At 41.8% G+C, this 57,671-nt stretch carries 47 protein-coding genes (1 of these 47 running past the window's edge); 33 read left to right on the top strand and 14 right to left on the bottom strand.

Going from position 1 to position 57,671, the window contains the following annotated elements:
• Window positions 1–184 carry the 5' portion of a methyl-accepting chemotaxis protein gene (locus CWC28_RS10640; RefSeq protein ID WP_063701156.1) on the bottom strand. It extends 1,751 nt beyond the left edge of the window, so 184 of the gene's 1,935 nt are visible here — the first part of the coding sequence; it begins with the start codon at window positions 182–184; its stop codon lies off the left edge, out of view.
• Window positions 185–412: 228 nt separating this feature from the next.
• A complete protein-coding gene (locus CWC28_RS10635; RefSeq protein WP_063701158.1) occupies window positions 413–1,378 on the bottom strand; it encodes an AraC family transcriptional regulator in 966 nt (321 codons plus the stop codon).
• A gap of 97 nt (window positions 1,379–1,475) precedes the next feature.
• On the opposite strand from CWC28_RS10635, the gene CWC28_RS10630 reads away from it, so the two are divergent.
• From CWC28_RS10630 to CWC28_RS10580, 11 genes are all read left to right on the top strand, one after another.
• Window positions 1,476–1,796, top strand: a complete 321-nt coding sequence (locus tag CWC28_RS10630) for an Mpo1-like protein (protein WP_063701346.1) — start codon at window positions 1,476–1,478, stop codon at window positions 1,794–1,796.
• Window positions 1,797–1,804: 8 nt separating this feature from the next.
• Entirely contained in the window at window positions 1,805–2,554 is a 750-nt protein-coding gene (locus CWC28_RS10625) for a class II aldolase/adducin family protein (RefSeq protein WP_063701160.1), read from the top strand.
• A gap of 9 nt (window positions 2,555–2,563) precedes the next feature.
• A complete protein-coding gene (locus tag CWC28_RS10620; RefSeq protein ID WP_063701163.1) occupies window positions 2,564–3,451 on the top strand; it encodes a bile acid:sodium symporter family protein in 888 nt (295 codons plus the stop codon).
• Window positions 3,452–3,718: 267 nt separating this feature from the next.
• Window positions 3,719–4,624 carry a sensor domain-containing diguanylate cyclase gene (locus tag CWC28_RS10615; protein WP_063701165.1) on the top strand — a complete coding sequence of 302 codons (906 nt, stop codon included), beginning with the start codon at window positions 3,719–3,721 and terminating at the stop codon, window positions 4,622–4,624.
• Between the two features lie 122 nt (window positions 4,625–4,746).
• Window positions 4,747–5,700, top strand: coding sequence for an SPFH domain-containing protein (locus CWC28_RS10610; RefSeq protein ID WP_063701167.1), 954 nt, complete (start codon window positions 4,747–4,749; stop codon window positions 5,698–5,700).
• Between the two features lie 8 nt (window positions 5,701–5,708).
• A complete protein-coding gene (locus CWC28_RS10605) occupies window positions 5,709–6,161 on the top strand; it encodes an NfeD family protein (RefSeq protein ID WP_063701169.1) in 453 nt (150 codons plus the stop codon).
• 103 nt (window positions 6,162–6,264) lie between these two features.
• Entirely contained in the window at window positions 6,265–7,101 is an 837-nt protein-coding gene (locus CWC28_RS10600) for a patatin-like phospholipase family protein (RefSeq protein ID WP_063701171.1), read from the top strand.
• A gap of 89 nt (window positions 7,102–7,190) precedes the next feature.
• Window positions 7,191–9,389 (top strand): hypothetical protein, encoded by a 2,199-nt coding sequence (locus CWC28_RS10595; RefSeq protein ID WP_063701173.1) that lies wholly within the window; start codon window positions 7,191–7,193, stop codon window positions 9,387–9,389.
• Window positions 9,390–9,589: 200 nt separating this feature from the next.
• Window positions 9,590–11,215 (top strand): methyl-accepting chemotaxis protein, encoded by a 1,626-nt coding sequence (locus CWC28_RS10590; protein WP_063701175.1) that lies wholly within the window; start codon window positions 9,590–9,592, stop codon window positions 11,213–11,215.
• Between the two features lie 39 nt (window positions 11,216–11,254).
• The gene (locus tag CWC28_RS10585) at window positions 11,255–12,061 is read left to right on the top strand and encodes a substrate-binding periplasmic protein (RefSeq protein WP_063701177.1); all 807 of its coding nucleotides are present in this window, start codon (window positions 11,255–11,257) and stop codon (window positions 12,059–12,061) included.
• A gap of 2 nt (window positions 12,062–12,063) precedes the next feature.
• Entirely contained in the window at window positions 12,064–12,534 is a 471-nt protein-coding gene (locus CWC28_RS10580; protein ID WP_063701179.1) for a DM13 domain-containing protein, read from the top strand.
• 100 nt (window positions 12,535–12,634) lie between these two features.
• Here the strand turns inward: CWC28_RS10580 and ahpF are convergent, their stop codons facing one another.
• The 4 genes from ahpF to CWC28_RS10560 form a co-directional block, all read right to left on the bottom strand.
• Window positions 12,635–14,215 carry an alkyl hydroperoxide reductase subunit F gene (ahpF, locus tag CWC28_RS10575; protein WP_063701181.1) on the bottom strand — a complete coding sequence of 527 codons (1,581 nt, stop codon included), beginning with the start codon at window positions 14,213–14,215 and terminating at the stop codon, window positions 12,635–12,637.
• 155 nt (window positions 14,216–14,370) lie between these two features.
• Window positions 14,371–14,940 carry an alkyl hydroperoxide reductase subunit C gene (gene ahpC, locus CWC28_RS10570; protein ID WP_063701183.1) on the bottom strand — a complete coding sequence of 190 codons (570 nt, stop codon included), beginning with the start codon at window positions 14,938–14,940 and terminating at the stop codon, window positions 14,371–14,373.
• Window positions 14,941–15,148: 208 nt separating this feature from the next.
• Entirely contained in the window at window positions 15,149–15,652 is a 504-nt protein-coding gene (locus CWC28_RS10565; RefSeq protein ID WP_054562481.1) for a 2,4'-dihydroxyacetophenone dioxygenase family protein, read from the bottom strand.
• Window positions 15,653–15,699: 47 nt separating this feature from the next.
• Window positions 15,700–16,701 (bottom strand): NAD-dependent epimerase/dehydratase family protein, encoded by a 1,002-nt coding sequence (locus CWC28_RS10560; protein WP_063701185.1) that lies wholly within the window; start codon window positions 16,699–16,701, stop codon window positions 15,700–15,702.
• 148 nt (window positions 16,702–16,849) lie between these two features.
• Here CWC28_RS10560 and CWC28_RS10555 point away from each other — a divergent pair, with 148 nt between their 5' ends.
• From CWC28_RS10555 to CWC28_RS10520, 8 genes are all read left to right on the top strand, one after another.
• The gene (locus CWC28_RS10555) at window positions 16,850–17,863 is read left to right on the top strand and encodes an AraC family transcriptional regulator (RefSeq protein ID WP_063701187.1); all 1,014 of its coding nucleotides are present in this window, start codon (window positions 16,850–16,852) and stop codon (window positions 17,861–17,863) included.
• A gap of 103 nt (window positions 17,864–17,966) precedes the next feature.
• Window positions 17,967–18,647, top strand: coding sequence for an SDR family NAD(P)-dependent oxidoreductase (locus CWC28_RS10550; RefSeq protein ID WP_138625127.1), 681 nt, complete (start codon window positions 17,967–17,969; stop codon window positions 18,645–18,647).
• Window positions 18,648–18,656: 9 nt separating this feature from the next.
• Window positions 18,657–20,195: an AMP-binding protein gene (locus tag CWC28_RS10545; protein WP_063701192.1), complete on the top strand. Its 1,539-nt coding sequence runs from the start codon at window positions 18,657–18,659 to the stop codon at window positions 20,193–20,195.
• Window positions 20,196–20,273: 78 nt separating this feature from the next.
• Window positions 20,274–20,693 (top strand): DUF3429 domain-containing protein, encoded by a 420-nt coding sequence (locus CWC28_RS10540; RefSeq protein WP_063701195.1) that lies wholly within the window; start codon window positions 20,274–20,276, stop codon window positions 20,691–20,693.
• Between the two features lie 54 nt (window positions 20,694–20,747).
• On the top strand, window positions 20,748–21,119 hold the full coding sequence (locus tag CWC28_RS10535) for a hypothetical protein (RefSeq protein WP_063701198.1): 372 nt from the start codon (window positions 20,748–20,750) through the stop codon (window positions 21,117–21,119).
• Between the two features lie 3 nt (window positions 21,120–21,122).
• On the top strand, window positions 21,123–21,923 hold the full coding sequence (locus tag CWC28_RS10530) for a class I SAM-dependent methyltransferase (protein WP_063701202.1): 801 nt from the start codon (window positions 21,123–21,125) through the stop codon (window positions 21,921–21,923).
• A gap of 2 nt (window positions 21,924–21,925) precedes the next feature.
• On the top strand, window positions 21,926–22,912 hold the full coding sequence (locus CWC28_RS10525) for a Gfo/Idh/MocA family protein (RefSeq protein WP_063701205.1): 987 nt from the start codon (window positions 21,926–21,928) through the stop codon (window positions 22,910–22,912).
• Window positions 22,913–23,071: 159 nt separating this feature from the next.
• A complete protein-coding gene (locus tag CWC28_RS10520) occupies window positions 23,072–24,748 on the top strand; it encodes a methyl-accepting chemotaxis protein (protein WP_138625126.1) in 1,677 nt (558 codons plus the stop codon).
• Window positions 24,749–24,779: 31 nt separating this feature from the next.
• On the opposite strand, the gene CWC28_RS10515 is transcribed toward CWC28_RS10520, so the two are convergent.
• Complete coding sequence (locus tag CWC28_RS10515) at window positions 24,780–26,795, bottom strand: TonB-dependent receptor (protein ID WP_063701349.1); 2,016 nt, start codon at window positions 26,793–26,795, stop codon at window positions 24,780–24,782.
• Window positions 26,796–27,239: 444 nt separating this feature from the next.
• On the opposite strand from CWC28_RS10515, the gene CWC28_RS10510 reads away from it, so the two are divergent.
• The 5 genes from CWC28_RS10510 to CWC28_RS10490 all read left to right on the top strand — a co-directional run bounded on the left by CWC28_RS10510 (window position 27,240) and on the right by CWC28_RS10490 (window position 34,259).
• Window positions 27,240–27,530 (top strand): hypothetical protein, encoded by a 291-nt coding sequence (locus CWC28_RS10510; protein WP_063701211.1) that lies wholly within the window; start codon window positions 27,240–27,242, stop codon window positions 27,528–27,530.
• Window positions 27,527–29,098: a PepSY-associated TM helix domain-containing protein gene (locus tag CWC28_RS10505; RefSeq protein ID WP_063701214.1), complete on the top strand. Its 1,572-nt coding sequence runs from the start codon at window positions 27,527–27,529 to the stop codon at window positions 29,096–29,098. The genes CWC28_RS10510 and CWC28_RS10505 overlap by 4 nt, the downstream gene beginning before the upstream one ends.
• Before the next feature lie 150 nt (window positions 29,099–29,248).
• Complete coding sequence (locus CWC28_RS10500; RefSeq protein ID WP_138625125.1) at window positions 29,249–30,130, top strand: EamA family transporter; 882 nt, start codon at window positions 29,249–29,251, stop codon at window positions 30,128–30,130.
• Between the two features lie 166 nt (window positions 30,131–30,296).
• Window positions 30,297–31,943 carry a hypothetical protein gene (locus CWC28_RS10495; protein WP_138625124.1) on the top strand — a complete coding sequence of 549 codons (1,647 nt, stop codon included), beginning with the start codon at window positions 30,297–30,299 and terminating at the stop codon, window positions 31,941–31,943.
• Window positions 31,944–32,180: 237 nt separating this feature from the next.
• A complete protein-coding gene (locus tag CWC28_RS10490) occupies window positions 32,181–34,259 on the top strand; it encodes a TonB-dependent siderophore receptor (protein ID WP_138625123.1) in 2,079 nt (692 codons plus the stop codon).
• Between the two features lie 46 nt (window positions 34,260–34,305).
• Here the strand turns inward: CWC28_RS10490 and CWC28_RS22260 are convergent, their stop codons facing one another.
• Together CWC28_RS22260 and CWC28_RS10480 are read right to left on the bottom strand one after the other, a co-directional pair.
• A complete protein-coding gene (locus CWC28_RS22260; protein WP_212746797.1) occupies window positions 34,306–36,486 on the bottom strand; it encodes an extracellular catalytic domain type 1 short-chain-length polyhydroxyalkanoate depolymerase in 2,181 nt (726 codons plus the stop codon).
• A 221-nt stretch (window positions 36,487–36,707) separates the two neighbouring features.
• A complete protein-coding gene (locus CWC28_RS10480; RefSeq protein ID WP_105173615.1) occupies window positions 36,708–38,684 on the bottom strand; it encodes a ligand-gated channel protein in 1,977 nt (658 codons plus the stop codon).
• A 118-nt stretch (window positions 38,685–38,802) separates the two neighbouring features.
• Here CWC28_RS10480 and CWC28_RS10475 point away from each other — a divergent pair, with 118 nt between their 5' ends.
• Window positions 38,803–39,711: a LysR family transcriptional regulator gene (locus tag CWC28_RS10475; RefSeq protein ID WP_138625122.1), complete on the top strand. Its 909-nt coding sequence runs from the start codon at window positions 38,803–38,805 to the stop codon at window positions 39,709–39,711.
• 58 nt (window positions 39,712–39,769) lie between these two features.
• On the opposite strand, the gene CWC28_RS10470 is transcribed toward CWC28_RS10475, so the two are convergent.
• Window positions 39,770–40,387, bottom strand: a complete 618-nt coding sequence (locus CWC28_RS10470; RefSeq protein WP_138625129.1) for a LysE family translocator — start codon at window positions 40,385–40,387, stop codon at window positions 39,770–39,772.
• Window positions 40,388–40,478: 91 nt separating this feature from the next.
• A complete protein-coding gene (locus CWC28_RS10465; protein ID WP_212746796.1) occupies window positions 40,479–41,240 on the bottom strand; it encodes an SDR family NAD(P)-dependent oxidoreductase in 762 nt (253 codons plus the stop codon).
• Between the two features lie 106 nt (window positions 41,241–41,346).
• Here CWC28_RS10465 and CWC28_RS10460 point away from each other — a divergent pair, with 106 nt between their 5' ends.
• Entirely contained in the window at window positions 41,347–42,252 is a 906-nt protein-coding gene (locus CWC28_RS10460; RefSeq protein WP_082873986.1) for a LysR family transcriptional regulator, read from the top strand.
• Between the two features lie 127 nt (window positions 42,253–42,379).
• Here the strand turns inward: CWC28_RS10460 and CWC28_RS10455 are convergent, their stop codons facing one another.
• The gene (locus tag CWC28_RS10455; protein WP_105181763.1) at window positions 42,380–44,833 is read right to left on the bottom strand and encodes a S9 family peptidase; all 2,454 of its coding nucleotides are present in this window, start codon (window positions 44,831–44,833) and stop codon (window positions 42,380–42,382) included.
• A gap of 162 nt (window positions 44,834–44,995) precedes the next feature.
• Here CWC28_RS10455 and CWC28_RS10450 point away from each other — a divergent pair, with 162 nt between their 5' ends.
• From CWC28_RS10450 to CWC28_RS10435, 4 genes are all read left to right on the top strand, one after another.
• Entirely contained in the window at window positions 44,996–46,003 is a 1,008-nt protein-coding gene (locus tag CWC28_RS10450; protein WP_063701247.1) for a LacI family DNA-binding transcriptional regulator, read from the top strand.
• On the top strand, window positions 46,000–47,220 hold the full coding sequence (locus CWC28_RS10445; RefSeq protein WP_138625121.1) for a glycosyltransferase: 1,221 nt from the start codon (window positions 46,000–46,002) through the stop codon (window positions 47,218–47,220). The genes CWC28_RS10450 and CWC28_RS10445 overlap by 4 nt, the downstream gene beginning before the upstream one ends.
• Before the next feature lie 149 nt (window positions 47,221–47,369).
• Window positions 47,370–48,596, top strand: coding sequence for a threonine/serine exporter family protein (locus CWC28_RS10440; RefSeq protein ID WP_082873990.1), 1,227 nt, complete (start codon window positions 47,370–47,372; stop codon window positions 48,594–48,596).
• 151 nt (window positions 48,597–48,747) lie between these two features.
• Window positions 48,748–50,988 (top strand): CDC27 family protein, encoded by a 2,241-nt coding sequence (locus CWC28_RS10435; protein WP_249324965.1) that lies wholly within the window; start codon window positions 48,748–48,750, stop codon window positions 50,986–50,988.
• A gap of 55 nt (window positions 50,989–51,043) precedes the next feature.
• Here CWC28_RS10435 and CWC28_RS10430 read toward each other — a convergent pair whose 3' ends face one another.
• Entirely contained in the window at window positions 51,044–52,540 is a 1,497-nt protein-coding gene (locus CWC28_RS10430; protein ID WP_063701256.1) for an arylsulfatase, read from the bottom strand.
• A 389-nt stretch (window positions 52,541–52,929) separates the two neighbouring features.
• On the opposite strand from CWC28_RS10430, the gene CWC28_RS10425 reads away from it, so the two are divergent.
• From CWC28_RS10425 to CWC28_RS10415, 3 genes are all read left to right on the top strand, one after another.
• Window positions 52,930–53,721 carry a hypothetical protein gene (locus tag CWC28_RS10425; protein ID WP_063701259.1) on the top strand — a complete coding sequence of 264 codons (792 nt, stop codon included), beginning with the start codon at window positions 52,930–52,932 and terminating at the stop codon, window positions 53,719–53,721.
• Window positions 53,722–53,765: 44 nt separating this feature from the next.
• Window positions 53,766–54,935 carry a BamA/TamA family outer membrane protein gene (locus tag CWC28_RS10420; protein WP_233999077.1) on the top strand — a complete coding sequence of 390 codons (1,170 nt, stop codon included), beginning with the start codon at window positions 53,766–53,768 and terminating at the stop codon, window positions 54,933–54,935.
• A 111-nt stretch (window positions 54,936–55,046) separates the two neighbouring features.
• The gene (locus CWC28_RS10415; protein ID WP_063701263.1) at window positions 55,047–55,508 is read left to right on the top strand and encodes a hypothetical protein; all 462 of its coding nucleotides are present in this window, start codon (window positions 55,047–55,049) and stop codon (window positions 55,506–55,508) included.
• 91 nt (window positions 55,509–55,599) lie between these two features.
• Here CWC28_RS10415 and CWC28_RS10410 read toward each other — a convergent pair whose 3' ends face one another.
• The gene (locus tag CWC28_RS10410; protein ID WP_138625120.1) at window positions 55,600–57,084 is read right to left on the bottom strand and encodes a S41 family peptidase; all 1,485 of its coding nucleotides are present in this window, start codon (window positions 57,082–57,084) and stop codon (window positions 55,600–55,602) included.
• Window positions 57,085–57,671: the final 587 nt, after the last annotated feature.

The raw sequence follows: 57,671 nt of genomic DNA, 5'->3' as shown, positions 1-57,671 counted from the left end.
GCATTTGAGCGTCAATTTCAGCAGCCACTTTACCCACAGCGTCAGGCAATAATTGCTTTTCGGTTTGTTGGTAATAAAGCCGAGAAAATTGGCTGGTATTGATTAAGGCGCTAACCACAGTGACAACAAATAATGCAATTAACACAAAACTAATAAAAATAGTGCGCAGCGATAGGTTTCGCATTCAGCAAGCCTCATACTTAATGGTGGAGTTTTGGTTTTAGATCATCCTTGCGTCCTATCAATAATTTTAGGTAACAAGTCTGTGTTAAGCAATTGCTATTTAAGCTTTTACTGTTGTTTTTGTATGAATAATTATCAAACTCAAACAGAATAGGAACAACCGCCAACTTGTACCTTTTACTAGTTAAAATAATAGCTTCAAACAGCTCACTGAAAAAAGCCGTGCTTATTATGACCCTGCTATTATTGCCATTTTTTGCTTGTAGGTTTTTGGTGACATGCCATACCAGCGATGAAATGCATGATGAAATGCGCTAATTTCAGAGTAGCCACATAAAAAGGCTATTTCTGTGACTGAGAGATCTGTTTCGTTTAACAACGAAACACTTTTTTGCTGTCTTAAACTTGCTAATTCTTTACTAAAATTTGTGCCCTCTTTTGCAAGACGGCGCTGCAGTGTTTTTTCACTCATATTAAGTGCTTTTGCCATTGCTTTACTGGTAATTTGGCCTTGAATTAAATGCTCTTCAAGTAAAATTCTCAGTACCTGTGTCACATTCGTTTGTGTCACCAGTTTCATCTGGCTTGATAACACAGGTTCACTATCGGTATTTTCGCTAAAAAACAGGCTATGGGTCGTTGCGCCGTATTCAATTTTGCAATTAAAGTGCGTATTAATCTCACTGTGTGGCTCTTTACGTTGCAAGCAAATTCGCGTTGGGTGCCAACCTTTTCCCTTTACAGTGCGCGCTATTTTTACACAAAACGCCATGGGCGCTTCGTAGCTTAGCAATGACATATCGCGCTCACCATCACTAAAGTTAAAGCGAAGTTCATACTCACTACCGTGATCAATCAAAGACACATTATGTGTATCACCCATCAATTTTTGATAACGCAATATCAGCCGAAAAGCACTCAATAACTGTGTTGACTGAATAATCGCCATGCCAACCACCGGAATAGCGCGTACATTCATGTTACTGCCAACATAAAGACCTAAATGGGTGTTTGGTAACATGGCTTGCGCCTGCTTCCAAAGCATACTGACACTGGCTTGTGGGTATCGGGCTGTTTGGCTACTTAATTCTGCTACAGGAATATTTACCGCTGCAAACAACTCATTAATTGGTAAGCCCTGCCATTTAAACGACTCAGCCATAGCACGTAGCCACCAGCTTGATAAGGTTCTCATGAGCGTCCTAAATAAACAATTTAATGACCTATATTATCAAGTAAATAAAAGAATAAAAGCCTATTGTTTACCTGTAATTAACAACGGAGACAACAATATGGGCACTGTAGCAAGTAAACGCGAGTTCGCGAGCTTTAAAGAGTTTTACCCCTATTACCTACAAGAACACAAAAATAAAGTCTGTCGACGCTTACATTTCATTGGCAGCTGGATTGTTTTGGCTATTTTGTTTGCCGCTATTTATCAGCAGCAATATAGCTGGCTAATTTTATGCCCTCTAGTGGGCTATGGCTTTGCTTGGGTTGGTCATTTCTTTTTTGAGAAAAATCGTCCCGCTACTTTTACACACCCTTTTTATAGCTTTATCGGTGATTGGGTCATGTTTAAAGACATTATTGTTCGCAAAGTACCATTTTAGGAAAAGCCATGACCATAAAACACACAGTATCAGAACAAGAATGGCAAGCCCGTGTTGAGCTTGCTGCCGCGTATCGCTTAGTTGCTTTATATGGCTGGGATGATTTAATTTTTACCCATATTTCAATGCGCGTTCCCGGCACAGACAACGAGTTTTTGATAAACCCCTATGGCATGATGTTTCACGAAATTACGGCATCAAGTCTAATCAAAGTAGATCAACAATGTAATAAGCTGCATGACAGTGAATACCCAGTTAATCCTGCGGGGTTTAATATCCATAGCTGTATTCATATGGCGCGTGATGATGCCCATTGCGTTATTCACACCCACTCACTCAATGGCACGGCGGTGTCTGCAAACAAAGACGGCTTATTGCCTATCTCTCAGCAAGCTGTTGTTGTGCACTCAGGTCTGGGTTATCACGACTACGAAGGCATTGCCCTTAATCCTCAAGAGCAAGACCGTTTAGTGAATGACCTCGGCACGAATAACTTTCTAATGCTACGTAATCATGGCCTATTAACAGTAGGTAAAACGGTCGCTGATGCATTTTTGTTTATGTATGTTTTTGAAGCGGCATGCGCTGTACAAACTCGTACTTCACAAAATACCGAGCAACTCGTACAAGTACCTAGTGCGATTATTGAGGGTATCAAAGGGCAAACTGAGGTTGCTACTAAGGGACTGGGTGGCGCAATTGTTTGGCCTGCCCTGCTGCGCTTACTCGACAATAAAAGTCCGGGTTACGATCAATAAGGATATACCATGCAAATTGATATCATGACTAAAATAGTGCTGCCTTTAGCACTATTTATCATCATGTTTGGCATGGGCTTAGGGCTTAAAAAGCAAGACTTTGGGGCATTATTTATCAGCCCCAAAGCACTTTCAATAGGCTTAAGCTGCCAACTACTGTTATTGCCAAGCGTTGCGTTTTTATTAGCAATGAGTTTTACCCTAACACCAGAGCTCGCTATAGGGCTAATTTTAGTGGCTTGCTGCCCTGGCGGTGTGACTTCAAACCTCTATACCTATTTATTCAAAGGGGATGTTGCGTTGTCAATAAGTCTTACAACGCTAGCGACATTTATCTCACCCTTTACCTTGCCACTAATTATGCATTTTGCCATGCAAACGTTGAGTGTGCCGGGCCACGAATTCGCTTTGCCAGTGATTAAAACCATAGTGCAAATGCTGATGATAACGGTGCTTCCTGTTTGTTTAGGGATGGTCTTTAATCATTTTAAAGCCCATTTCAGCTTGAAAATAGAACCCTTTATCCGTCGTTTTTCGAGCGTATTCTTAATTGTGATAGTGCTTAGCATTATTCATAAAAATGCCGACCAAATGCTGAGCTTTTTTGCGACTAGCGGCATTGCAACGCTGACATTAAACCTCAGCACGCTGTTACTAGGGTTGTTTTTTGCAAAAATATCGGGCTTAGATCACAAGCAACAAATGAGCATTGCGGTTGAAGTTGGGCTACAAAATGGCACTCTTGCCATTTTAATTGCGAGTACCTTAATAAATAATGCCGCTATGGCAATTCCTGGTGCAACTTATAGCTTATCAATGTTTGTGACGGGTTATATTTTTTGTCGTTTATTTAGCGCGCATCAGACAAAACACCTTGCCATTCTCAACAAGGCATAAAAGCCAAGAGTGATGACTAAAAACAAGGAGGTTTTTAATCATTCAGAAATCACAAAGTAATAAAAAACAGTTAAAAATTAAGATAACCAAACGAGCTAAAACAAACCTAATAACAAAGTTCATCACCCATCCTCACTATTAATTTTTTATTTATTTTTCAAAACTATACCTAAATTATTAGTTATAAATTTAGCCTTGTGGTCAGTCTTGTTTATTAAGATATTTTCGTTCACTATCAATTTATGGCTTGTTATATAGGGACATATTGTGGCCGAACTTAAAAACTCTAAACTGCCCGTCCATATTGCTGAATTAAAGTTTGCACTTGATAACGTACCCGCATACGTTTATATAAAAAATGAACTCGGGCATTACGTTTATGCTAATAAGCTTACCTTGGGTTTATTTGCCTGCTCTGAGCAGGAACTACAACATAAGAGTGATGTTGACTTCTTCCCAATTTCTGACGTAAAAAAACTAGCGAAAATAGACAAACGAGTGCTTAGCGGTGAACGGACTCGTGAAGAAGTTAAGCTAACCTTTCCTGACGGACATCAATATATTTTCTGGGAAGTGAAAACCCCTATTATTTGTGACACAGAGCCGAACAAAGTCATCGGCATTTTAGGTATTGCTACAGACATTACCGAACGAAAACACCTTGAAGAACAACTCCTTTATGCTGCCTCTACCGACCCGTTAACTGAACTTTTAAACCGCCGCTATTTTTATATTCGTTTATCGCTTGCGTTACAAATGAGCAAGCGCGACCAAAACTACGGCGCGGTGATATTTATCGACCTGAATAAGTTTAAAAAGTTAAACGACCAATATGGCCACAACACAGGCGATGCTTATCTTGTTGAAATTGCTAATCGAATGAAAACGGTTGTGCGCGAAAAAGACTGTCTAGCCCGCATTGGTGGCGATGAGTTTGTTGTATTACTTGAAGGGCTTGGTCGTGATGAGCAAACAGCTAAACACAACGCTCATCGTGTTGCCGATAAATTACAAACGGCTATCGAGGTTAAATTTATTCTTCAAGATATCAGCTATAAGGGCTCAGCCAGTGTTGGCGTCACCATGTTTTTAGGCACGCAAAAAACAGCCGATGAAATTGTTGCACAAGCTGACCAACATATGTATCTGATAAAACATGCACTTAAGTATTAATACAAACCCTAAATAATTAGACGACTCTTAAGCTGGTTGCAATTACAAATCATTAGCGTGCTTTGCTTTGTGGTGGTAATCTGAGCAGTGAAAAATAATAGTAATTGTATTAAGGAAAGTACATGGATCCCATTTCAAGTATTTTAGACCTCTTGTTAAATGTAGAAGTCTTTATTCTAATTTTTATTTTAGTGCTACTAAAAAGCAGCGTTAAATTTGTGCCGCAAAACCGTGCTTGGTTAATCGAGCGTTTTGGTAAGTACCATTCAACCAAAGAAGCGGGCTTAAACTTTATTGTGCCATTTATCGACCGAATTGCCGCTGATCGCAGTTTAAAAGAACAAGCGCAAGATGTGCCTTCGCAGTCAGCTATCACAAAAGATAATATCTCGCTTATCGTCGATGGTGTGCTGTATTTCCGCGTGCTTGACCCGTATAAAGCTACTTATGGTGTTGATGACTATGTGTTTGCGGTTACTCAGCTATCACAAACAACGATGCGTTCTGAGCTTGGTAAAATGGAGCTAGATAAAACCTTTGAAGAACGTGACATGTTAAACACCAACATAGTTACGGCGATTAACCAAGCTTCTGAGCCTTGGGGTATTCAGGTTTTACGTTACGAGATAAAAGATATTGTACCACCAAACTCTGTAATGGAAGCAATGGAAGCACAAATGAAAGCTGAGCGTGTGAAACGTGCACAAATTTTAGAGTCTGAAGGTGATCGTCAGTCTGCTATCAACGTGGCAGAAGGTAAAAAGCAAGCGCAAGTTCTTGCAGCAGAAGCTGAAAAAGCAGAGCAAATCTTACGCGCTGAAGGTGAAGCTAAAGCGATTATCGCCGTTGCTGAAGCGCAGGCAGATGCACTTCGTAAAGTAGGTGAAGCCGCCGATACAGAGCAAGGCCAAAAAGCAATTCAACTAGACCTAGCCACTAAAGCCATTGCCGCTAAAGAAGCGATTGCTCGTGAATCATCTGTGGTATTACTTCCTGAGAGCGGTACCGATGCAAGCTCACTGGTTGCTCAAGGTATGTCTATTATTAACTCTTTGAATAAAAAGCAACAAAGTTAGGTGAACTGATGGCATTTTTAGATACGCATTTAGCCGAAGCCTTAATGATTTTAGGTGTTATCGCACTAATTGTTGAAGTAGCGGTACTGGGTATGAGTACCTACGTATTATTGTTTTTAGGCTTATCTTTATTTGCCAGCGGCTTACTAATGAATACAGGCCTTTTAGACTCGAGCTACACCACCGCGCTTTGGAGCAATATAGTGTTTACTCTTGGCTTTGCAGTGGTACTTTGGCAACCACTCAAACGCATGCAAGATAAAACCGATACCAAGCCGATACACAGTGACTTTGCTGAGCTTACCTTTGTCGTTAACGCAGATGTAGATGATAAAGGGTTAACCACACATCAGTATTCGGGTATTACATGGCAGTTAAAAAGTCATTCTCCCATTGCTGCGGGTAGCACAGTAAAAGTGACCGACAAACAAGTTGGTGTACTTTGGGTCGAGGCGGTATAACTCAGCTAGAGTCAAACTTCACTTAGAGTCAAAACTCTATTTAGTTTTGTAACCGTGTTTGCTATGGTTAGAAGCACTCACGGTTACAAGCAAGGTTGCGAAAATGAACAATAACAAGGCACTGGTTGTAGAAGGTGGCGCAATGCGTGGTATTTTTGCCACTGGCGTACTGGATGCTTTTATTCAAGCTAATTACCAACCTTTTAATCAATGCTATGGTGTTTCTGCCGGAGCTACTAACATTGCCGCTTATCTGTGCGCCCAATACAAACGTAACCATGCAGTGATTACTGATTACTCTTGCCGACCTGAATTTATTGATTTTGTTCGTTTTATTAAAGGTGGCCACCTGTTTGATTTAGACTGGCTCTGGCAAGAAACCATCCGTGATATTCGCCTAGATCTCGACACATTCGAAAAACAAGCCAGTGAGTTTTATATTGTCACAACCAATATACAAACTGGGCAGGCAGAGTACTTAAAAGCAAGTGCAACTCATCTTGAACAGCAATTAAAAGCCTCATGCGCGTTGCCTATTGCATATCGAGAATTTCCCGTTATCGACAATTTACAGCTTACTGATGGTGGCGTGGCAGATTCTATTCCTATTCGTAAAGCATACGAGATGGGTAATAAAGAAATCACCGTTATTTTATCTCAGCCTCTTGGCTATAAGAAAAAGCCTTCTAAAGCGCCTTGGTTTGTTAAACGTCTTTATAAGAAGACCCCGGCATTAGCTGAAGCCACCTTAAGGCGTGCAGAAAATTACAATCAAAGTATTGATTTTATTACCAACCCGCCAAGCGATTGTAAAATTAATATTATTGCACCGCCCCCCAACTTTGCAGTTGGTCGAACAACGAAATCATTTGAAAAACTCAGTGCGGGCTATGAAATGGGCTTAAATGCGGGTACACATTTTTTAACTCAAGTTGCCTAAGCTAACGCATTAAAAAACAGGAACAATCTTCAAGCGTTTTCGAGGTCATTGGCTATACTTTAAAGAGTTACGTTAGCCAAGGATTGACCATGAAACTCCCCTTAACTTTTATTACTGCCTTCAGGGTTTTAATACTCTCTTTTCTATGTTTATTTTCATTTTTTAGCCAAGCTATTGAGTGGCCTCAACAAGTGCAAACATCACAAGGCACACTCATTGTTTATCAACCCCAACCAGAGAAACTCAACGGTAATACTTTAACAGCCCGTGCAGCAATGTCATTTTCATTTTCAGGCAATGACGCTGTGTTTGGCGTATTTTGGTTTACCGCTAAACTAGATACTGATCGCGAAAACGATACCGTCACTGTTCGCAATATGATTGTCACCGATGTACGCTGGCCTGAATCAAAAGATGCAGGAGAACAAAAATTTACTGCTGTCGTTAATGAAGCAATAAAAGCCAGTCAATTCGAAACCTCGCTTTCGCAACTTACCGCCAGCCTTGAGAGTGCAGAAGCAGCAGAACAAAGTTTAACGCAATTAAAAACCGACCCTCCAACGATTATTTTCAAAGAGCAACTGTCGGTATTACTGAGTTTTGATGGTGAACCTAAGTTTAGTCAGATTGAAAACAGCCAATATGAGCGTGCTTTAAACACCGCCATGACAGTGATTAAAGATAGCAAAAGTAAACTTTGTTATCTCACCGATGGGCAATTTTGGTATCAGGCAAAACAAGCCAAAGGGCCTTATGACTATACTCAGTCGCCACCTGCTGAACTTGTAAAAATGCTCCCTAAAGATACCGAAAGCTCAGATCTAAGTGCACCACCAGCCATTGTTGTAGCCACTAAACCCACAGAGCTTATTGCAACTGATGGCGCAGCTAAATGGAAAAGCCTAACCGGTGGCGAGCTCATGTATGTGTTTAACACTGAAACCCCGTGGCTACGTGAAATGCAAACGAATAACATGTATGTCTTATTATCTGGGCGCTGGTATCGCGCAAAACAACAAACAGGCCCTTGGACATTTGTACGTGGCGACGAACTACCAGAAAGCTTTGCCAATATTCCACCTGAATCAGATTTAGGTGGTCTCAGAGTTTCAGTTGCTGGTACTGAAGAAGCTGACGAAGCAGTATTAGATGCAAAAGTGCCGCAAACAGCGGCTATCAGCCGTAAAGATACGAGTTTAACTGTGTACTATGATGGCAAACCTAAGTTTGAACGTATCCCTGGCACGCAAGTTTCTTATGCCATTAATACGGATGCACAAGTGCTGCAAATTAAAGGCAAATATTATGCAGTCGATAATGCGGTGTGGTTTAAGGCAGATTCCGCGCAAGGGCCTTGGCTTGTTGCTGATAGCATTCCAAAAGATGACATCGCAAAAATTCCTCCAAGTTCTCCCGTTTACAACGTCACTTACGTCGAGATATACGAGTCAACTCCTGAGGTTGTGTATGTTGGTTATTACCCAGGTTACATGTGGTCATACCCTTATTATGGCGTGCCAGTGTATGGAACGGGTTGGTATTACCCGCCATACTGGGGCGGTGGCTACTACTACCCTCGCCCACCAACGTGGGGTTTTAATATTGGCTATAACAACTGGACCGGTTGGTCGTTTGGCTTAAGTTGGAGCAATGGTTTTTTAAATTTAGGGATGAATTGGAATGTTGGATGGCCAACCCATTATCGACCTTATCATTGCTGTAATGGCTGGTATGGGGGTGGTTACCGCGGCCCTGTTATTATTAATAATGGCAACATCAATATTGGTAACAAGATTAATGTTGGCCATAAACCAGATCATCATGATAAACAGCCAAGACATAACATTTATAAACGCGATCAAAGTAAATCTCGTCTTGCTTCGAAGCAGCAAGTGAAACGCGATTTAAAAACAGCCATCAGCCAACGCGATAAAGCAAACAACGTGTTCGCCGACCAAAAAGGTAACGTGCTCAAGCATGATGCCGATAAATGGCAACAACGTGTTGAAGGTAAATGGCAAACTCTCCCCGCTGATAAACAGCAAGAAATCAAAGAGCGTGCACAAAATATTGACCGTCAACAAGTACAAAATAAATTGCAAAGTATAGATAAAAGTAAAGCGAAGCAAACATTGCAGCAGCGCCAGCACACACAAAATAGGCAACAAAATCGTATGCAGCAATTAAATCAAGCAAATAGAGCACGTCAGCAAGGTATGCAGCGCCAACAAATGCGTCGTAATACACAAAGACAGATGCCTCGGCAAATGCCTAATCGCGGTCATTAATGTAAAAACAGGAACAAAGCAAAGCCAGCGTAAATACTGGCTTTGTTATCTTAACCAGAGCCAACGGCCCTCTTTGGCTACCTTTAAGTCGTAATAGGTATCTATCTTAAGAAAAAGCCTGCAAAACAATTGCAAAAACTTGCTTAAAACCATTTCTCTATTAGCTTTAATACTAAGTCCTTACAAAAATTTGCACGCTCATGTTAAATAACTACACCGTTCGTACGCGATTAGCCGTCTTGGCTTTGTTACCGGTTACAGTTTTTGTGATCACCTCTATTTTTACAATGTCTATTATGTCGGACATGGTAAAAGGCATCGACAGTTTATATGACGATAGAGTCATCCCCCTTGAGCAAATAAAAACAGTATCGGACAATTACGCCGTTAGCATTGTTGATCTATTCCATAAATACCGTGCTGAGCAAATTTCAAAAACTGACTTTCTAGCCGCCGTTGAAAATGCAAAAGACGTTGCTGACAGCAAATGGAAAAGCTACTTAGGAACTAAACTAACCACAGAAGAGCAGCGCTTGGTTAATATCGTGGAAAAGAATCTTGCTGTGGTACAAAGCGCACTCAGCACGTTTTTAACCCAAGTTAAAAGTGACCAACTTAAAGCAGTGCCCAACGAGGTGTTCGTAAAAAATCTTTACGATGTGTTTGACCCACTCAGTGAAAGTTATCAAGGGCTAATAAACTTACAAATCAATGAGGCTAACAAGTTTAAAAACGCCGCAGATAAAGACTTTGCTCAAGTCACCATCGCTATGACCGCATCTATCACCATTTTAATAATTGTGTTGCTGGCTATTGCCTTTATCATTTACCGATCTATTCATAACCCATTGTTATCTTTAAGTGAAACGATAGGTTCTATCTCTGAAAATGCCGATTTACGTCTGCGCGCAAAAACCCATGGTAATGACGAAATAGCCCAAGCAGCAAACCACTTTAATGCCATGATGGAGCGCATTCATGCATTAGTAAATGATGTAACGAGCGCCACTCTCACCCTTTCATCTGCTGCTGAGCAAATGAACTCAATTAGCGACCAAGTTGCAAGCACAGCCACAGAGCAAGAGCATCAATCAGCGATGATTGCCACCGCCATTACACAAATGAGTAGTGCCATTGAACAAGTGGCCGCAAATGCATTATCAACATCAGAAAAAGCCACTCACACTGATAAAACAGCCAAGCAGGGTCAGCAGTCTGTGCAAGAAAATATCGATGCAATAAACCGTTTATCACATATCGTTAATGCGAATACAAAACTAATCAATGAGTTAAATACACAATCAACCGATATCAATCAAGTGGTGATGATGATCCAAGGCGTTGCAGAACAAACCAATTTACTTGCATTAAATGCGGCCATTGAAGCAGCACGCGCAGGTGAGTCGGGTCGCGGTTTCGCGGTGGTGGCCGATGAAGTCAGGCAGCTTGCGCACAACACGCAAAAAGCAACAGCCAGTATTAACGAAATGATCAGTAAACTACAAGCAATGGCGCAGCAAGCAGTTACCGCCATGGGTAATGCAGACGAAAGTGCTAAACAAAGTGTTGAATATGCAGAGCGCTCATCACAATTACTGACTGAAATTACTCAAGAAATGGCACTTATTGCCGATATGAACAACCAAGTATCCACCGCAACGGATGAGCAAACCACTGTTGCCAACGAACTAAGTTGTAATATTAATGAATTTAGTAGTAGCATTTCACTGGTTAGCGAAAGCTCGCAACAAAATGCGCAAGCCAGCCAAGAATTGGCCTCATTGGCTTCGCGTTTACAACAGCAGGTTCATGTTTTCAAAGTATAGTCGTCTAAAACTGCGCTCAAAAAGCAGAGACTCGAAATAATGAATAGAGCAATACTGATATTACTAATGACCTTTGCTCTGTCGAGTCTACAAGCCTTTTGCCATGAACAAATTGTTATACAGCTTGCGAAGCCAAATTATACCGATGCGGTAAAAAACCAATATATTCACGATATTCTCGACAAAAGTTTTGCCGCAATGGATGCGGATGTAGTGCTGCTATACAATGTTAAGCCAATGAATAATAAACGTATTGTAGAGCAGCTGAGTCATAATAAAACAATTACCTTAGCATGGCTTTCTTTGCCTCACGAGCACGCTGATTCTCTCGTCAAAACGACAATCCCACTCTATAAAGGGCTACACGGCAAGCGCTTACTGATTATTCGCCATGAAGACCAAGAAAAGTTTAGCGGCATTAAAACCCTTGCTGATTTAACTCCCTTGGTTGGCCTGCAACAACAAAGTTGGTCAGATTATACCGTATTGAAAAACAATGGTTTAACAGTTAATGGTGAGCTTGATTACCCAGGAATGGTAAAAGCCCTTGAAACAGGACTCGGTGATTACTTTCCACGCTCAGTACTGGCTATTGGCACCGAACTGAATAGACTAAAACAGTTCAATTTTGTCATTGCGCCAAACATTATGTTGCAATACCCCAGCGACTATTACTTTTACCTAAGCAAAGAGAATCAACACATTAGAGATATGCTAGAGCAAGGTATGCAAAAACTGCAGCAATCAGGTGAACTTGAGCAACTCTATTTGCAATATTTTGGTGATGTTGAAAAACAATTTTCGTTGAAGCAACGTCACATCATCACGCTAAAAAATAAGGAGTAAGCATGCTAAAAGCGCTGCTAATTATCATTATGACATTGGCGATTTTTGCTGCGGGTTTTATAGCTGGGGTTTACAGTTTACCTATTTTAACTGAACAACCAGCACCCGATATTGCTGTTTTGAAGCAGCATCAAGGTCGAGCTCAGTTTAGTGCAACGTTTAAACCCGACCTGAAAGGCTCAGATCGCTTTCATTATGGTGATGGCATGGTGTATCTAACCAATGATGCTATTTCTATGCAAGGCACGTTATCACCAGGCCCCGACTATCAACTTTATTTATCGCGAAACTTTATTGATAACGAAGCCAATTTTTTAGCACAAAAAGGCACTATGCAGCGTGTTGCAGGGGTGCGTTCGTTCAATGGCTTTAAATTAGTTGTACCACAAGGTATTGATGTCAGTGATTACAATACAGTGGTTATTTGGTGTGAAAGTTTTGAGGAATTTATAACCGCAGCGCAGTATCAGTAGCTTGATTAATAAAAACAAAGCCGCCTTTGGAGAGGGCGGCTTTAAAGCGGCAGCTATGGGTGTGAGCTGCCTAATCAAGAGTCATTGTTTATGCAACTAATTAAGCTGCATCTTCTGTGCTTTGAGTCTCATCGCTGTGACGAATTAAGTAATCAAATGCACCTAAACTTGCCGTTGCACCACTGCCCATGGCAATAATGATTTGCTTAAACGGCGTTGTTGTTGCATCACCTGCCGCGTAAACACCCGGTAAAGATGTTGCACCTTTGCTGTCTATTTCGATTTCGCCAAAGCGAGTCAGTGATAACCCTGAATCTTTTAACCATTCAGTGTTTGGCACCAAGCCGATTTGCACAAAGATACCTGCAAGCTCAAGTGATTTTTCATCACCAGAGATGCGGTCAATATAGCTTAAGCCTGTTACTCGTTTACCATCACCAACAACTTCTGTCGTTTGCGCATTTTTGATAATCGTAATGTTCTTTAAGCTATTTGCTTTACGAATAAGGACTTCATCAGCACGTAAAGTATCAGCAAATTCAAGCACGGTGACATGCTCAACAATGTTTGCAAGGTCGATTGCAGCTTCAATACCTGAGTTACCACCGCCGATCACCGCAACAGCTTTACCTTTAAATAACGGACCATCACAGTGAGGACAATAAGCAACGCCATGACCGCGATACTCTTTTTCACCTGGTACGTTCATTTCACGCCAGCGTGCACCGGTTGCTAATACCACTGATTTAGCATTTAAAACCGCACCATTTTCTAGCGTGATTTGGTAATTACCTTGCTTAGTAAGCGATGCCGCACGTTGATTTTGCATAACATCAACGTCGTATTCTTTTACGTGCTCTTCTAGTTGAGCAACTAATTTAGGACCTTCGGTCGCTTTAACTGATATAAAGTTTTCAATTGCTAACGTGTCAGAAACCTGACCACCAAAACGCTCTGCAACCACGCCGGTATTTAAGCCTTTACGTGCTGAATAAATTGCTGCAGAAGCCCCTGCTGGTCCACCACCAACAACAAGTACGTCAAATAACTCTTTGTCGTTTAGCGCTTCGGCTTGGCGTGCAGCCGCTTTGGTATCGACTTTATTTAAGATATCAGTCAGATTAACTGCACCTTGACTAAACAGCTCGCCATTTAAATACACCGCTGGCACCGCTAGGATATTGCGCTCGTTCACTTCGTCTTGGAACAAAGCACCATCAATCATAGTGGCCGTAATGTTTTCGTTGTGTGCTGCCATTAAGTTCAGTGCTTGCACAACTTGCGGGCATGTTTGACAACTTAATGAAATATATACTTCAAAGTTAAGTGGCCCAGGTAATGATTTAATTTGTTCAATTTCAGTCTCTGATGCCTTACTTGGATGACCACCTGTGTGAAGAAGTGCAAGGATCAAGCTTGTGAATTCGTGGCCCATAGGCACACCCGCAAATGTGATTTGCGTATTGTTTATAGGTGAAGATACCACCATAGATGGACGACGCACGTCTTGGTTAGGGTTATCTCGCACCGAGAATTTATCGCTTAACGATGCTAAATCGTTTGCTAAGTTTTTAAGTTCTGTTGATTTATTGCTGTCATCCAAGGCGATAAGCAGCTCAACAGGGCTGGTAATAGAAGCAAAGTGGCTTGTTAATTGGTTTTTGATATTCGTATCTAACATGGCTTAGCCCTTGAGTTCAGAATAAATAAGCTAGAAAAAATTTAGGGATAACTGCCCATCACCCGCTAATGTGCTTAATGTGAGTTGTGATGGGCAATTAAGGTTGCATTGAGATAGCAAAGCAACACTTTGCTATCGTTTAATGCAGTGGCAAATTAGATTTTGCCAACTAGGTCTAGTGAAGGAGCAAGTGTCTCTTCACCTGGCTGCCATGACGCAGGACATACTTCACCGTCGTGGTTAGCAATGTACTGTGCAGCTTGTACTTTACGTACTAACTCTTTCGCGCTACGGCCGATGCCTAAGTCGTGAGTTTCGATTACTTTGATTTCGCCTTCTGGGTTCATTACGAATGTACCGCGAAGAGCAAGACCTTCGTCTTCAATCATCACACCGAAGTTACGTGTAATACGACCTGTTGGGTCACCGATCATTGGGAATTTGATTTTACCAATTGTGTCAGACGTATCGTGCCATGCTTTATGAGTGAAGTGCGTGTCAGTTGATACTGAGTAAACTTCAACACCCATTTCTTGTAGTTGCTCGTAGAAGTCAGCAACATCACCTAGCTCAGTAGGACATACGAAAGTAAAGTCTGCTGGGTAGAAGAAGAAGATTGACCACTTACCTAGCACGTCTTTTTCTGTTAGCTCAACAAAGTCACCGTTGTGGTAAGCTGTTGCATTGAATGGTTGTAGTTTTGTGTTAATTAATGAAGTGCTCATAGTATTCCTCATTGATGTATTTAAAAATGTTTAATTAACGCAGCCTTGCGTCTGCTTGATTAATACAATAGAGGTGTGAGCGATTAAAATAAAATTGATTGTTTAGATTAAATTGATTTGTTTTTTAGATTGAAAAATAAAAAGAAGCAAAAACTACAAAGCCCTCAAACACTTACGTCATAGAGGGCTTTCTCTTCAGGGATTAAAGTTACTTACTAAAACCGTATAAACTCTTTGGTTTAATGTAGTTAGGCTCAATTCCTTGCTCTTTTGCAGCTGCTAACATCACTTGTTCAATCCAACCTGCATCCATAATGTTCATATAGTTGCCATCTGGGTCAAAGTTAATGTTAGACCCCATAACCACCATAAAGGTATCGGTCACTTCAGTGTTGTCTGCTGGTACTTGAAATTGATGAATCGAACCGCCTGGTTCAAACAAATAGCTGCCTGCCACTTGTAAATCATCTGGGTATTCTGTGTAGTGCCAGCTGCCTGCTAATGTATACAAATGTACAACACCGGTATGAAAATGCTTTGGTAATACCGTACCCGGCTCAAATAAAACACGTAATACCCATACCCCATTCTCAGAATCCAGCATGAGTGGATAAATGTGTACCCCTGGTAAGGCGTTTTTAATCAGCTTTTCATCATTGGTATGAATAGTCAGTAAGAAATCTTGATGATTAATAATATCTGGTAATGCCATGTGTGTGCCCTCTTTTCACTTGCTTTCAATAAGTTAACTAGTTGTCTTTAATTTGCTGTGGCGGTATCTGTGTGTGGTTCTTCTTTACAAAGCCCTTGCCCATACGCCCACTGCAAAGCATGTTGCATACCTTGCTGTAAGGTAAATTCAGGTTGATAACCAAAAATATGCTGTGCCTTTTCATTACTATAAGCTGCACTTTTACGACGCAACATGCGCATGGTCGACGGATTGATATCCGTGGTTTTACCAACAAGGTGATAACACCACTCAATAAACCCTGTTAGCTTTATCGCTAAAGCCAAATTCACTACTGTGACGTGCTTTTTCCCTTGTGCCTGCGCCAAATAATTAAAATAAGTTTGGTTAGTTACTTGCTCAGGGCCCGAAAGATTAAAAATTTCACCGCTTGCATCGTCGCTTATCGCACTTTGGTAAATACCTTTGACTAAGTCATCAATATAAACAGGCCCAAACATGCCCTCTGGTACCATAAACATGCCTTTGGCGATTTCTTGTAATGGGTAAGCTATCCACGGTCTTGAGCCGGGCCCATAGACATCGCCAGGGCGAATTATTGTGACATTGAGTTTTTTACTGGCGTGATAGCTTAGCGATAAATGCTCGCTCATCATTTTCGAATCGTTATAGGCTCTGCCATCAGGGAACAAAGGCGCATCTTCTTTAATATCAGTTTGCCAATCACTGCCATAGACGGCGGTCGACGAAATATGAACAAAGCGCTTTACCGTGTTTGCAGCCACCGCTGCATCCAGTAAGTTTTTAGTCCAACCCACATTCGCCTGCCATGTTTGCTTATAGCTAAACGCATTTGAAACAATTGCCGCTGTATGAATAACTAAATCGCAGTCATTCATTAATGAGCGCCAACTCGCTGGTTCATTCAAGTTACCTGCAACAATGTTAAACTCTTCACAGGGCGTTAAATCAACGCCACATACATCGACCCCATGCGCTTTAAAGTAGCGTGCGAGTGTGCGGCCAATAAAACCATTACCGCCACTGATAAAAACTTTTGAATAGTTCATTGTGTGTTCCTCTAAGCACGTTTCAGCCTTAATTGCAGTTCGCAGGCTGATTGGTTAATACATTGTTAAACTTTAATGGCATCATTTACTTTACTTTTCACGCAATTTTTTTTACTTTTTACGCCAACGCACTAAAAAAGAGCACACTATGCCCCGGCTAACACACGCACCTGATCTAATTAGAGTATCTGCTCTACATGGTTATATTGAGCTGATAGAAAGTAAATTGGTAAACCCTGATGCACTACTATCGCGCGTTGGTTTAGATCGAAAACAACTCTCTGAGCCAAATAATTTTGTGCAGTATCAACAATTGATCCAGCTGTTAGAAATCACGGCTAAAGAGTTAAACCTACCCTATTTTGGCCTTGAGCTAGGCCGCTGGCAGAGCTTAAATATCTTGGGCTCAGTCGGTTACTTGATGGGAAACTGCGACACCCTTGAAATGGCGCTAAAGAACTTAACTAAGTACTATCATGTACATCAAAATAGTGCTGATTTACTGCTCGAAGTTGGTCAAGACTATGTAAAACTCTCGTTTTTAGTACGCAATAGCTTAAAAATAAGTGTTCACCATGGCGCGGATTTAGCCATGAGCGTAGGCGTCAATTTATTAAAACAATTAACCGATGACCAAATAAAACTACATCGCTTAGAACTTCCTCATAGTGGTAATGAAAATCCTAGCGTATATCGTCAAGCGTTAGGTCAACTCCCGGTATTTAACTGTGCCCATACCGCAGTAGTATTTGATAGAAAGTATTTAAAGATCCCTATCAAAAACTCAGATAAACAATTATTTTCGATACTTAGCCAGCAACTTGGGGATCTTAAGGACACTAAGCGAGAAAACATTTCAGATCACGTTGAGGTGCTGATCAAGCAATACCTACTTCACGAAGACTTTGGTGTAAACCTGATAGCTGAAAAACTATCAATGAGTGCCCGTAGTTTACAGCGGCACTTAACAAAGCATGACACAACCTTTCGTGAGTTAGTTGACGATGTACGTTGCAATTTAGCACATCAATATTTAACTGAAACTAGCCTCAGTTTATCGAACATCTCAGATATCTTAAGCTTTTCTAATTACAGCGAATTTACTCGTGCGTTTAAACGCTGGTATGGCATACCACCAAAAGATTACCGTAAATCACTTTAGCCTTTTTGGCGCAAAAAGTTAAAAATGGGTCGTATAAAGCTAAGTTTTCGGTTAACAATTTATATATATTGGCTAGCTAGTTTCGCTAATTAGTGGTCGTGCAATGTTAAGAAGAGTGTTTATTACCGGTGCCAACAGTGGTATCGGATTCGAATTGGCAAAGCAATATATTCTAAGAGGTGACGATGTTGCATTATTCGACTTACATTTTTGCGAACAAACTAAACAATCGCTCGGTGAGCTTGCCGATTATTATCAATACGTTGAGTTTTTTGCGACGCCTATCTGTGATACTGAAGCACTGCAAACCCAAGTAAATAATGCAATTGCAGCGATAGGAAAGCCTGATTTGGCTATTTTCAGCTGCCATACTTATGAGCAGCTAAGTAACGAAAATAGTATTGCTTGTCAGCACTTTGCAACAGTCATCACGCCACACTTGGGCATGAACAGTCACCTAGCACTGACCACACCGCTTATTGATGCCACTCAATTTACGCCACAGCCCAGCGCCTTGATTTTAGCCAAAGAGCTCCGTAAAAAATTTAAACCTAACAACATAAAAGTCAGTTTAATTTGTGCAAGTAAAACGCACAGTACTTTAGCCAGCCCAGCCTATGCTGCAAAACACATTTTGCGCGGCTTGGATAAACAAAAATTAATGGTGATCCTAGGCTTACAATCTAAACTAACCTATATCATGAGTCGTTATTTGCCAAATTGGATAATGGATTCAGTGATGGATCGCTTGATAAAACAACAACTAATAAGAACAACACGCTAAGGAATACCCATGAACACACATGATAACCTCACGCAATTAATTGAGCATACGTGTCAGACTTATGCCGAACTTCCAGCCTATAACAGTGCGGGAAAAACGCTCAGCTATGCACAAGTTGAACAACAGTCTCGTTATTTAGCGCAGTGGTTTCAACAGCAAAGTGGCCTTGTTGCAGGGGACCGAATCGCCATTCAATTACCGAATATTGTTGATTACCCTATCGTTACCTATGCAGCATTTCGTGCCGGATTAATCGTTGTCAATACCAACCCACTTTACACCGCTCGCGAAATGCTACATCAGTTTAATGATGCCGATGTAAAAGCCATTGTTATTCTTGACGCCCTTACCGATAAATTAGCAACTATTATCGATGATACGTCAATCAAAACAGTTATTGTTGCAGCCGCGGTTTCTGAGCCAACATTGCAAGAGGGTCAATTTTCGTTAAATGAACTTATTCGCCAAGGTGAAAGACTCGCTCCTCTTAACGCTCATCAAGCCAGTCGTGATGATATTGCTGTTTTACAATACACCGGCGGTACCACAGGAGTTGCCAAAGCGGCGATGCTGAGTCATGGCAACATATTAGCCAATGCCGAGCAAATGAATGAGCGCTTTGATGACATTTTAACGCCCGGTCAAGAAACCGGTATTTGCCCGCTTCCGCTTTATCATATTTACGCCTTTACGGTGAACATGGTTGGTCTATTTGCTATGGGCCAATTTAATGTACTGATACCAAATCCTCGTGATTTAGATGCCTTAGTTAAACAAATCGAACCATTTGGAATTAATTACTTTTCAGGCATCAACACCTTATTTATTGGCTTGTGCATGCACCCGGGGTTTAAGGCACTGAATTTTTCAAACTTAAAAATGACCGTCTCTGGGGGCGCAGCCCTCACACATGCTGCAGCCGATGCGTGGATGAATACCACAGGTTGCACAATCACAGAAGGCTATGGCTTGTCAGAAACCTCGCCTGTTGCAACGTTAAATGACTTTAAAAAAGAAGAAATTGGTAGCATTGGCCGCCCACTTTCAAACACCACCGTCGAAATTTGGAATGAAAATGATGAGCCTGTAGCTGACGGTGAGTCTGGCGAGATCGTTGTTAAAGGCCCACAGGTGATGATGGGTTATTGGCAGCGCCAAGATGAAACCGATAAATGCATGAAACGGGGCTTTTTCAAAACCGGTGATGTGGGTCTGAAGCTTCCAAGTGGTAATTACAAAATTGTAGACCGTTTAAAAGACATGATTATTGTTTCTGGCTTTAACGTGTACCCTAATGAAGTTGAAAACGTACTTTGTCAGCACCCTGCTATCTGCGAAGCGGCCGTAATTGGCGCAAAAGATGAAAAAACTGGGGAGCGTGTTTGTGCCTACATTACCTTAAAAGAGCAGATTGATGAGCAACAAGTGAGTGACTATTGCCGCGAAAACTTAAGTGCTTATAAAGTGCCTAAATCAATCATTTTTATGGAACAATTACCTAAATCGACGGTTGGCAAAATTCTACGTCGAGAGTTACGCCAACAATAAAGCGATCGTTTTAGCCGCCTAACTGGTATAAAATAACCACGAGTTATTTTATACCAGTTAGGCGGCTTTAAGGTCATTATGGAAAAGTTTATTAATCACATTCAACTCGGTTACTTAGGTTTACTGCCGTTTTTAGGCTGCGTTGGCTGGCCACTCATTGCTGGCAGTAATGCCGTCAACTTAGACTTTTTCACTTTTTATAGTATCGCCATTTTGGCGTTTATGGCTGGTAACTTATGGCATGCAGGCCAGCAAACCCATGCTGATGCCATTAAAGCGATTATTCCTATTCTACCGATTGGCTTTTTAAGCTTTTTACCAACAACCTGGACTCTCGCTTGGCTCGCTGCAAGTTTCTGGTTGGTGTTGTTATTCGAAAAAAGTTCACCACAGTGGCAAACCTATCATATTGATTATCAAAAAATGCGTTTCGTTTTAACGTCTGTGGTTTTTGTTTGCCATATTTTTGTAATTGGCATGAGTATCTATCCTGAGTAGCCCTTTTATCGCGATTGCGGTAACATCCGCGGCTCAGTTTTTTAAGGACTTGCTATGATAGATCAACTTCGCGCTAAACTAGATCACCTTGGCGAAAATTACGTCGAGAAGAATGCGCACTTCAAAGTGAAAGTGATCCCGTTTTTCTGTTCCATTCAAATAAAAAAAGACCATAAAAAACAAGGTGGCTTAACTTTTTATTCGAATCAACTGATTGAAATCTTCTTGGCAACACTATTTTTGTTGTTTGGCTTAATGCTGTTTGATGCCGATGCTGGATTGACCCACGGACCTATACATATCGCCTTTGCAGTGCTAATAAGCTTTAACTTGATCATCAAGCAAATTGCCATCGAAGGACTCAAAACGCGCTTAGCGCTTTGCCCTGAAATAACCATCGAAGAACAGCCTGAGCAAGGCAAATAAGCTATGTTTTTAGACCCTAGTTGGCGCATCTTAACGGTGGGCGATGGTGACTTATCTTTTTCTTTGGCCTTAGCTCGCCATTTAAAACCCGCCATGCTGATTGCATCAACCTATGATGATGCAAATACCATAGAGCAAAAATACAGCGACAATGCGCTTAGTTCACTGCAACAGTTAAATATAACAACCTTAACTGAATTTGATGTCACTAAACCCGATGCATGGCAGCGCTTAGGCGACGCTCGTTTCGATGTAGTTATTTTTCAATTTCCCCTTATACCTGCGTTTAAAGGTGAAGCAGCATTTAAAGCAAATACCCAACAAGGCGGTATGAATGTTTTAAACCGAGCCTTGTTGCATCGCTACCTAGACTACGCAAGCCAGTTTGCATTAGATAGAAATGGCCCGATGTTGTGTTACATCACCTCTAAAGATGTAAAACCGTATCGTGAATGGAATATTGAAGGCAGCTTAAATCAAGGGCTAAACTGCCATTATCTTGGCCAAATGCCATTCGATATTAATTTATTCCCGGGCTATAAAATTCGTAATGTTGACCGCGATAAACATGTTAAAGACACCAGCGGCATTACCTATGTATTTAGCGAAAAAACTGACAATGAGATTACTGCTAAGCTGACTTTACCCGCTTATTTAGGCGATAAACACTGTGCATTATGCCGCGTAGGCCCTTATATGGCACAGGAAGATGAAGACAAACATGTGTTAAGCAAAAAGCACAAACAAATGGAAAAATTTGAACAGGATTGGCAAGCATGGCTTGCACAAAATAACGAGGAGTAACCATGAACTTTGTCATTGTTGGTACCAACTTTATAAGCGACACATTACTGAGTGCAGCTAAACAGCTAGAAGCGTTTTCCTTATATGGCGTGTGCTCACGAGCGCAGCAAACTGGCGAGGCTTTTCTTGCTAAACATGACCTTGCAGATGCTAAAGTGTTCACCCACATTGAACAAGTATGCCAAGATCCATTGGTCGATGCCGTCTACATTGCTGCACCAAATAGCTTACACAAAGACTATGCTGTAATGTGTTTAAAAGCCGGTAAACATGTTTTAGGCGAAAAGCCTTCGGCTGCTAATAGCAAAGAACTTGAGGCTATCATTCAAGCGGCAAAAACGCATCAACGCTTATACATGGAAGCGATGATGACCACGCATTTACCAAACTTCGCACGCTTAAAAAATGCCCTCACAAAAATTGGCACACCCCGCAAATACATTGGTCAATATAGTCAGTATTCATCACGTTACGATAAATATAAAAATGGCGAGCGCCCAAACACTTTCTTGCCAGAATTTGCTAATGGTGCATTAGTCGATTTAGGTATCTATCCGCTGTATATTTTACTCGCAATATGGGGCGCACCTCAGAGTGTAAAAGCCAGTGGTGTGTTACTTGAAACCGGTGTTGATGGGGCTGGTGACGTATTATTAAATTACGCTGATAAGCAAGCGGTGATCAGCTACTCAAAAATCTCACAAGGCGATAACTTTACTGAAATCCAAGGTGAAAAAGGTCGCATTCGTATCGAAGCCGTCTCTTTATTAAAGCGCATGCAATATATCGGTAACGATGGCACGGTTGAAGAACTCTCTGAGCAATTTGATGAACACTTTATGCGCCATGAAGTAAGCCACTTTATTCAAGCAGCGAATGCAGGACAGATTGAGTCATCAGTTAATACTCATACACTGTCAAAACAAGTTATGGCGGTGCTTGATGAAGCGCGAAGCCAACTTGGCGTTGTGTATCCCGCAGACCAATAAATACATTATTCAAGGGCAGTTAACACTGCCCTCTTTCATTTTAGCCACTCAACATAAGCTTAAATAATTACCCACAATTAAGTTTCTCATAACTTTTATTCAAATTAGATTTTTGTACTATGGTTAATAGTATTTACTTTCAATAAGAAGGGTAATACTTTGACTATTCGCTTTTTACTCAGAGCCGTTTTCGCAGCAACTATTACCCTTGCTGCTGGGCTACTTTTAATTATTCTATTCTTGCAGTCAGGCCAAGATAAAAGTATGGACTCTGCTCAAGAGCGTTATGAGCTCAGTCACCTTGCCAAGTTTTCAGCTGCAAACTCGATTCATTTAACCGAACTTGCCCGTCAGCATGTTGTGACCTTAAACCCTCGCTATGCAGATGAGTACCACCAGCTTGTTGATCAAATTGAAGGCAAAGCAGCTTGGCTTAACGGCGAAAAGAAAAGTTTCGAACAACGCCTAAAAGCGTTTAATGTAGCCGCTGATGATTTAGCCCTGTTGCAAAAATCAAATGATTTGTCGCTCAAACTGGTTGAAACAGAAGAACAAGCATTTAGTTTAGTGGGTGACTTGCTTGGTCGCGATACAAATAACTTAACTGCAAGCGAGCATAAAAAGTGGGTGCAAGCTATTACGCTTTTAACCAATGATGCATACATGGCCGAAGTTGAAAAAATTCAGCAACCTGTACAAGCATTTTTAAGTTCAATTGAGAAAAAAAGTGCTGCAGAAGTTAAAAGCAATCACGACCGTGTGGTTACCTTAAGTTTAATTAGCACCGTGTTAGTCCTGACTATTATTGCTACCTTGATAGTGTGTTACTGGCAATTAGAGAAAAAAGTAATTAAAGCAACCCATGCCTTAATTGATGAAGCTAAGCGTATTTCTGAAGGGGATCTGTCTCGTTATATTGACCACAAAGCCGATGACGAAATAGGCCAGCTTGCGAGCAGCTTTAATATTATGGTTGATAAACTGTCTCAGCTTCTTAAAGAAATTCATGATCAATCAGAGCAAGCGCAAGTGGCTGCAAAAAGCCTCGACGAAATTTCACAGCAAGCTAAAACGCTCAATGATATTCAAAGCCAAGCGATTGAAGTGATTTCAAGCTCAGTCTATGAAAACTCAACGGCTGTTAAAGAGGTTTCTCAGAACTGTGCAGCCGCAGCAAGCAGTGCTACCGCAGCCAATCAAAAAACCCAAGAAGGCCTTTATGTTGTAAAACAAGGGGTGAGCTCAGTTGAGTCTGTGGCCGATACATTAACAAAATCACTCACTGACCTTAACCAACTCGAGGCCTCAGTGAATGAAGTCACGGTTATTTTAAGTGTTATCAGTAATATTGCCGAACAAACTAATTTATTGGCACTCAATGCCGCAATCGAAGCTGCCAGAGCGGGTGAACAAGGCCGAGGCTTTGCCGTTGTTGCCGACGAAGTACGAACGCTGGCAAGCCGTACGCAAAGCTCCACCCTTGAAATTCAAGATAAAATTGACTCATTACAATCGGCAACTAATGCGGTGACACAAAGGATCCGCTCTAGTGATAATCAAATTAAAGAGGCAGTGATCAATTCGGAAAAAGTGGGCCATATGCTCGATGAAATTAGCGTGCAAGCAAAAGCCATTTCTGAGGCCAATATGACCATTGCTTCTGCATCTGAACAGCAATCTCAAGTGACAGAAGAAATCGCCCAGCGCTTAAATGAAGTACAAGACACCAGCCGTAAATCACAGCAACAAACGCAAAGTATCTCATCTTCATCGAGTAAGCTGGCTAACTTGGCAAATAACTTAAACGGGCAAATTAACCGATTTAAATTAAGCTAGTCGCTGAGTAAACCAGCGACTAGCGTTTAGTTTAAAATCGGTAAGTAACAGATGCACCGATTGTTTGTGGGTTTACAACTGCCACATAGCCTTGTGGGTAGCGACCACTGACAGGTTCTTGTGAGGTATACGCCTCTTCATCTAAGGCATTGTTGATGAAGGCACTTATCAACCATTGTTCAGTATCGTAAGTCATCGATAAACGCGTAATGGTGTAATCACCTGCAACGCGTTCTTCTGTATTTGTTAAGTCACCATAAAATTCATCAACATAATTGGCACTTAAATTCACTTTTAGACTATCGGTAAACCAATGCGACAGACCTAAACTCGCCGTTAACTCCGGTGCAGAGTTTAAATCATTGCCGACGGCATCAGGAAAGGCTGATGATTCATCAATTTTAGTTTTCAATAAACCAAAGCCACCATGTAACTGCCACTGATCGCCCAGCATGCTGTAGGCTTCTACTTCTAAACCATAGCTATGAGCATCTTCAATATTAGTGATTTTACGCTCTGAGCTTAGCGCTTGATAACCGTTAAAGTTATTGTAAAACACATTAGCGCTGATATTTATGTCACCATTATTGATTACGCTGCGTGAACCAATTTCATAAGTATTAACGGTTTCTTCATCGTAGTAGTAATAATCTTCAGCAGTAAAATCAAGTGCGCCGCCCCCGGCATTGTAACCACGACGAGCACTGGCAAATAACGTTGTTTCGTCGCTAATATCATATTGAATCGCGAGTTTTGGTAAACGCAGTGTGTGTGAATTATCAAGTTGCTCAACGAGCATATCACCACGAAATGCCATATTGAAATTACGTAATTGTTCTTCACGCTCAATGCGCAGACCCGCTGTTAACGTTAATTCGCGGCTTAAGTTAAAGCTTGTTTCACCATAAACTGCGGTCGATTTACTGCTATCGTCGCCGTAATAATTGGTTGCTCCGACACTTTCAAAGTCTTGGTCACGGTCAAAATAAGCAAGACCAACAAAGCCTGAGTAAAAATCATTGCTTAAACCAAAGTTCAATTTGGTATCGACAGTGATGTTACTTTCATCCATTGATACGTCAGATTCTGCACTTTCAAGTGGTTCGTAAGCTTCAAATCCCCATTTGTAATCCATATAAGCAACTAAAACATCTAACGAAAAATCATCGTTAATTTTGTAATCAACATTCACTTGCGTGGTATCAGATTCAGTATCCATAATACGTTGATATAGCGGCTCATAATCAAATGGCTCATCCGCTAAAAAGTACTTACGACCCGAATTACCTTCTTCACTGTAAGTTGAATAAGTTAGCTGTACAGCAAGATCTTCGCTAGGTGTGTAAAGTAATTTAGCGCGTGTGCTACTGGTATTTAACTTGTTTAATTCACGATCAGTGGGGTTTGTTTCGTATACCGGTGGATTTGAAAATGTTTCGCCATCAACGTACTGAGTTGATAGACGAAATGCTAATACATCTTCAACTAACGCACCGGATACCACTGCGGCAGTATCTAGGTAGCTATCTTGGTTACGATAACCAACGCGCACAGCCCCTTCAAATTCTTGAGTAGGTGCTTTAGTTGTCATGTAAACGGCACCCGCAATACTATTACGACCATTACTGGTTGATTGCGGCCCTCGGTAAACTTCAATTTGTTCTACATCCCACAGACCCGTATCACCGGTTAAATCTGCAACAAACGGTTGGCTTACACCATCGATTAAGGTTGAAACACGGGCTTTGGAACCACCGCTAAATGAGTTAAAACCCGTTGCACCACCATTACCTGACACGCCTCGCATATCTGGTACCGAGCCCGTTAACACAACAACGTTCGCCATTTCTGACAGCGCTTCAGATATAGAAGCAAGTTGACCGTTTTCTAGTAAAGACTTATCAACAACCGCCACTGACGACATGGTCTCTTTAAGTGACTTCTCTGTTTTTTCACCTGTAACAACAATGGTATCCATTGATTTTCGACTGCTTTGGTCGTCATCGGCCCACGCTGAGCCTTGTGTAACAAGTAATGATGCAAGCATAACTTTGGTGAGTGAATTAAGTTTAAATGCAGTAGCCAATGTCCTTTCCCCGTAAGAGATTATTAGAATTAAACAAATTGAGTTTGATAAAAAAGCGCTAGGAAATTAACACAAGCTTAATGATATTGCAATTGAGTTTAGTTATCATTTACAATGAGATTTAACATCAACTACAACTATAATCTTATGCTCACTTTTACCGTTACCCTGCTTGTCGTTTTTGCTGTCAGTACTGTGTACTGCACTAGAAAGCAGCAGCGATTCTTAAAAAAACCTATTAAAAAACAATGGCGATTACTTTCGATTGCGTTAATCGTTTGCGCATTAATACTTGCCTTTCAACAATACTCAGTCACAGCGGCCGTGTTCTATATCATTTTTAGTTTGATGCTAATGTTGATGCTGATCCCTTTTATTAGCCTGCTGAAAAGAAAAGGATAATTCATGACAAGCTCATCTAAACGCCAACCAACTTGGTTAGGGAAAACCCTTGCGGGTGCATTTTTAGGGATAGCCCTCTCATTTATTTTCGTTGCATTTTTTGCTTGGTATGGCCCAGGAGGCATTGATGCTCGCGATAAAGTGCAATTTAACATGTGGATGATCACGCCTGTTTGGCTAACCATTTTTAGCTTTAGTTATTTATTCAACTCAGCAAAGCAAGCGTGGCTTGTGCTTGGCAGCTTAACTGTGTTGCTTTATGGCGTGTTTTTTATGCTAAGGAGTGCATCATGAAAGTCAGATCGGATATTCTTCGCACCTATCAAGGTGTACATACATGGACAGGTATAATTGCAGGTTTAGTGCTGTTTATTGGTTTTTATGCGGGCAGTTTGACCATGTTCAAACACGAAATACAGCAATGGGCAGCACCTATTCAAGCTCCTAAAATCACCAGCTCTAATTATGACTACCAAACGCTGGTAGATACGGCAATTAATGAGCAAGGCGAACAACTTGCTAAAGGCTTTAACCTTGATTTACATACCCAAGATGCACCTCTTTCGTGGTATATCAAAGGCAATGCCCGAGGCATGGAGCTTGATAAACAACTCAACTTCGCACACCTAAATGCTGATGGCACTTTAAACGTCAGCGCACAAACCGAAAACGAACTTGCCGATTTAGTTGATTATTTACACCGTACAGCTGGTTTTATAGGCGAAATTGGTCATGACCAATCAGGGGTCTATATTCTTGGTATTGCCTGTATTTTGTATTTTTTAGCTTTGGTCTCAGGAGTGATTATTTTACTGCCAACATTAGTTAAAACCTTTTTTGCACTGCGAAAAGAAAAAGGGCCTAGTCGATTCTGGCTCGATAGCCATAACCTTGTCGGTATAGCGAGTTTACCGTTTCATTTAGTCATTGCTTTTACCGTAGTAGTGTTTGCATTTCATGACTTTATTTATGGTGGTTTAGCGCAATTTTATGATGGCAAGCCACTGTTTCAGCGCCCTACGCCTGCCGCGCAAAGTTTTCATATTGAGAACTTACCACGCATTGATGAACAAGTACTCGCAGCGAAAAACTATGCCCCCGGCTATGAGCCAATCCATATTCGCTATAGTAATTTAAATTCGGCCTCACCTTCTGCGGTGTTTATGATGAGTAACAATAATGCGGTAGTGCGCGGACCAGATACTGATTACCTATTCATGAACCCGTACACACTAAAAGTGGTTAACTCAAGCTACCCGCAAGGCGAAGGTGCAGTGTGGGGTAACATGGTTGCCAGTATTTTCTCACTCCATTTTGGCACCTATGGGGGAGACTGGGGTCGTTGGGGCTACTTCGTTATGGGGTTACTTGGCGCCTTCTTATTCTATTCAGGTAATTTACTGTGGATAGACAAACGCTTTAAAAAAGATGCTAATAAACGCAGTACCTTGTTTATGGCAAAACTCACCATTGGCGTTTGTTTAGGATCTATGATTGCCGTAGCCTTCACACTCGTTGCTGCCAAATGGCTACCTATATTTGTTAGCAACACAAACTACGCCACCCTATACAGTTACTACGCCGCTTTTTTTGCTTTTGTGATTTATAGCTTCTTAAAACCTGTAAAAAAGGCGACTATTGTTGGGCTTTACTTGCTTGCAGGCCTATGTGCATTAATGGTGCTCTCAACCTTACTAAAACTTGCTTTAAGTAACGTTAATTCGCTTTTTTACACAAGCTATTGGGTTGATATTGTCGCTGCTATTTTTGCCGCTATATTCTTTAACATGGCCAAACGCCAGCAGCAAAAACAGGCCACGCAAACCATCATGCCGGCCTTTCAACAAGCAAGCCAAATTTAAGCATTTTGAGCATGGGTATCAAAGCAATTTGATACCCGCAATTTTGCTTTATCGAAAATCCGTGTCTGTTTAACGAAAAACATTTCTTATCCCACAAAACATCAGTAAAATCGCCGCAAACTTAAGGTATTAACTTTCATAAGGACAGTGATGCAGCGCACCATCCCACCGTTTTTTATTGCTGTTATTTGCGTGCTTCTTGCGATGGTCACCATTCAATCTGGTGCCTCCGTTGCCAAGCAATTATTCCCTTTAATTGGCCCTGAAGGCACAACCGCACTGCGCTTGGGTTTTTCTGCTGCTATTTTGTGTCTTGTGTTTAGGCCATGGCGCGCATTTCCGCCAGTGGGACAACGCATGCCTATTATCATCTATGGCCTAAGCTTGGGTGGCATGAATATTCTGTTTTATTATGCAATTGAGCGTATCCCGTTAGGGATAGGTGTTGCACTTGAGTTTACAGGTCCCCTTGCGGTTGCTCTGCTTTCGTCACGTAAAAAACGCGACCTATTTTGGGTAGCCTGCGCCATTGCTGGCATAATTTTATTATTACCCGATATGAAAGGCGAAGACAGCCTCGACCCTGTAGGTGTTATTTTAGCCCTTGCGGCGGGTGCCTGTTGGGCATTTTATATTTTGTTTGGTAAAAAAACCGGAAATCAAGGTTCAGGCGGGATGACCGTTGCTATGGGTATGAGCGTTGCCGCGATTGTACTTGTGCCCTATGGTGCTGCTCCTCAAGGCACTGCACTATTAAGCTGGGAAGTGTTACCGCTGGGTCTTTTAGTCGCCATTATGTCTAGCGCACTACCCTATACCTTAGAAATGGTGGCGCTGCGTAATATGCCTGCGCAAGGGTTCAGCATTATGATGAGCCTAGAACCAGCCATTGCAGCATTGGCTGGCTTTATGATCCTAGGCGAATTTTTAAACCTGTGGCAATGGTTAGCTATTTTACTCGTAATCACCGCGTCCGTAGGCAGCTCAATGTCGAGTAATTCTGAGGATCAGAAAAGTCAGAAAAACAGCTAATTTAACATTAAATATGCATTTTTTAGTACTTAAAGATTAAATTCCAGACTTAAAAACAGCTTTTATCGGCATTCGTAAAGTGAGGCTTCTCACTATAATGCTCACTATTAATACAAAGTGGTCTTATCTCTTTGTGTCGCAACAAACCTAATAGTGGGATTTACTTATGTCGATAAAAGCCAAATTATTTCTATCAACCCTAGCTCTTTCAAGTAGCTTTGTGACTTCTTATGCAATCGCTAATAACTGCCAAGGGGAATTAGTAGCTATGAATGCCGGCCGAGGCGAGTTAGGTGTTGTATTCGGTCTCGATGAGCTGCAAAAAACAGCTAGAGCAGACTCTGTTGCAAAATTTAGTTCTGCTGCAATTGCATATGACGAAACAACTAACCGCACTTATTATGTGTCTTCACCTATTCCACTTGAATTCAAAGTAGATGTTAGCCATCTTGATATCAGTGATGAACAACGTCCAAGTTTACCTATTAGAGGTGACAAATATAAATACAGTCGCTTAGCCTATTTTGATCATGCAACAGGCGAGCATATTGTTGTAGGTAAGACAAAATCAGTTTTCGGTATGGCATACGCTTCTGATACTGACTCACTTTTTGCAGTCAGCTTCTCAAAGCTATATCGCATAGACAAATACTCGGGCGAAGAAACTGTGCTAGCTGATTTCAGTGGCATTGATGGTTTAAGCCGCGCTGATTTAGTCATTAAAAATGGCGACCTTTTATTAGTAACAGCGACTTCTGTATATAGCATTGACCGTAATGACTATTCATATACTAAATTAGCCAATCACAACTTAGTTAATGTCACAGGTGCAACATTAAGCCAAAAAGGTGACGTTTTAATCAGTCGTGTGATTATTAATGATCATGGTGATCAAAACGAATCTAAAATTTATAAGCTTAGCCCTCATTCAGGAAAAACTTGTCTGGTTGCAACCTTGCCGATTCACATTAGTGACTTAACAACAAACACATCAAGCTCAACAAGTTGTTACACTGAAGCGCCTTGCGCTATTTCAAATGATGGCATTCCTTACTACTCAGAAACGGTTAATAACCAACTAGGTGGTGTATGGCAGTCATTTGATTTTCAAGATCAGTATTTTACAAAGCCCGCTGTGTTTTCATCAGCAGCAACCGTACATGATGAAAATGGTGGTGTTATTCGTTTAAAGAATATTGAAACAAATAGTTCTGAAATTTCATTCCAGAATTGGCAATATTTAAACACAAAACATAACGAAACTGAGTCTTTTGACTTTTTAACAATGAATGAAGGTCGCTATACAATGAGCGACGGTACAATTGTCGAAATTGGTAGTTTTAGCTTGTCTAACTCTAGAGAGTTTAAAGACGTTGTATTTTCAGAAGCATTTAGTGCCAAACCTTACGTCTTTTTGCAAACTCAAACCTACAATGGCGGACACAGTGCCTATACACGTGCCGGTAGTTTAGCAACAACAGGCTTTAAAGCTGCATTTTATGAGCAAGAAAGCTTAAATGAAGGTCATGTTGCTGAACGAGTGGCTTATTTTGCAATTTTACCTGGTTCAGGCACTTCTGGCACACTAGAAACAGTCGCAGGTAACAAACAATATAGCTTGTATCAAGCCGATATTGATCATGATGGTGGGCAGATTGGTAAACATTTTTACTTCCTCCAAGAAGAGCAATCTATGGATGAAGAATTACTTCACGCTAAAGAGCGAGTACACGTGATGGATATTGAGGAAGTAAGCCTTGCTCAAACTGTTACTGTTCGTGGTGAAGACACATACACCCTCCGCAGAAAATAAATACTCCTAAATCTAGGCGCCTTAGTGCGCCTTTTTCATACCCAATTAGTAAACTCGCCTTTTCATATACACAAAACTCTTTGACATAATTTGTTACATTTATTTGTATTAACATATCACTTTTGTGATGAATGGTGATGATAACTATTATCAGTTGTGATAACTTACCCGCCAATTGTTTCCTTATTAAAAACAATAACCCTATAAAAATTTGCTAAATAACACGCGGAGATAAAAATGAAATTCACTCAGTTGCCTGTTGCAACCGCTATTCTTTGTGCACTTTACCCTCAAATCAGTTTTGCAGAACAAACGACTGACGTAGAGGCTAATCTCGAAAAAATCGAAATTGTAGGTATTCGACAAAACCGTATTAGTGAAGGCGCGACAGGTTTAGCGCTAGAAATTGATGAAACTCCGCAATCAATCAGTGTGATCTCTGCTGAGCAATTAAAAAATTATTCTGCTTTTAACATTAATGATGCTTTACGCTTAGCGCCAGGTATCAATGTTGAAGAATGGGAAACTAACCGTACCAACTATACATCACGTGGTTTTGAAATTAAGAATACACAAATCGATGGGGTTGGGTTACCGAATGATTGGGGCATTGTTACCGGTGCAATGGAAGCATACGGCTACGAAAAAATTGAAGTGATTCGTGGTGCCAACGGCTTACTTACTGGTGTAGGTAATGCATCGGGCACGCTTAACTATGTACGCAAACGCCCTAAAAACGAAAACGGCGGCGAAATCGGTGTCTCTGTTGGCTCATGGGATTTTAAACGTTTACAAGCTGACTACTCACTATTATTAACCGAATCAGGTAGTTGGGCTGCTCGTTTTGTGGCTGCTGCAGAAGATAAAGAATCATATCTAGATGGCCTTGAGAACAATCGCGAGTTTTTCTCTGCGGTGGTAGATGGGCAGCTTACAGATAACTCAACAGTTACTATCGGTTACTCATATCAAGATGCAGATACCGATGGCAATACTTGGGGCGGCCTTGTTTATAACTACACAGATGGTACGCAAGCTAAATGGGATGTCAGCGACACAACCACCCAAGAGTGGACAATGTGGGACACCATTAACACCTCTGCATTTGTTGAATACAACTATGTTTTTGCAAACGCATGGCAGCTTCAAGCGAGCTACAACTTCCGTGGTTTTGAAGAGCAAGACAAACTATTTTATGCCAGTGGCAGCATTGATAAAGACACCAATCTTGGCCTAAGTGGTTGGCCGGGTCGCTACGACAGCGAAGTAGATGCTGATTTATTTGAAATCAAAGCATTTGGTGCCTTTGAATTGTTTGGTAAAGAGCACCAAGCAAGCTTTGGGGTAAGCCATGCTAAAAGTGATGATGTGATGTATCAACACCCGTTTGATTTTGATAATACACCCGCTTATGGACCAACGCCTGCGTTTCCGTACGATTTAGATGCGATCCCAGAACCGGATTGGTTTACGCCAGTTCTGTATTCAGATATTGAACAAAAGCTAACCCGTTACTTTGGCTCGGCTCAGTTAAATATTACTGATAAATTATTTACCGTGGTTGGTTTTAACGCTATTGAATTTGAACGCTCAGGTATGAATGCCGGTGCATCAATCGATAATGACGAAAGCGAGACAAGCCCATATATCGGTTTTACCTATAAGTTAAACGACGATTTAAACTTATATGCTAGTTACTCAGATATTTATCAGCCGCAAGAGCAAGCTGATTACAACGGCCAATACTTAGCACCGACTAAAGGCACTAACTTTGAAACCGGTGTTAAGGCTTCTTGGTTTGATGATGCCCTAATGACAACATTTGCCTACTTTACTGCAGAGCAAGATAACTTTGCGCAATATGCGGGCCTCACTGAAGATGGTATTTATTACTATGAAGGCGTGTCTATTGAGTCAGAAGGTTATGAATTTGAAGTCACAGGTAAAATCACCGACGCTCTAAATATCGTCGCATCTTATACACATATTGATGTAACAGATGAAAATGGTGATGACACGAATAAATGGGCACCTCGCGATGTTGTTGGTGTAACGGTGGATTATGCACTAACAGATGCAGTGGTTGTTGGTTTAAATGGCCGTTGGCAATCTAAAATCGAAAGTACTGATTACAATGTTAAGCAAGGTAGTTACGCGCTACTAAACGCCTTCGCGCGTTGGAATATTAATGACCAAGTTGCAGTACAAGCTAACGTTAATAATATTACTGATGAGCAGTATATTAATAGCTTACAAACCGTGGGTTATTACGGCGCGCCAACAAATGGAAGCCTAACTCTGACCTATAAGTTCTAAACGCTGTTTAGAAAAAAGTGTCGCCCGTTTGGGCGACACACATCTATTAATTAGGGCAATTACCTAATTCATAATACCCAGCACTAGTTTGCGCTAAGGTACTGGTATAAAAAGTGTTATAAAGACCGAGGTTATCACCTGAACCCACCGCATAGGCGTAAGAGCCATTCGTGGTTGCGCGATTTGCTTGCACATGCGCATAGTTGCTTGAGGTGGTTTCAGTGCATTGGTAATCACCATTCGGTGTTGAGTCACACGCATCACCCACACCATCTGCATCACTATCTAGCTGATCACTATTGGCTACCAGCGGGCAGTTATCTAGGCTATCACTGACACCATCGCTGTCGGAGTCACTCGTTTCACCATCAGGAGTGCTGTCACACACATTACCAACCCCGTCATTATCGTTATCGGCTTGATCAGCGTTCGCCACATTCGGGCAATTATCTGCGCCATCGAGCACACCGTCGTTGTCTGCGTCATTAGTCGGTTCGGTGGTGGTTTTGCATGCCTGCAATGGCCCAGCACAACTTGAATCATCATCAGCAATCCACTGACATTGATTTGTGCCCGCTGAATACTCGCGCATAGTAAAGGCTGCGGTTCCAAACGCTAAATAACAGGCAGAATAACCTTCGCCCCAGCTAATATGGCCTTCGTTGATATGAAGATTGTAATCGCCTGTCACGCCAGCATCGATGACAAAACTAATGCTATCTGTTGATGTAAGCGCAGTATCATCAGTTGCGGTGATCACGGCGTTATTATTGCCACCAGCCAAATTGCATTGCTCAGCAAAGTACTCTAGCCCATTCACTGTAGCCGTCACATCACCATTGCTAAAACTGACCACGACAGTGCTTAAATTTTGATTATCATCAATCACTGTGCCCGTTACCAAAGCGCACTGCCCGTTTACACTAGCCGCAGTGTCACTCAGTAGCGGTGCTGTAGCCGCAGGCTCTGGTCCAACGCGTACCGTAAGATTAGCTTCATCACCTTGTTTCGCTTCATTATCTGTGGCACTGACACGCACTTCATAAAGTCCATCGCTGAGTGCACTTGTCACCCCGCTAAAAGTATTATTCGCATCGACTTGCACGTTCAGTGACTCAATTAAGCTTGCCGCGCCACCGGCTAGGCTATACACGTTAATATCAACATTCGTTACACTGCCTTCTGGGTCGACTGCACTGCCTGTAATGGTGAGCTGATTATTACTGTCTGTGGCAGTTAAATTACTAATTTCAGGGCCTGCATTACGATCAACTCGTTTATTATTAGCCGCAAAGTACTCACCGAGATAGGTTGCAAAATTAATACTGTTTGCCGCCACATAATCGCCAGACGCACCTTGCCCGCCCGACCACGAATGATCCAAATTATTAAACCACAGCATAGCAACCCGATTGTCTTGCCAAAGTGACTGCTCAGCGGTACGCGTTGCATCATCACTTATTGTTGTCGTACCTGAAAGTTGATTAACCCCATAAAGGGCAGCAAAGCCATCTGCGTTTTGCTGGTTATAACAGGTATTGACTGTGGTATCGGCAGTACCGTGACCAATCACCGCTATTTGTGTGGAAAAATGATCTTTATAACTGCCAGCATAGCTTTCACAGCGGGATACAAAGGTGTTTTCAGACACTATTTCACAGGTCGAAATTGCCCCACTTGAACTTGTGCCGATGGTCGGCCCGGCGCTGGGTGCAACCCCGGCAAATACATCAGGCGCTACACAAGCCGTTTGTGCAGCCATTGCAGCCCCAGATGATAAACCTGCAATATACACTTGTTTGGGATCAATATTACGCGCTGCATCACCACTTAATGCATTGGCTAAATTAATCAAATTCTTATAATCGCCAGAGCTTCTATTGATTGCTCCTTGCCAATATGACCAGCAGCTATAACCTGCCTTATTCATAGCATCAGGAACGGCTATTACCATGCCATGGGCTTCGGCTGCATCTTCAAGATTCGCAGTTAAGTAGTTATTAATGGGTTGTACGCAGCCATGTAATACCAGCATCAAAGAATGGCCATTGCCTATGCTTGATTGCGTATCAGGAGTGTAAATATGAACATTATTAAAACCGCCAATGCTGACATTTTGCTGCCAACTCCCTGCAAAACTTGGCTGTGAGAAAATAGCAGCACAGAGCACTGCGAGTGGAGTAAACGACGCTGATTTTCGTTTACATAATTGTGTTACTTTTTGCATATATCGCCTTTATAGTCGTTATCATTGTTGTCTGTCAGTTGATGACTAACCCAATGTAGTAGAACTATTTAAAAAGCGAACTATAACTATAGTGCTATACAGCCATTAAAAAACAACCCAAAGGTAGCACCACTGGATTTATTGTCATTTTCAAAACTAAAGTTAATTTTATTAACAAAGCCAACGTAACTCGTTGGCTTTGCTTTTACTAAGGTATGGGCTTAAAAATTAAACCCTACTGATAGCCAATAACGACGACCATCTTCAACATATCCGTATTCAGCTTCGGTAATTTCTTTATTAAACAAGTTATAAACACCAAACCCTAACTTAATGCTGCGGCTTAAATCGTAGTTACCGCCAATATCAGCCAAGGTGTAATCTGGCGCAATTAAGCTGTCTTGCGACGGACCTGTTGTCGGCTGGCTTTCTTCGCCGCGGTAATGAACACGCAGCCACGTACCTAGCTTATCAACCGGGCGCCAATTAACTGAAGTTTGTAAAATATGCTTCGGTAATTGATTAAGTGGGCTGCCTTTGTATTCACCGGTTTTTTGCTCAGAATCGGTGTAGGTGTAATTGGCACTGACATCAAGCTCACTGGTAATGTCGTAAGATACTGATAACTCAAAACCTTGTGTAACGGCTTCATCCACATTGACATAGGTTGTTGGCATCGAACCAAACTGGTTTGGTCCATCCGTACACTGGGTGAGTGGGCACGAAATACGGGTAATTTTATCTTCAAATTCGTTGTAAAATACGGTGCTTGAAAGCGATAAATCACGGCTGGCATCATAGTAGATACCCATTTCGTAGTTTACTGATTTTTCAGGGCTTAAATCTGGGTTACCGTAAATATTACCACCTCGACTCACTTGCCCCCAGGCCGCGGTAGATTGACGAATATTCGGCGCTCTAAAGCCTGTAGAGATACCCCCTTTTACCGTCAACGATTTAGTCGCTGTATACACACCATACAAACGTGGGCTGAAATGCCCTGAAAAGTTACCATCATGGTCATAACGAAGACCCGTTGTGAGTTTAAACTGCTTCGTTGCTGACCACTCATCTTCGGCAAACACTGACCACTGCTCGTTCTCTACATGCGTTAGATCACTAATTTTGTTACTGGTGTAATCATCAAGCTCTTCTTTTAAATAAGCTGCACCAAGTGTTGCGTTGTGATCAGTAAATGGCAGCGTCCAACTGGTTTGCGCATCGGTATTTTCGACGTACATTTCGCGCGAAGTATTATCAAATTTATCGTACTTTAAGTAACTGCGTGATGAGCCAAAATCATAAAAACCGTTATGGCTTAGTGAATACGTTTCTTGATCGTACTCTGTGGTTGATGACTCTGGGCAGCCATTTCGGCCACAGCTTTCACCTTCAGCTAAAGGAGCAACTGTTTTGCCTAATGTTTCGTCAAGTTTTTGTTTTGCAGAGCCTACTTCCAGCATGATTTCGTGGTTATCAGAAGGCGTTAAGATAAACTTTGCTTTGATATTGCTTTGCTCTTTGCCACGAAAACCGGCTTCAAAATCGTCTTCATCACGCTTTGAAAATTGACCTGATAACTGCATACCTAATAACTCAGGTATTAAACCACCCGCAGTAAAGAAACTGCCTTGATTGATATTGCCCGATTCACTTGATTCTTGAATGGTGCTATCTAAACGCAGTTCGCCGTACCACTTTTCTGGTGTTTTGCGGGTAATAATATTGATAACCCCACCAATTGCATCTGAGCCATATAACGACGACATTGGCCCGCGAATAACCTCGATGCGCTCAATTGCCGAAATAGGCGGAGTCCACGCCCCTTCTACACCTGGACCATCACTGTTTGGTCGAGTTTCGCGTGAGGTTTGGCGCTGGCCATCAACTAAAATTAAAGTGTATTGGTTGGCCATACCACGAAGGCTAATATCTTTTCTGTCGCCACCACCTGTGACAACCACACCGGGAACATCGGTCATCGCATCGGTTAGATCACGATAAAAACGTTTTTCAAGCTGCTCTCGGTCGATAACACTGATACTGGCTGGCGCCTCTTTTAGCATTTGCTCGTAACCTGAAGCCGAAACGACGATGACTTCCATATCTTGTTTTTTGTCATCAGCGTATGCAAAATGGGAAAGACCTGCTAACACAGCAGCGGTGAGTGGTAAAACAGAAGAAACAACCCTCGTCATAATAATACTCCGTGACTTTTTGTTTATAAATGATAATAATTAGCGTTTGCATACTAATGAGAAGTCCCGATTTTCACAATTTACGATTTCTTAAAACTGAATTAAGAAGGCCTGAACCATGAATTCCAAGCTGATCAAAACATTGCGTGTATTTTCTCGTACTGTTGAAACGGGCAATATGAGCAGTGCAGCTGCAGAGTTATCGATGACCACATCGGCTGTCAGTCAACACATTAAGCAATTAGAGCAAGAAATCGGGTTAAGCCTATTTAACCGCAGCCCACGCGAACTCACATTAACCGAAGCAGGCCACTTGTATTATCAAAGCTGTTTGAAAATGTTGGCACTGGCTGATCAAGCCAGTACACAGTTACAACACTTACAAAATAAACCCAGTGGTGAGCTCAAATTAGTTGCGCCTGTGGGATTTGGCGGCGGCCTATTAAGTGAGCCTTTAGATCGCTTAATCAACGAGTTTGATGATTTACGTATTCAGTTAATTTTAACTGATGAGCCAATTGATATGATCAAATGCGGCGCTGATCTAGCGATTGCGATTGGCCCTTTAACTGACTCAAATCTCGTTGCTCGTAAGTTAGCTACTTGGCCGTTAAAGCTATGTGCTCATAAAGACCATGCAATTAGTAAACTTGATAAGGCTAATTGGGAAGACCTTAGCAACTTTGCCCGTATCGCGCACAGCAACGCCGACAGTAATGCGTTTAACCCGTTAACGCTGGCAAGTAAGCCATTACCAAAAGCAAAAATCACCGTAAATAATATGCAAAGTTTAATTAAATTAGTGTGTGATGGTGTTGGCTATGGCGTGCTACCAGAGCCAGAAGTAAGGCATTTATTAAAATCGAAAGAGCTGGTTGAAATTGCACCCGAATGGGCAATGCCAAATTACACTGTTTATGCAGTGACTCCAGCGAGAGACAGCTTAGCGGCAAAAACAAAAACCGCCATTGATACATTAAGACTGTGCTTTAACCATGTGTCTAAGCAAGTTGAATTAGTTGATTAAGACGCTACAAGGATAATACCCATTTGCCGTATGCGGATGGGTATTATCCAAATTAGCGTTAACCCAGCGCCAGCCAAACGCCCACACACATCATTAGCGCGCCAGCAATACGGTTTAACCACTTCACATTATCGCCTTTATCTAAAAACAGCCTTAAGCTCTTTCCGCCTGTTGCGTAAATCAACATACAGATAAATTCGCTCAGCATAATAATGCTCACTAATACAGCTAGCTGTGGGGCAACTGCTAAATCAACATTAATAAACGGAGGGAGTAAAGAAATCATAAATGCCCACCCTTTTGGGTTTGCAATGGCAGTGATATACCCCTGCGAAAATAATTGCCCACGACCAATATGTTGCTGTGTATCATCATTAGGTTTAAAGCTGGTTTTAGCGCGCCACATATTAACACCTAAGTATATTAAGTACGCGCCACCTAGGTATTTTAAAAAGGCAAATAAATCAGGGTAATTAAGCATAATACTGGCAACCCCAATCACCGCAGCAATGGCTACCGTGGCAACGCCTAACACCTCACCGACCATCATCCACAGCGTACGTCTAACGCCCACACTCATCCCTAACGTCATGGCGAGCGTCATACACATACCTGGTGTAATAGACACAAAGAAAAAGGTCGGAATAAAAACCGCGAGTACTGCTAAATCGAGCATAAATGCAATCACATGTTTATTGCTTAAAAAGAGAAAGCGATTAAATCACATTCACTTAAATAAGCAAACAAACACGCGATTGCTAACAGACTTATAAAAACATACCGCCCGATGCTTCAATGCGCTGCCCGGTCACCCAACGGTTTTCATCACCGAGTAGCTGCGCAATCATAGGACCAATGTCATCAGCTTGGCCAACGCGCCCCATGGCTGTAAATGAACTGACTAATTGCGCAACCTGCTCATTATCACGGACAGCACCGCCACCAAAATCAGTGGCAATTGCACCGGGTGCGACGACATTCACGGCAATATTGCGACCAGCAAGTTCTTTTGCCATGTATTTGGTTAATACCTCAACGGCCCCTTTCATGGTGGCGTAGGCCGCTTTTCCTGGTAATGCAAAACGTGTCAGCCCTGAAGATAAGTTAATAATACGCCCGCCATCATTGATCATCTCATGCAGTGTTTGCGTTAAGAAAAACACCCCTTTTACATGTACATTCATCAAATTATCAAACATAGCTTCACTGGTATCAGCAAATGCACTATCACTGCCATGACCTGCATTATTGATTAAATAATCAAATCGAGAGGTTTGCCATTGTGTTACTAAGGTACTTTCAAGTGTTTGTTTGAATTCAGCAAAACCTAAAATATCGCTCACATCAAGTTGGATGGCGACGGCTTTTGCCCCTAGCGCTGCGACTTCCTCTACAACTTGCTGCGCTTCATCTTTATGGCTTCTGTAAGTAAATACGCAATCAATGTTCTTACGTGCCAAACTTAAAACTGTATTTTTACCTAAACCGCGATTACCACCTGTGATCACTGCAATTTTGTTGCTCATCATGTTTACCTTTTGCTTTGGAGTTATTTTGAGCAACCAGTATATTTACACTGCAAAACCAGATAAACCATGTAAAATTGAATTAACTGTTCGTAAATAACAAACAATCATGAATGAACTAAATGCCATGAAAACCTTTGTTCAGGTTGCAGAGCTAAAAAGCTTTTCGGCTGCAGCACTTGCACTGAGCATGCCTAAATCATCTGTCTCGCAGTTGGTCAAACAACTCGAAGATACGTTAGGTGCTCGGCTTCTAAACCGCACAACAAGGCGAGTCACGCTGACCAACGAAGGCACAGTTTTTTATCAGCGCTGCAAAGATATGCTTGCTGATATAGACGAACTACAAACCCTTTTTCATAAAAAAGACGAAGCGTTATCAGGGCGTCTTAGAGTAGATATGCCACAGCCAATTAGCAGACGCTTAGTGCTGCCGAATCTAGACAGTTTTTTATCTGCACACCCACAATTAGAGATTGAACTGAGTAGTTCTGACAGACGAGTTAACCTAATTGAAGAAGGCTTTGATTGTGTAGTACGAGTCGGTCAATTAGAAGACTCATCGCTGATTGCGAAAAGAATTGGCCACTGCCCGATGATTAACTGTGTAAGCCCAGGTTATATTAAAAACTTTGGCAACATCACAAAGCTTAGCGATTTAGCCGAGCACTACATTGTTCGCTATAGCCAAACACTCGGTCAACTTGACCCCGGCTTTGAATACCAGGATACACAAGGCGATTGGCAAACCCTCACCATGAAATCACAGCTCACAGTCAACAATACGGATGCTTATAAAGCAGCGTGTTTAGCAGGGCTTGGCCTTATTCAAGTGCCTCGTCATGGGGTTCTCGACGAGCTCAGCCGTGGTGAACTTATCCAAGTTTTACCTGACTACAACTTACCACCCATGCCTATGAATATTGTCTACCCAAATCGACGTCACTTACCAAGGCGCACCCGAGTATTTATTGATTGGTTAAGCGAGCAATTAAAACCGATTACCCAGAGTTAGTGTTAAATAAATACTCCTCATTGTTAAATCGATTCTTTTAAAGCGGCTTCTAATAACAAAAACACTACCGTTAAAATAAAAATCCCCGCTTAAAGGGCGGGGATTTTTTATGTAAGTAACTAAATAATTACTGAGTAACACCGTCAGCGGCAACTGGCTCTGCGGGCTTTTCGTCACTTAATAAGTATTTATCTAACCACTGCTCTTGCTCCCAAAGCACATGTAGCAGGCTCTTACGAGCACGATAGCCATGCGCCTCATAAGGTAACATCACTAAGCGGGCTTCTTTACCTAGGCCTTTTAATGCAGCATACATACGCTCACTTTGCATTGGGAAGGTACCCGAGTTTGGATCTTCTTGACCGTGGATCATCAGCATAGGCTCATTGATTTTCTCAGCATGGAAAAACGGTGACATCGCCGCGTACACATCTTGCGCTTGCCAAAAATCACGCTCTTCACCTTGGAAACCAAATGGCGTTAGGGTGCGGTTGTAAGCACCACTGCGAGCAATACCGGTTTTAAATAAATCGCTGTGCGCTAACAAATTCGCCACCATAAAGGCACCATAAGAGTGACCGGCAATGGCAATTTTGTCTTTATCTGCCACACCCTTTTCAACAAGTACATCTACCGCAGCTTTAGCACTTGCAACCAGCTGCTTACGGAATAAGTCGTTCGGCTCTTTACCATCAACACCCACAATTGGCATTTTCGGGTCGTCAAATACGGCAATACCTTTTGCAAGATAAGGCATTGGCCCCCAATAACCGATATAGGTAAACTCATATGGCGATTCGCGCATTTGTGACGCAACGGCTTTATCTTTGTATTCAAGCGGATAAGCCCACATTAGAACTGGTAACGGGCCTTGAGTTGCATCATAACCCGGCGGCAAATAAAGCGTACCACTAAGCTCAACGCCGTCATCACGCTTGTATCGAATTAACTCTTTAGTCACTCCTTTAAACTCTGGATAAGGGTGCTCAAAAGTCGTAAGTTGGGTCAGGGTTTTATCGTCTAGGTCGCGAATAAAGAAGTTAGGTTGCTCAGTTTTAGATTCGCGAATGGTAATTAAACGCTCGCCTTCGTCATCAAGCATGGCACGCACACGCTCATAATATGGCGCTTCTGATTGCCAAACGCGAGTTGTGGTATTGGTTTTTACATCATAACGGTCTAAAAACGGAATATTGCCCTGTTCAGAGGCACCATTACCACGTAAGAAAAGATAACGGCCGCCAACAACTTTTAATACGTCAGCGCCTAAATCATTCTTTTCATAGATTGGGTAACCTGGATCTTTATAAGCATCGTTATAGCTGCGCTCTGAAAATAGCACACGGTTTTTATCTGCATTACGCGGTTGAATTACAAAGACGCGCTCTTGTCGATCGCTAAAGCGCCACTCAGATAACAAAGCAACATTGCCATTGCCCCAAGCGATTGAATCAAATCGGCGTTCGACTTTAGCAAATAACTGTGGATCACGTTTAAAAGGTGCTCTTAGGCTATAAAGGTGATCGTGATAAGGCACGTCGGTTTTCATATCGCCGCCGTCTTGCGCTTCTGCCCAAATGACTTCAGCGCCTTGATCTGCTCGCCATTGAAAATCACGGCGACCAGTACGCACACTGTCATAGCCTTGTGGAATGTTATCTGCTAAAGACTGCTTCGCAAGCTCTGCTAACGTATAGCCACGCATGCCCCAAATTTGCCAAGTTGCAGCAAATCGGCTGTAAGGCACTTGATACGAAAAAGGCTCATCAATCATACCAACCAAAATATTGGTAGAATCAGGCGAGACCGAAAACGATTTAATTAAGCCCGGTTGACCAATTGGTTGGCCTTGACCACTGAGCGGAATATAAGTCAATTGGCTTTGTGCAAAGAATTTAAATTGCGCTTCATCATATGGGCTAGTTAGCAAATTTTGATATGTACGCGCAGGTGCTTTTTCACCACTGCTTTGTTGGATAACCGGCACGACTTGCGTGCTGTCATTGCTGATGCGCGTTTTACCAATATTGACCGCGGCATTAGCAACAATGGCGCTACTATCTGGCAGCCAAGTGTAAGGTGTGCTGGTTAAAACCGAGTTCAGCGAGGTATCACTGAGCTGGCGGGCTTGTTTAGTGCTTACATTATAAACCCATAGATTAGCACTCGTTGCTTGCTCAACCACAAACGCCAAGTACTGGCTGTCGCTTGACCAACTTGGTGAACGTAAAATACCGTTTGGCAAACCCGACACAACAATTTCAGAACCGGTTTCGACATGCTTAAGCACTAAAGATGTAAATTTATTTCGTTCTCTCGAGCGCGAGAAATTAGCTGGATTAAGCTTAATACCTGCAAGCTTTAACTCTTCTTTGGCTAAGTCTTGTAAGGTATCGATGCGTTTTCTATCAAATAACGCCAACCACTGACCATCATTCGATAAATAACTACTCGGTGCAAGCTTAGCATCAACCACAGCAGCCAGTGCAGGCGATGGGGTTTGATAACCTTGATTGGCAAAACTGGGTGTGCAAACAGCTGCGCCAATGACCAGCGCAAAAAGCAATTTGAATGCTTTCATGTTCGTTCCTTTTTCGTTTTTATTTTCTATTCTGTAAACAAGTAGAACATGTTTGCAGCATTTCATAAAGAGTTTCGACTCTTTTAGCAGCCAATCAGTGACTTAAACTGCTAAATTACGCTAAAATAAAAGCACTCTATTCACCACTTTTTGCTAATAAAAATGAAAAAATCGACAGGCAAAGTCACAATTTGGGATGTTGCTGAACAAGCGCAAGTTTCAAAATCAACCGTGTCTTTGGTCCTTACCAACAGTGATAAGGTCAGTAAAAAAAGTAAAGAAAAAGTACTGGCTGCCATTGATAAGCTTGGTTATGTGTATAACCGTGATGCTGCAGCACTTCGCAGCAAACGCTCAAACCTCGTTGCGTTGGTTATAAACGACTTAACCAACCCCTATTCAGCTCAGCTTGCTGTTGGTCTCGAAAAACACATTTTTGAACTTGGCATGCTGCCAATGCTCGTGAATATTGCAGAGTGTGTAGAAAGACAAACCCAAGTGGTAAAAACCTTAAAAGAATACAACGTTTCGGCGTTCATCATGTGTCCGGCTCCGGGCACACAACAGCAGTGGCAGGATGATTTAATAAATAGCGGCTTTCCGGTTATTAATATCATGCGTGAAATTCCGTTTTCAGCAGCGCCGTGTATTTTGCCTGACAACAAAAAAGGCACGCACATTTCAACCAGCCATATTTTATCACAAGGCATTGAAGAAATAGCCTTTTTAGGCGGCACGGCAGAAATATCTGATTACCATGAACGGTTAAGTGGTTTTTTGTCTGCGCTTGATCAATTTAATATCACCGATGAAAAACCCGTTATTCAAGCGCCGACAAATCGCCAAGGGGGCCGAGAAGCCTTTAATACCCTTATAGAGCAAGCACCAAATACCAAAGCCATTGTCTGTTTTAATGATGTGATTGCCTATGGCGCGATTGAAGCAATGCGTCAACACGGCCTAGAGCCGGGTCAAGATATCAAAGTTATTGGCTTTGATGACTTAGAAGATTCGCGCTTAATGCTGCCTTCTCTTTCAACCATCGCCATTAATGCCGATGAAATCGGTAAACGCACCTGTCAGGTGTTAAAAGAACTCTTAGATAAATCAACACCCCCAGTTCGCACTTTGGTGGATGTTAACTTAAAAATACGAGACTCAAGTCAATGAAAAAAGTGTTAGTGATCGGCTATGTATGGCCTGAGCCTAATTCGTCGGCAGCCGGCACCCACATGATGTCACTCCTGCGCGCCTTTCGCGCAGAAAACTGGCAAGTTGAATTTGCAAGCCCCGCGCAAAAAACCGAGCACATGGTGGATCTCAGCGTAGATGGCATTACCACACAGGTCATTGCATTAAACTGCTCAAGCTTTGATGAGTACGTGCAAGCGTATAACCCTGATATTGTGATGTTTGACCGCTTTATGATGGAAGAGCAGTTCGGTTGGCGAGTCGATAAATACAGCCCTAATGCACTTAAGATTCTTGATACCGAAGATTTACAGTGCCTAAGAAATGCCCGCCACGACGCTCATAAAGCAGGTCGAGCATTCAGCCATAGCGATTTACACAGTGATATTGCAAAACGAGAAATCGCGGCTATTTTACGCTCAGACATCAGCTTAATTATCTCGCACTACGAGATGCAGCTGCTCAATGACGTTTTCAAAGTCGATAGCGCCCTACTTCACCACTTACCATTTTTGGTTGATTTACAGCATATTCCCACCAGCACCAAAGCATTTGCTGAGCGCAAACACTTTATGACCATAGGTAATTTTCGTCATGCGCCAAACTGGGATGCTGTGTTGTACTTACAACAAATTTGGCCGCTGATCCGCAAGCAATTACCTGATGCCGAACTCCACATTTATGGCTCTTACCCGCCACCAAAGGCGACAGCCCTTAACAATCCGAAAACCGGATTTTTAATTAAGGGCTGGGCAGATGATGCCTATAAAGTAATGGAAGATGCCCGTGTGTGTTTATCGCCACTACGTTTTGGGGCGGGTATTAAAGGCAAGTTACTCGAAGCGATGATCATGCAAACGCCAAGCGTAACAAGCCCAATTGGTAGTGAAGGCATGCATCAAGACGAACCATGGTCAGGTGCAATCTGTGAAGATGCACAGCAATTTGCTGATGCAGCAGTGGCACTTTATCAAGATGAAGCGTTATTTACTCAGGCACAGCAAAATGGCCAGCTGTTATTGCAAAAATATTATGACAAATCAAAACTTCAATCGCAGTTAATCGCTAAAATTACCGCTATTAGTGAGTCATTAGCACAGCATAGAGAGCTAAATTTTACAGGCCAAATGCTCAAACATCACACCATGCGTTCGACCCAATATATGGCGCAGTGGATTGAAGCAAAAAATAAGTAATTTTGCCGTAAATAACACTAGACATAGCGGCTTTTGCCGCTAAAATCGCGCTGGTCAATTTAAGCGATATAGTCTTGCTATTAGACTATATCTTATTGAATTTTGGTCTATCCTTAACTGAACAATTTAACCTTTGGTTCAAAACGCCTTTGAAAACCGCAACGTTTACTGAAAAACGAAAATTTATCGTGAAGCTTGGCAAAATGCTTCATAAATACGGTACACCTGCATACCGACTAGAAGCGCACTTAATGGAAGTTGCGACTTACCTCGGCTTAAAATCATCTTTTGTTATGTCGCCAACATCTGTCACCTTTGTTATTTGGACAGATGGTCACGAAGAAGAGTACACCCATGTTGCGCGTGTTGATCCGGGCGATCACGACTTAGGCTCGCTGGCAGATACCGATGACTTAGTAAACAAAATGCTCAACGGTGAGCTAACGCTACAAGAGGTCGATAAACAACTCGACATCATTTATAACCTGCCAAACCCATATAATAGATTTATGACCGGCGTTGCTTTTGCAACCTCTGGCGGTGCATTTGCCATGTTAATGGGCACAGGCTGGAATGATGTATTTTGGTCAGCACTGATCACCTTAGTGGTGTATTTGTTTGTGCTTTGGTCAACACGCTCAAAACGCGTTGCGCATATGCTTGAGCCTTTAGTTGCCATTGTTTCTGCAATTATCGCGTGTGCGGTCAGTGTTTACCTAGACGCCGAAATAAACATTCGATTGGTGGTGCTTTCAGCCATCATTGTGTTTATACCCGGTTTAGCATTAGCACTTGGATTAGCTGAGCTTGCAGCAAGGCACTTGGTGTCTGGTACAGCACGGGTGATGGACTCATTCATGCTGCTGTTTAAGCTGTATTTTGGTGCTTTCATTGGTATTGGTATTGGCTTCGCTATTTTTGGTCAAGCAGACTACGTGCAACCAGAGCCTTTACCAAAATGGACCGCATGGCTTGCTATATTCATGCTCTGTAGCAGCCTAATTGTCATTTTTAGAACCAAACTAAAGCATGCGGGTTGGTCTATTGCTTCTGGCTTTATCGCGTATGGCACAAGTATTGGTTCTGCCATGTATCTAGACTACACATTGGGCACATTTGTTGGCGCTTTATCTGTTGGAGTGTTCAGTAACTTGTTTAACCGTGTTGCTAATGCACCCGCCTCCATTGTTGCCATGCAAGGCTTGATAGTATTGGTGCCAGGCAGTAAAACCTATATTGGTTTGAACTCATTGATTGAAGGTCAAGATTTCGTGTATGCCGAACATATTGGTCAACAAACCTTCTTGATATTTATGTCATTAGTGGCGGGGCTTATCTTTGCTAACGTCGCGCTGCCACCGAAGAAAAGTCTATAACTTACTTAGCCCGAGTTTCTCGGGCTTTTTCTTTTTATTTCACCTTACATCCCTGATTTTATTGCTGCTGTTTGCCTACCTGACTTTGCTTATCAATAACAAACTGATATAACTCTAAGTGCATGTGGTAAAAATAAAAAGGATTTATTCAGTGATAAGATTGGCTTGGCTGTTATGCAGCTTTTTCGCATTTAGTGCATTTGCAGAACCCCAGTGTGTGAACTGTCATCAAAGCCAAGTTGAAGACTGGCAAACCTCCCATCATTTTCATGCTATGGAAAAAGCCACTCCCGCTTCAGTGCTTGGTAATTTCAACGAACAAACCCTCGACTATCAAGGCCAGCAAGCGCGCTTTTATCAACAAGACCAACAACTTTTTATAAGCATGCCAAACCTTGAGGGCAAGCTGACTGCTTACCCTGTTTTATACACATTTGGCTATGAGCCATTGCAGCAATACATGTTTGATATGGGTCAAGGCCACATTCAGCTGTTTCCATTTGCATGGGACTCACGCAGTAAAACAAACGGTGGCCAGCGCTGGTTTGTACTGCATCCTGAGCAGAAAAAACATGACCTATTTCATTGGTCGCAAAAAGGCCAAAACTGGAATCACATGTGTGCCGATTGCCATTCAACGGATTTCAAAAAGCAATTTGATCTTAAAACAAATAGCTTTGATTCAACTTATTCAAGTATTAACGTGAGCTGTAAAGCGTGCCATGGCGATACACAAGCTCATTTAAAATGGGCTGATGGCGATAGCAGTATTGCTGAAAAAGGCTTTACGCATAATATTAAAAAGCAAACCCCACTGTTTACTCAACACGCTGATGGCAGTATGCAGAGCGTGCAGCCTCTGGTAAAAAGCGAGCAAGTGCAAGTGTGTGCAACCTGTCACTCACGCCGCTCACAACTCGACGACCGCAAAGACCCTCATAGTTTTTTACAACACTTTCAAGGCTCATTACTGACTCCTGAGCTTTATCACGTTGATGGTCAAGTGTGGGACGAAGATTATGTTTGGGGCTCATTTTTACAAAGTAAAATGTTCAATGCAGGGGTAACATGTAGTAACTGTCATAACCCTCATTCGGGAAAATTAAAGCTGCCGGGTAATCAAACCTGCACGCAATGTCATAGCCAAGAGGTGTTCGATACGCCTAAACATCACGGTCATAAAGTGGCAAGTACAGGCAGTCAATGTGTTGATTGTCATATGCCCACTACTACTTATATGCAAGTTGATGCAAGGCGCGACCACAGCTTTCGGGTACCGCGTCCAGATTTAACATTAAAAACCAATGCCCCAAATGCCTGTAATAGCTGCCATGAAGATAAGACACCGCAGTGGGCGGTTGCCAAAATAAAAGACTGGCATCCTCATTCAAAACACCTTGGCACTGCGCATTTTTCGGAGGCGTTTTATGCTGCCGATAATCGTTTACCTAATGCCTCAACCATGCTGACCAAAATAGTGCAAGATAAAAGCTTTCCTGAGATTATTCGCGCTTCAGCATTAAGCCGCTTAGCAGCAAGCCCGGATAATAATGCTGTCGTTGCGATTGCTCGCTCAGTAAAAGACAACGAACCATTAAAACGCCAAGCCGCCATTGAAGCGGCTATGCCATTTGATATCAATCAGCGCTGGCGCCTATTAAACCCGCTTTTAGATGATGAACATTTACCCATCAGAGCCGAAGCTGCAAGAGCACTGGCGGCCATGTTAATTCAGCCATTTCCGGCTGGTCTTAATGAACAAGACAGCAAGCGCTTAAATGCAGCCCTTGATGAGTACAAAGGCATTCAGCAATACCAAGCAGAGCGTGGCTATTCCCATACCAATTTAGGCAATTTGGCGCTCACATTACAAAAGCCTGAGCAAGCCAAAGCACATTACCTGCAAGCAATCAGTGTTGAGCCTATTTTTGCTCCTGCTTATGTCAATTTAGCAGATTTATATCGTAATCAAGGTGATGAAAAAGCAGCGCAAACCATCTTAAAACAAGGCTTAGACGTAAATGCAGAAAGCGGCGATATTCATTATGCCCTGGCAATGAGCCTTATTCGCACAAAACAAAAAGACACGGCCCTTAACCATTTACAAAAAGCCGCGCAGTTCGCACAAGAAAATGCAAACTATCAGTATACCTACGCGTTACTGTTACAAGATTTAGGCAATATGCCCGCAGCCATAGCGGCCCTTGAGCGCGCCTTTAATCTAACACCGAATAACCCGGATATTAGCTACAGTTTGGCACAGTGGTATGTGGCACAAGAGAACTACAAACAAGCGCTGTTTTATGCCAGAAACCTCGCCCGCTTGGTACCGGGTAACCAACAAGTTGAGCAGTTTGTAAAACAGCTCGAAATGATGAATAGCATCAATTAATAAGTATTAAAAAAGGGCCTAACAGGCCCTTTTCAACTTAACTTATGGATAATAATTAATGACCATAGTTTAGTGATTTTGCTTTTTCGATTGCTTCATTCACGTTAAGAGACGCTGACTCTTGACGTGGTGGGAACTCTACAAAAGATTGTACATGTTCGTTTAACTTAGCAATGATTGGCTGTAGCAACCAGCTCTTACGCATGATTTGGTGGAAACCTGTTACTCCATCATAGTGCTCTAATGGATCTTTACGTAAGTTAAATAGCTTAGGCATGCTATGAGTTACCATGTCTTCGTAATATAAGCCATTTGGTTTAGTCGCAAAGTGCATTTTCCATGGACCAAAACGCACTGCTGTAAGCTGTGACTCATAGTAATAGAAGAAATAGTTACGCGCAGACTTATCCGCCTTGCCAGTCCAGTAAGCTAGGTTGTTTTCACCATCAATATACACTTTATCTGACTTTTTAAGCTTTTCACGTAAGTTCTTTTCACCTAATGCAGCCGCAATTGTAGGGAAAACATCTTCATGCGATGAAATACCATTTAGCTTTAAGCCTTTTGGTATTTTGTTTGGCCAACGAACTAAGAAAGGCACACGTACGCCGCCTTCCCAAGTTGTCATTTTTTCACCGCGGAATTCAGTTGTACCTGCATCAGGCCAGCTTGATTGCTCAGGACCATTATCACTGGTGTAAATAACAATGGTGTTATCGGCAATTTTTAGCTCATCAAGTTTATCAAGCAGCTTGCCTACATGACCGTCATGTTCAATCAGGCCACTACCAAATACGTCTTCTTCCGAACTAATGCCCGTCGCTAAGTTTCGGCTTTCAGGTTTTAAGTGAGTGTAAACGTGCATACGGCTAGACGCATGCCAAATAAAGAAAGGTTTTTTTGCTTTAACTGCACGTTCCATAAAGTTAAGTGAGCGCTCTAACACTTCTTCGTCAAAAGTTTCCATACGTTTACGAGTAAGTGGGCCAGTATCGATGATTTTGCCGTTGGCGTAAGATTCGATAACACCACGTGGACCAAATTTTTTCACAAACTTAGGATCTTTCGGGTAATCCGCTTGTTCAGGCTCTTCGGATACATTGAGGTGATACAAGTTACCGTAGAATTCATCAAAGCCATGCTTTGTTGGTAAGTGCTCATCTAAATCACCTAAGTGGTTTTTACCAAATTGCGCAGTCATGTAACCGCGATCTTTTAAAAATTCAGCTAGCGTAGGATCGGCTTCTTTAATGCCAAGCGGGTTACCCGGTTGGCCTACCGTTGTTAAGCCTGTTCGAATTGGTAATTGCCCCATTAAAAACGCAGCGCGACCCGCTGTACAACTAGGTTGTGCATAGTGGTCTGTAAACAACGCTCCTTCGTTAGCAATGCGATCAATATTGGGGGTTGGGTAGGTCATACCGTGCGAGTATGCACTGAGTGAGATTGGCGCAACGTCATCAACCATAATGGCTAATACGTTTGGTTTATCTGCTGCTAGGCTTACCGTTGAAACTAAGCCACAAATAGCCGCCGCTATTAGTTTTTTCATAAATCATCCCTTTTCATTAATAGTACTTTTTACTCTAGATGAGCAGCTTTCAGTATAGATTAAAAAACAAACCAGTCTAGTCTCTAAAAGCGGCAAAAACGATTTAAATCAAATTTCCACAAAAATCACACATTTTTATTAAGCCACTGAAAAACAATAGCAAAACAATACTTAAGTGCTTTTTGATTGCCTCGTTTTATTAACTGAGGCTTGTTCGATTTTTGTTCTCGCATTTGTCACTATTTTTATGCTATTTTTATTTCAGAAAGGAATAAATGGATGCCTCTTTAGAGGCTGAAGTCGAGAATTTATTAAGCTAAAAGTATCTAATTTCAACTTATATAAACTAAAAAACATTAATTTTTCAAACTTTTGTGTAAGGAAAACACATGACTTCTCTTCGATTCCCCTCTTTACTAACGCTTATGATTGCAGCTTCGAGCCATGCGGCTGAGAAAAAAGAAGTACAAGACATGTCAGACCCTCTGGCCGTTTATACTCAAGTAGGAGTTGGCGCTACAAATAAAGGGCTCAATTTCAAAGTTGGCCAAGCATACGATACGGGCATAGCAACAACTGCCGGCATGAATGTGATTGAAGTAAAAGGCATATATGGCGATGCGCTAGGCTGGGAGAGCGATAGCAAAACGACGGATTCAATTGACTCATTCCGCTTTCGAAACTTCTCAGTTGACTTAAGCACTATGAGTGCAACACAGATTGATGCCAACTATAACCTAAATGCCAACCTTGTTGCTGACGAAAGTATGGATGTTTCGTATAGCTATATAAAAGCACTAAAACCTATGGGGCGTTTTACCTTTTACCCGTTAGCTGGTGTGGGTGCATCGCTCGGTGAAAATACGTTAGAAGATGATGGTAGTCGTGACAGTGGTTATTCCATTATGGGAGCCTATGGTTTAGTGGGTATGTATGCAAAAATTACTATTAACGATAAAATTTGGCTTAACTACAATCCATTTTGGCTAACAACTATCGGCGGTAGCGATAACTATAAAGACCACTACTACGGTCTAAACCAAAGTCATATTTTGACCCATGAGTTTGCAGCAAGTTATCAAATTAACCCGCGTATGAATCTACGCTATTTCGCAAATTGGAATGAAAACGTTGACTTTATAGATGGTGATCATCGTCTAGAATTTAATTATCAGCTATAAATTAAAATGTGAAATAAAGAATAAACAACAAGGTAAGGGATTAAGTGAAAAAAGTTGTATTAATAACTATGCTTGCAGCAAGTTTGTTAAGCACACAAGGCGTTGCATCAAGTTACGATGAATATGCAATAAAACCTGCAGAGCAGCAATTAAGTAATCAACAGCAAAAAGTTGATGAGCCCATTTCATTTTTACCTATTCCGACTTTTATTACAGAGCCAGCTGTAGGGCCTGGTCTTGGTGTTGTTGGCTTATTTTTTCATGACAACGAAAAGAAAGCCAAAAAGAAGAAAAAAGACGGCTCTACTCTGCCACAAAGTATAAGTTTGGTTGGCCTCATGGGCACTAAAAATGGCACCAAAGGCGGCGCTGTTGGTCATATTACGTTTTGGGATGAAGACCGTATTCGCTATCAAGGGATTGTTGGCTGGGCGAGTATAAACCTTGATTTTTATACCTTCGACGAGATCAAGCTACTCACACCATTATCGTTGAATATTGAAGGTCCGGCGGTGTTTCAAAACCTTAAGTTGCGCTATGACGACAGTAACTTTTTTTACGGCTTTAAACAGATTTATCGTCAAGTAGAAATAAGCTTAGCCGAAAACCCTATCGAAGATTTTCTGCTCGAAAACGATATTATCAAGGACCACCTTTCACTTGATGTAAATACGTCAGGTATTGGCCCATTAATAGAATACGATAGCCGAGATAACCCGCTTAACCCTGAGCGAGGTTTTAATTATAAGGCCGAATATTTATATTATGATGAGGCAATTGGCAGTAAAGTTGATTACACGAGCTTAAAGCTTACCGCCTTAAATTACTGGCGTTACACCGATAAATTCAATTTTGCTCTGCGCATGCAGTATGACTCAGTTAATAACCGAGGAGAGAAACGCTTACCGGTATATATTCCGCCAAGTATTAGCCTTCGCGGTGTGTCTGCAACTCGCTATCAAGGCCTTGATGTATTTGTTACCGAAGCAGAAGCGAGCTATAAAATCACTCACAAAATAAAACTCAATGTGTTTACTGGCATGGGCTGGGCAGCCGATAACTTTTCTGACTTATCAAAAGCTGAAACCATAGACACTGTTGGTGCAGGCTTTCGCTATTTAATTGATGAGCATTACGGAATTAGTATTGGCTTAGATGTAGCCCATGGCCCTGAACAAAACGCAATTTATATTCAGGCGGGGTCTACTTGGTAACTCAAACTAATACTTTTGTTATTAATTTAACAATAATTTAAACCTAAAGATTGAATTAATTTATTTCATTGCTATTATCAATAGCTCATTAAATATTCAGGGATTGAACGGATGCATAAAAAAGTATCAACCAACCATTATCCATTCAAAGATTTTAAACCCCATGGGCTTGTCGAGTTTTATCAACGTGAACATGTGCTTTTAACGACTGCTACAGGGCCTTTCAACGAAGAGATTATTGACGCGCACTCTTTTATGCAAAAAGATTACATCAACAAGCTCAGCGCTGATTATGGTCAATGGTTTGAATTGGTTGAGTTTGAAAACTCATGCATGGCAACACCCGGTGCACTTGAAAAACTAATGGTGTATTTTGTTGAGCTTCGACGTAAAGGCATTGCGCCGGCCAAAACAGCTTTAGTGATAAAAGAAGGGCTTGAAGGCGGTAGCTTGTTGAGTGATACCTACTGCAATTTATATAAACGAGCAGGCATGGTAATGAGTGTATTTAAGTCAAAAACAGCGGCCCTTAACTGGTTAGCAGAAGAGCCTGTGACTGAATTAGCCAGTTAACACACAATTTAATTTAAAAAGTGTTGCTCTTCTTCAAGCAAGGTCACTCCCCTTAGGGTCTACCAAACGCTTAGCTAAAGATACTGCTTAATTACAACTCAGCTATCATTTTAACAAGCGCTTGAGTTGTCCATTCAAGTTCATTGAATTTAATATCAGGTTGATAATAAAAGCCTTTTTTTCTGGGTCTATTTACATAGACCTTTATCGGCAGAATGACTTTAGCAAAACCTGAAGGTAAGGTTTCGAGCCTCACTTCCATATAGGTAGAGTCAGTACTACTTGGTGCGCCAACTAATTGTGTGTTTGCAAACAGCTTAAAACTATCCAGTGCATCTAGACAAGCGCTGGCACATTGCCCTGGCACAATCACATAAACGGGTGTAGTAAACTGACTGGCGTTTTTTGGCATTGCTTGTTGCTCTGCTGAGACTATCTCGACATAAAATTGTTCACCCTTATCATAAGCCGCCTGCATACTTTCGTGGGTTGTCTTTAACCATTGATACCAAGGGCTAGCCGTATCATAGCTTGCAACTACATCGCCAAAATAGTCAGTATTGCCTTTAGAAGTTCGCCACCACACTTGGGTATTTTTGTGTAACTTATAGCGGCCATATTTAAATTGTTCACTGCCCCAAAGTGCTGAGGCTATTTGCTCACTCCACATCGATGAGCCACCTTGATTATGGCGAAGATCAAGTACCACAGCTTTAGCTTGCATTAACTTATCATGTTGCTGTTCAATGGCGCTCAGCATCGTTTGGTAATCTGCTTGTTGCTGCTCATTGGGTGCATACGTTGGCATACTGATCCACGCAATATCCTTTAAAGGCCAATTAAGTTCGATTGGTAACTTATCGCCATTGTAAGCATGTTTAAGTTTGCCACTGACATCATCAGGCCTAATACGCCAATTTAACTTTAAGCTGTAAACAGAGCCGTCGGCTTTTTCAAACGTGCAGTGATTAAGCGGCGACAAAAACGGGTTTCCGTCATCAATAGTTAGTCGCCAGCCATGATTCCACCAACTACCGGGTTGCTCAACTTCGCCGTAATAGCGAAAAACACGCTCAACGAGCAAAGTATTAATTGCTGTATTATCACAGCTTACGAGCTTATCACCCTTGGCAACTGTATCTAATTCGCTGTAATACACTTTTAACGCATCACCGCGCCATACAGTCGAAAAGCCCGGCCAACTTCTTTGTGGTTTTAATTCACTTGGTAAGGTATCAATCGCTCCAGCGTGACCATCTTGTAGAACAGTTCTAAATCGTGCAATAGCCGCAGCGAAACCTTGTGAACTATGCGCTTTTACAGCCAGCTTTAAGCCTTCTTGCTTTGCTTTTTCAAGCTGTTTAGCAAAGCCTGGATTACGTACATCATGCATACCAGGGTGATTGATAACCGATAACTGATAAGCCGCTTCAACATCTTTTATAGCAAGTTCAGACCAATTAATTTCAGAGTGAGTGACTGTACGACCCTCATCGGCGCGACATAGATTCACACCAAAAGGGCTAAAGTTTAGAGCTGTAAAGATGAGTGATAAGTAAAGCGTCAAGCGTTTCATAAAAATCCATTTTAAATAATTATTATGTTTAAAAAACACCCTATTTAATCACTAAGGTATTGTTATGGCAATAAAAAGGACTTCACATGTGAATAGATTAAAAAAATTCATCTATCAGGTTTATTTTAATCGTTTGTCGATTTAGAGGGATTACTCTAAAGTTAACCCATCAGCGCTTTTAAGCTAAACAGCTTCACACCATTGAGAGTGTATGCGCTAACCGAATTGTTGTCACAAAAAGTCTAGCTTGTGTGTTCTCTGGGCTTTTTTATATACCGAGTTATTGCGCATGCGGTGACTCAACCAAATTGTTGTCAAAAGCTTAGCTTGTGTGTTCTCTAAGCTTTTTTATTCCGAGTCACGGCACTTGCGGTGACTCTACCATATTGTTGTCAAAAGCTTAGTTTGTGTGTTCTCTAAGCTTTTTTATTCCGAGTCACTGCACTTGCGGTGACTCAACCAAATTGTTGTCAAAAGCTTAGTTTGTGTGTTCTCTAAGCTTTTTTATTCCGAGTCACTGCACTTGCGGTGACTCAACCAAATTGTTGTCAAAAGCTTAGTTTGTGTGTTCTCTAAGCTGTGGTATG

This window comes from Pseudoalteromonas sp. S4492 (assembly GCF_005886115.1).
Lineage (GTDB): Bacteria > Pseudomonadota > Gammaproteobacteria > Enterobacterales > Alteromonadaceae > Pseudoalteromonas > Pseudoalteromonas gelatinilytica.
This window is presented reverse-complemented; position numbering and strand designations above follow the sequence as displayed.

Bases quoted from the DNA above. Each gene is read 5' to 3' on its own strand.
- CWC28_RS10635 (WP_063701158.1), bottom strand. From the start codon at position 1,378: ATGAGAACCTTATCAAGCTGGTGGCTACGTGCTATGGCTGAGTCGTTT.
- CWC28_RS10630 (WP_063701346.1), top strand. From the start codon at position 1,476: ATGGGCACTGTAGCAAGTAAACGCGAGTTCGCGAGCTTTAAAGAGTTT.
- CWC28_RS10625 (WP_063701160.1), top strand. From the start codon at position 1,805: ATGACCATAAAACACACAGTATCAGAACAAGAATGGCAAGCCCGTGTT.
- CWC28_RS10620 (WP_063701163.1), top strand. From the start codon at position 2,564: ATGCAAATTGATATCATGACTAAAATAGTGCTGCCTTTAGCACTATTT.
- CWC28_RS10610 (WP_063701167.1), top strand. From the start codon at position 4,747: ATGGATCCCATTTCAAGTATTTTAGACCTCTTGTTAAATGTAGAAGTC.
- CWC28_RS10605 (WP_063701169.1), top strand. From the start codon at position 5,709: ATGGCATTTTTAGATACGCATTTAGCCGAAGCCTTAATGATTTTAGGT.
- CWC28_RS10600 (WP_063701171.1), top strand. From the start codon at position 6,265: ATGAACAATAACAAGGCACTGGTTGTAGAAGGTGGCGCAATGCGTGGT.
- CWC28_RS10595 (WP_063701173.1), top strand. From the start codon at position 7,191: ATGAAACTCCCCTTAACTTTTATTACTGCCTTCAGGGTTTTAATACTC.
- CWC28_RS10590 (WP_063701175.1), top strand. From the start codon at position 9,590: ATGTTAAATAACTACACCGTTCGTACGCGATTAGCCGTCTTGGCTTTG.
- CWC28_RS10585 (WP_063701177.1), top strand. From the start codon at position 11,255: ATGAATAGAGCAATACTGATATTACTAATGACCTTTGCTCTGTCGAGT.
- CWC28_RS10580 (WP_063701179.1), top strand. From the start codon at position 12,064: ATGCTAAAAGCGCTGCTAATTATCATTATGACATTGGCGATTTTTGCT.
- ahpF (WP_063701181.1), bottom strand. From the start codon at position 14,215: ATGTTAGATACGAATATCAAAAACCAATTAACAAGCCACTTTGCTTCT.
- ahpC (WP_063701183.1), bottom strand. From the start codon at position 14,940: ATGAGCACTTCATTAATTAACACAAAACTACAACCATTCAATGCAACA.
- CWC28_RS10565 (WP_054562481.1), bottom strand. From the start codon at position 15,652: ATGGCATTACCAGATATTATTAATCATCAAGATTTCTTACTGACTATT.
- CWC28_RS10560 (WP_063701185.1), bottom strand. From the start codon at position 16,701: ATGAACTATTCAAAAGTTTTTATCAGTGGCGGTAATGGTTTTATTGGC.
- CWC28_RS10555 (WP_063701187.1), top strand. From the start codon at position 16,850: ATGCCCCGGCTAACACACGCACCTGATCTAATTAGAGTATCTGCTCTA.
- CWC28_RS10550 (WP_138625127.1), top strand. From the start codon at position 17,967: ATGTTAAGAAGAGTGTTTATTACCGGTGCCAACAGTGGTATCGGATTC.
- CWC28_RS10545 (WP_063701192.1), top strand. From the start codon at position 18,657: ATGAACACACATGATAACCTCACGCAATTAATTGAGCATACGTGTCAG.
- CWC28_RS10540 (WP_063701195.1), top strand. From the start codon at position 20,274: ATGGAAAAGTTTATTAATCACATTCAACTCGGTTACTTAGGTTTACTG.
- CWC28_RS10535 (WP_063701198.1), top strand. From the start codon at position 20,748: ATGATAGATCAACTTCGCGCTAAACTAGATCACCTTGGCGAAAATTAC.
- CWC28_RS10530 (WP_063701202.1), top strand. From the start codon at position 21,123: ATGTTTTTAGACCCTAGTTGGCGCATCTTAACGGTGGGCGATGGTGAC.
- CWC28_RS10525 (WP_063701205.1), top strand. From the start codon at position 21,926: ATGAACTTTGTCATTGTTGGTACCAACTTTATAAGCGACACATTACTG.
- CWC28_RS10515 (WP_063701349.1), bottom strand. From the start codon at position 26,795: ATGCTTGCATCATTACTTGTTACACAAGGCTCAGCGTGGGCCGATGAC.
- CWC28_RS10510 (WP_063701211.1), top strand. From the start codon at position 27,240: ATGACAAGCTCATCTAAACGCCAACCAACTTGGTTAGGGAAAACCCTT.
- CWC28_RS10505 (WP_063701214.1), top strand. From the start codon at position 27,527: ATGAAAGTCAGATCGGATATTCTTCGCACCTATCAAGGTGTACATACA.
- CWC28_RS10500 (WP_138625125.1), top strand. From the start codon at position 29,249: ATGCAGCGCACCATCCCACCGTTTTTTATTGCTGTTATTTGCGTGCTT.
- CWC28_RS10495 (WP_138625124.1), top strand. From the start codon at position 30,297: ATGTCGATAAAAGCCAAATTATTTCTATCAACCCTAGCTCTTTCAAGT.
- CWC28_RS10490 (WP_138625123.1), top strand. From the start codon at position 32,181: ATGAAATTCACTCAGTTGCCTGTTGCAACCGCTATTCTTTGTGCACTT.
- CWC28_RS22260 (WP_212746797.1), bottom strand. From the start codon at position 36,486: ATGCAAAAAGTAACACAATTATGTAAACGAAAATCAGCGTCGTTTACT.
- CWC28_RS10480 (WP_105173615.1), bottom strand. From the start codon at position 38,684: ATGACGAGGGTTGTTTCTTCTGTTTTACCACTCACCGCTGCTGTGTTA.
- CWC28_RS10475 (WP_138625122.1), top strand. From the start codon at position 38,803: ATGAATTCCAAGCTGATCAAAACATTGCGTGTATTTTCTCGTACTGTT.
- CWC28_RS10470 (WP_138625129.1), bottom strand. From the start codon at position 40,387: ATGCTCGATTTAGCAGTACTCGCGGTTTTTATTCCGACCTTTTTCTTT.
- CWC28_RS10465 (WP_212746796.1), bottom strand. From the start codon at position 41,240: ATGATGAGCAACAAAATTGCAGTGATCACAGGTGGTAATCGCGGTTTA.
- CWC28_RS10460 (WP_082873986.1), top strand. From the start codon at position 41,347: ATGAATGAACTAAATGCCATGAAAACCTTTGTTCAGGTTGCAGAGCTA.
- CWC28_RS10455 (WP_105181763.1), bottom strand. From the start codon at position 44,833: ATGAAAGCATTCAAATTGCTTTTTGCGCTGGTCATTGGCGCAGCTGTT.
- CWC28_RS10450 (WP_063701247.1), top strand. From the start codon at position 44,996: ATGAAAAAATCGACAGGCAAAGTCACAATTTGGGATGTTGCTGAACAA.
- CWC28_RS10445 (WP_138625121.1), top strand. From the start codon at position 46,000: ATGAAAAAAGTGTTAGTGATCGGCTATGTATGGCCTGAGCCTAATTCG.
- CWC28_RS10430 (WP_063701256.1), bottom strand. From the start codon at position 52,540: ATGAAAAAACTAATAGCGGCGGCTATTTGTGGCTTAGTTTCAACGGTA.
- CWC28_RS10425 (WP_063701259.1), top strand. From the start codon at position 52,930: ATGACTTCTCTTCGATTCCCCTCTTTACTAACGCTTATGATTGCAGCT.
- CWC28_RS10415 (WP_063701263.1), top strand. From the start codon at position 55,047: ATGCATAAAAAAGTATCAACCAACCATTATCCATTCAAAGATTTTAAA.
- CWC28_RS10410 (WP_138625120.1), bottom strand. From the start codon at position 57,084: ATGAAACGCTTGACGCTTTACTTATCACTCATCTTTACAGCTCTAAAC.